We start from the raw sequence: 57022 nt of genomic DNA on the forward strand, positions 1-57022 counted from the left end.
TTTTCACAAATCTGTCATATCGGTCAAAAAAGCCAGAAAAAGCGAAGGCCGGCCCCTTGGGGCCGGCCTTCGGCCTTTCTATTTACAAGCTAGGAAAGGCGAACTGTGACGCCTCATGACTAGCCCGCTGCGGCCAACGCTGAGTAATCGCCTTGCGGCGGGTGTAGAAACGCACCCCATCCGGCCCATACGCATGCAAGTCGCCAAACAGCGAACGCTTCCAGCCACCAAAGCTGTGATAAGCCACCGGCACCGGCAACGGCACGTTAACGCCAACCATGCCCACTTCAATCTCATCACAGAACAGGCGCGCCGCTTCACCGTCACGGGTAAAGATGCAAGTACCGTTGCCATACTCGTGATCATTGATCAGCTGCATCGCCGCTTCCAGGCTATTCACCCGAACCACGCACAGCACCGGCCCAAAGATCTCTTCTTTATAGATGCGCATCTCAGGCGTCACACGATCAAACAGGCAGCCGCCCAGGAAGAAGCCATCTTCATGACCCGCAACACTCAAGCCACGACCATCAACCACCAGCTCTGCACCGGAAGATACGCCGTCTTCTATATAGCCACTGACCTTGTCCCGCGCCTGACCGGAAACCAGCGGCCCCATATCCAAACCACAAGTCGTACCCGCACCGATCTTCAACGCCTTGATCTGCGGTACCAGCTTGGCAATCAGTGCATCAGCCACCTGATCACCCACACACACGGCCACCGAGATCGCCATGCAACGCTCACCGCACGAGCCGTACGCCGCGCCCATCAAGGCACTGACCGCGTTATCCAGGTCTGCATCCGGCATCAGCACCGCATGGTTCTTCGCCCCGCCCAGCGCTTGCACACGTTTGCCGCGCTTGGTGGCTTCGGAATAGATGTACTCGGCAATCGGCGTCGAACCGACAAAGCTCAACGCTTTGACTTCCGGCGCTTCGATCAGCGCATCTACCGCCCCTTTGTCACCGTGCACCACGCTCAGCACACCTTTAGGCAAGCCGGCTTCCTGCAACAGTTGAGCGATCAGCAGCGTCGAACTTGGATCACGCTCCGAGGGTTTAAGGATGAAGCAGTTACCGCAGACGATCGCCAGCGGATACATCCACAGCGGCACCATCGCCGGGAAGTTGAACGGCGTGATACCGGCCACCACACCCAGCGGCTGGAAGTCGGACCAGGCGTCAATGTTCGGGCCGACGTTGCGGCTGTACTCACCCTTGAGGATTTCCGGTGCCGAACACGCGTACTCGACGTTCTCGATACCGCGCTTCAACTCACCAGCAGCGTCTTCCAGCGTCTTGCCATGTTCTTCACTGATCAGTTGAGCAATGCGCGCTTCGTTTTGCTCCAGCAATTGTTTGAAACGGAACATCACCTGGGCACGCTTGGCCGGCGGCGTATTGCGCCATACCGGGAACGCCGCCTTCGCCGAGTCAATGGCGCTTTGAATGGTTTCGCGACTGGCCAACGGCACTTGGTGAATCACCTGGCCAGTCGATGGGTTGTACACATCAGCGCTGCGACCGTTGTCGGTCACCAGTTCGCCATTAATCAAATGCGGGATGAGGCTCATGCAGGGCTCCTGAAAAGTTGTTCTATATAGAAGGAGAAATCAGTCGATCTTGTTCAGCACTTCGCCGACCGCATCGAACAAACGATCCAGGTCCTGTGGCTTGCTGTTGAAGGTTGGCCCGAATTGCAGGGTGTCGCCGCCGAAGCGCACATAGAAGCCGGCTTTCCACAACGCCATGCCCGCCTCGAACGGGCGCACGATCGCATCACCATCACGCGGGGCGATCTGGATCGCACCGGCCAGGCCATAGTTACGAATGTCGATCACGTTCTTGCTGCCCTTCAGGCCGTGCAGCGCATTCTCAAAGTGCGGTGCGACTTCGGCCACGCTCTGCACCAGGTTTTCCTTCTGCAGCAAATCCAGTGCGGCCAGGCCAGCCGCGCAGGCCACCGGGTGTGCCGAATAGGTATAACCGTGTGGGAATTCCACCGCGTATTCAGGCGTCGCCTGATTCATGAACGTCTGATAGATCTCGGTGCTGGCAATCACTGCACCCATCGGGATCGCACCGTTGGTGACTTGCTTGGCAATGCACATCAGGTCCGGAGTCACACCGAAGCTGTCGGCGCCGAACATCGAACCGGTACGGCCGAAGCCTGTGATCACTTCGTCGAACACCAACAGGATATTGTGCTGATCACAGATCTCGCGCAGACGCTTGAGGTAACCCTGTGGCGGCACCAGTACACCAGCGGAGCCAGCCATCGGCTCGACAAATACCGCTGCAATGTTGGACGCATCGTGCAGCTCGATCAGCTTGAGCAGCTCATCGGCCAAGGCGATACCACCCTGCTCCGGCATGCCACGGGAGAAGGCATTGCTCGCCAATAAAGTGTGAGGCAGATGGTCAACGTCCATCATCGCCTGACCAAATATCTTACGGTTGCCGTTGACGCCGCCCAAGCTGGTACCGGCGATGTTCACACCGTGATAACCACGGGCACGGCCGATCATCTTGGTCTTGGTCGCCTGGCCTTTCAGGCGCCAGTACGCACGCACCATCTTCACCGCGGTGTCGGCGCATTCGGAGCCGGAGTCGGTGAAGAACACGTGGTTCAGGTTGCCCGGAGTCAGGTCGGTGATTTTTTCTGCCAACTGGAATGACAAAGGATGACCGTATTGGAAGCCTGGCGAGTAATCCAACGTTCCCAGCTGCTTGGCGACCGCCTCCTGGATTTCCTTACGCGTGTGCCCGGCGCCACAGGTCCACAGACCCGACAGCGAGTCATACACCTTGCGTCCTTTGTCATCGGTCAACCAGCTACCTTCGGCCGCTACGATCAGGCGCGGGTCGCGATGAAAGTTGCGGTTGGCGGTGTACGGCATCCAGTGAGCATCCAGCTTCAGTTGGCTGGCCAGAGAGGACGGAGCGTTTTCGGGCATGTTCATGAGCAAAACCTCGCAAGGCAAAAGGCAGCGTAGGGATTCGAAAAGCGTTGTTGCAGCTAAATTGCCACGGGGATAAAGTCGGTGAAATCCAACTCTTCTAACCTTCAGTCAGGCCTTTACTAAACTATGAGCAGCCGTCGCCCCGATCCTCTGGCCCAAGTCAGCGACTTCGATATCCGCTTGCTTCGCATCTTTCGCAGCGTGGTGGAATGCGGTGGCTTCTCGGCAGCGGAAACCGTGCTGGGCATTGGTCGTTCAGCCATCAGCCAACAGATGAGCGACCTCGAACAGCGCCTGGGCCTGCGTCTGTGTCAGCGCGGGCGAGCCGGGTTCTCCCTGACCGAGGAAGGGCGCGAGGTTTATCAATCGGTGTTGCAACTATTAAGCGCCCTTGAGAGCTTTCGCACCGAGGTCAACGGCCTGCACCAACACCTGCGGGGCGAACTGATCATCGGCCTGACCGACAACCTGGTCACCCTGCCCCACATGCGCATCACTCATGCCTTGGCGCAGTTGAAGGAACGCGGCCCGGACGTGCAGATTCAGATCCGCATGATCGCCCCCAACGAAGTGGAACAAGGCGTGCTCGACGGTCGCCTGCACGTTGGTGTAGTGCCCCAGGCCAGTGCCCTCTCGGGTCTTGAATACCAACCGCTGTACAGCGAACGTTCGCTGCTCTACTGCGCCGTCGGTCACCCCTTGTTTTATGCCGACGACAAGCAGTTGGACGATGAGCGCATCAACAGCCAGGACGCCATTGCACCAACCTTCCGCCTGCCCGCCGAGATTCAGGCTCACTATCAGGCTCTCAATTGCACCGCCAGCGCCTCCGACCGTGAAGGCATGGCCTTCCTGATCCTGACCGGCCGCTACATCGGCTATCTGCCGGATCACTACGCCAGTCTCTGGGTACAACAAGGCCGCCTGCGCGCCCTGAAACCCGCCGCCCGTTTTTATGACCTGAGCCTCGCTTCGGTCACGCGCAAGGGCCGTCGCCCTCATTTGGTGCTGGAAAGTTTTCTCGAAAGCCTGGCTGCAACCCGCTGATACGGGCCTTACATAAAAACCTGAGCAACTGGACAGTTTTTTGCAAGGCATGAGGACCTTGAACCATCAGCCTCGAGTTTGCCTGCCATGCCGCCAGAATCCGCCAGCACCAGTGATCTGATCTACGGCCTCAACGATCGCCCCAAACCGTTGCCCGCATTCCTTGCCGCCCTGCAACACGTACTGGCCAGCTTCGTCGGGATCATCACCCCGCCGCTGATCATCGGCTCCACCCTGGGCTTGACCGCTCACCTGCCCTACTTGATCAGCATGGCGTTGATGGTTTCGGGGGTCGGCACTTTCATACAAGCCCGTAGGCCGTTTGGTATCGGGGCGGGAATGATCTGCCTGCAAGGCACCAGTTTCGCTTTTCTCGGCGCGGTACTGTCGGCCGGCTTTCTGGTCAAGCAGCGCGGCGGTAGCCCGGAAGACATCCTGGCGATGATCTTCGGCGTGTGTTTTTTCGGCGCAGCGGTGCAGATAGTGTTGAGCCGTTTTATCGGCCAACTGCGACGGGTGATCACGCCCTTGGTCACCGGGATCGTCATCACACTGATCGGTATCAGCCTGATCAAGGTCGGCATCACGGATTTGGGCGGTGGATTCAACGCATCGGACTTCGGCGCCCCCACCAATCTGGCCCTCGGCCTGTTCGTCGTACTGACGATCATCCTGCTCAACCGTTCGAACACGCCATGGGTGCGCCTCTCGGCCATCATCATCGGCCTCGCGCTGGGCAGCCTCGCCGCCTGGTTCAGCGGCAAACTCGTGCCACAAGCCCTGCCCGATTTGCCATTGATCAGCCTGCCGACGCCCTTTCGCTTCGGCTTCAATTTCGACTGGAGCGCTTTCCTGCCGGTGGCGCTGATTTATCTGATCAGCACCATCGAAACCGTCGGCGACCTTACCGCCAATTGCATGATCGCCCGTCAGCCCATCAGCGGCCCTTCTTATATAAGCAGGCTCAAGGGTGGAGTGCTGGGGGATGGCGTCAGTTGCATGATCGCAGCCACTTTCAGCGCCTTCCCCAACACCACCTTCGCCCAGAACAATGGCGTCATCCAACTGACCGGCGTCGCCAGTCGTTATGTCGGCCTGTACATTGGCGTGGTGCTGTTTTGTCTTGGGCTGTTTCCACTGATTGGTGCGGTGTTGCAACAGATCCCTAAACCCGTGCTGGGCGGTGCCACTCTGGTGATGTTTGGCAGCGTCGCTGCCGCCGGCGTACGTATCCTCGCCCAGGCCCCGCTGGATCGACGCAGCATGTTGATTATCGCGACCTCCTTCGGCGTCGGCCTGGGCATTGCCGCCCAACCTAATTTGCTGCATCTGATGCCAACCCTGGTGCAGAACCTGTTCGACTCAGCCATCACCAGCGGCGGACTGACCGCAATCGTCCTGTGTCTGTTATTGCCTGAAGCAAAGGCCGTCGAACCTGCCGCAAACCAGACACTGGAAAGCGACACCCTAGAGCCGCTTTAACGGTTTTCTCGTATCAGGACTTGTCTGAGGCTTGAGGGTGGGTTATCTGTGCATAAGTCGCATTCATCGATCTGCACGGAAACCTCCATGAGCCTCGAAGTTCCTGCCCACAGCAACCACACTGGAAAACCTGCAAGCCGCATTCGGCAAAAGAACGAACAAGCGATTATCCAGGCCGCCGAAGACGAGTTCGCTCGCCATGGCTACAAAGGCACCAGCATGAACACCATCGCTGCGAGTGCCGGGCTGCCCAAAGCCAACTTGCACTATTACTTCACCAACAAGCTGGGGCTGTACATTGCCGTACTCAGCAACATCCTCGAACTGTGGGACAGCACCTTCAACGCGCTGACCGCCGAGGACGATCCGGCCGAGGCGCTGACTCGCTACATCCGTACCAAAATGGAGTTTTCCCGACGCCAGCCACAAGCCTCGCGAATCTTCGCCATGGAGATCATCAGCGGCGGAGAATGCCTGACCGAATATTTCAGCCAGGACTATCGCGCCTGGTTCAGCGGTCGGGCGGCAGTCTTCCAGGCCTGGATCGACACCGGCAAGATGGACCCGGTAGATCCGGTGCACCTGATCTTCCTCCTCTGGGGCAGCACTCAGCATTACGCCGACTTCGCCACCCAGATCTGCCGCGTGACGGGTCGCACCAAGCTGACCAAACAAGACATGGAAGACGCCGGCACCAACCTTATCCATATCATTCTCAAAGGCTGCGGCATCAAGCCAGCCCTCTAAACGAAGACACTCATGCCTTTCACACTGACCGGCCTTTGCGAATTTCGCGAAGAAATACGCAAAAGCCGCTTCATCACCCTTGCAGCCCCCATTGCCAGTGCACAGGACGCCCAGGCGTTCATCGATCAACACAGTGACTTGAATGCCTCGCACAACTGCTGGGCCTGGAAACTGGCTGACCAGTACCGCAGTAACGACGATGGCGAACCCGGCGGCACCGCCGGGCGACCGATCCTGGCCGCTATCGAGGCCCAGGCCTTTGACCAGGTGGTGGTGCTGGTCATCCGCTGGTACGGCGGCATCCAACTGGGCACCGGCGGGTTGGCCCGTGCTTATGGCGGCGGCGCCAATAAATGCCTGCAGAGCGCCGAGCGAGTCGAGTTGATCAGCCGCGTCCCCTTAAGCTGCGCCTGTAGTTTTTCCGAGCTGGCACTGGTGAAACTGCGCGTAGCCGAACTCGGCGGCTTGGTAGTGGAAGAAACCTTCACTTCCAATGGTGTGGAGTTGCAATTAGCGCTGGGCGATACGCAGATCGATACGTTGCAGACACAACTGGCAGACCTGAGCCGCGGACGCATCCTGCTGCACCGCTAAAACTGCCCACACCTACTGTGCACCTGCCTGTGGATAACCTGAGCACACCCGTCTGTAACCCTTCTGTCACAAGGGCTAGAGGGTGTTGTTCAGTTTTTGTTCAAGTGAGCACACGAAAGTATTAATCCAGCTCTAAAACAGTCAGTTAGGCTGTTTATCACCTTTAGAACAAAGCACCGCAGTGCTTATACCCAGCCCGCAAGCTTGCACACAATTCCTGTGGAGGAACCTGTGGATAACCCGTGCAAGGGTGCGCAGGTGGCAGGGGTGGCAACGCTTGCAGGCAGCTGTGCATTTTTTGATCAGCTATTCAGGCTTTACTGCCGTAAAGACTGAGGTACTGTTGTCCACTGAATCCCTGAATCTTCACTCAAAAGGAAGCCATTCATGCCTACGCCAAAAACAGCACTGATCATCGGCGCCTCCCGGGGCCTGGGCCTTGGTCTGGTCAAGCAACTGCTGGGCGACGGCTGGCAAGTCACCGCCACCGTACGCGACCCACACAAGGCTGACGCCTTGAAGGCCTTGGGCAATGTCCAGGTCGAACAACTGGACATGGACGATCAGCAAGCTGTGATCGCCCTGAACCAACGCCTCAAGGCACAGACCTTCGACCTGCTGTTCGTCAATGCCGGCGTTAAAGGCCCGGCCAACCAGACACCCGGCCACGCAACCCTGGCGGAAGTCGGCCAGCTGTTTTTCACCAATGCCGTGGCACCGATCAACCTGGCCCAACGCTTTATCGGGCAGATTCGTCCGGACAGTGGCGTGCTGGCGTTCATGAGTTCGGTGCTGGGCAGCGTTGCTATCCCTGATGGTGCGGACCTGGCGCTGTACAAAGCCAGCAAGGCCGCGCTGAACTCCATGACCAACAGTTTCGTCACCCAGTTAGGTGATCAAAAGTTGACCGTGCTGTCCCTGCATCCAGGCTGGGTGAAAACCGACATGGGCGGCGAAGACGCGCACATCGACGTCGAGACCAGCGTCCGTGGCCTGGTCAAACAAGTGAATGCCTACACCGGCAAGGGCGGCCATCACTTCATCGACTACCTGGGCCAGAGCATTCCCTGGTAAACATCGCCCGGATCGTTATCGCCCGATTGCTGCGATAACGATCCGCACGTAAACTCCCCACCTCGCCCTCACCGGCGACCCTGGATCAGCAGACAGGGCAACACTGAGCTGGCAAACCTGAACCCATCATTCAGAGGAGCCGGCCAATGCCTGCGACCCGTATCTGGTTAAAAAACCCTCTCGCGATTTTCACCGCCAACACCCTCGACGCCCGTGGCGGCCTGGTGGTGCAGGATGGCGTGATCGTTGAAGTCCTTGGCCTGGGGCAAGAACCCGCCAGCGCCTGTGGACAAGTCTTCGATGCCCGCGAGCATGTGATCCTGCCCGGGCTGATCAACACCCATCATCACTTCTATCAAACCCTCACCCGCGCCTGGGCCCCGGTGGTCAATCAGCCGTTGTTCCCATGGCTGAAAACCCTGTACCCGGTATGGGCGCGACTCACGCCCGAGAAACTGGCGCTGGCCACCAAAGTTGCCCTGGCTGAACTGCTGCTCTCGGGTTGCACCACGGCGGCCGATCATCACTACCTGTTTCCCGACGGCCTGGAAAATGCCATCGACGTGCAAGTCGACAGCGTACGTGAGTTAGGCATGCGCGCCATGCTGACCCGCGGCTCCATGAGCCTGGGCGAAGCCGACGGCGGCCTGCCACCGCAACAAACCGTGCAACAGGGCGAAGTGATCCTGGCCGACAGCCAGCGCCTGATTTCTCAGTACCACGAACGAGGCGACGGCGCGCAAATCCAGATCGCCCTGGCGCCCTGCTCACCGTTCTCCGTCACCCAGGAAATCATGGCCGCCAGCGCCGAACTGGCCAACAGCCTCGACGTGCGCCTGCACACCCACCTGGCAGAAACCCTCGACGAGGAAGATTTTTGCTTGCAGCGCTTCGGCCTGCGCACCGTGGATTATCTGGACAGCGTCGGCTGGCTCGGCCCGCGCACCTGGCTGGCCCATGGTATTCACTTCAACCCGGACGAGATTGCACGGCTCGGCGCCGCCGGTACCGGGATTTGCCATTGCCCAAGCTCCAACATGCGCCTGGCCTCGGGTATTTGCCCGACCCTGGACCTGCTCGCAGCCGGTGCGCCGATTGGCCTGGGCGTGGACGGTTCGGCATCCAACGATGCCTCGAACATGATTCTGGAAACCCGCCAGGCGCTGTATATCCAACGCCTGCGCTACGGTGCAGAAAAAATCACCCCGGAATTGGTGTTGGGCTGGGCCACCAAAGGCTCGGCGCAATTGCTCGGCCGTAGCGATATCGGTGAGTTGGCCGTAGGCAAACAGGCTGACCTGGCCTTGTTCAAGCTCGATGAGCTGCGCTTCTCCGGCAGCCATGATCCGATTTCGGCGCTGCTGCTGTGCGGTGCCGATCGAGCGGATCGGGTGATGGTGGGTGGCAAGTGGCGAGTGATTGATGGGCAAGTCGAAGGGCTGGACCTGAAAGGTTTGATTGCTGATCACAGCCAGGCGGCGCGCGCCTTGATCAGCGGAACCTGATCCCGGCGCCGATCAAATGTGGGAGCTGGCTTGCCTGCGATGGCGGTATAGCAGTCGACATTTATATCAACTGACATACCGCCATCGCGGCGGTGCGACGATTCGACAAGCCCGGCTCCCACATTGGTTCTGCGGTGCCTTAAAGATTGGTTACAGCCCCAACAGCGACAGCATGATAAAGGTCGCAAACAACACAAAATGGGTCATCCCTTCGATGGCGTTGGTTTCGCCATCGTTGAGGTTGATCGCACTGACGATCAGCGTGATCAACACCATCACCGTCTGCACCGGCGTCATCGCCATCTGAAACGGCTGGCCGGTGTACAACGCCATGGCTTCCATCACCGGCACCGTCAAGATCACCGTCGACAACGAAGCGCCCAAGGCAATGTTCACCACCGACTGCATGCGATTGGCCAGCGCGGCCCGCAATGCGGTCAAAATCTCCGGTGCTGCGGAAATCGCGGCCACCAGGATTGCGGTAATCACCGGCGGTGCTCCCGTTCCTTCAAGGCCAAGGTCCAGGGTCTTGGACATCACCTCGGCCAGCGCGCCAATCACGATCACGCCAAACACCAAGGTCCCGATAGAGAACGCCAGACTGATCGGCAGACTTTCTTCTTCCGGCTGCTTTTTACGGCGCTTGTCCGGGTAGCTGTAGCTGAAAAAGTAACTGTGGGGCCCGACCTGCATTCGCAGGAACAAGGTGTACAACACTACCATCGCGCCGATGGTGAAGGCTGAGTAAACCTTCCAGTCGGCTTCGGGGATAAATTCCGGCACCACCATCGATACGCCCATGGCGGTGAGGATCATCACGCTGTAGGTCCGTGCCGAGTCATCGTTGTAGGACTGCTCACCATGCTTGATGCCGCCCATCAACGCCGCCAGGCCGAGGATGCCGTTGATGTCGAGCATCACCGCTGAATAGATAGTGTCACGCACCAGGGTCGGTGACGGCTCATTGCTCATCATGATCGCCAGGATCACCACTTCCACCAGTACGGCAGCAAGGGTCAGGATCATGGTGCCATAGGGGTCGCCGACCTTTTCCGCCAACTGCTCGGCGTGATGGGCCACGCGCATCGAGGCCACGACGATGAAGCCAATCAACACCAGGCCGCTCAGCAGCGCGACTTTCTGCCCGCTATGGAGCATCCAGTGTTCCAGTGGGTAAGCGGCAATGGCGGCGATCAGCGCCAGCAGCATGAATTTTTCTTGCTTGAGGGATGCGAGCATTACGAGCCTTTTCGAACGGCAAATCAGTCATGGATGGGGTACAGACTGCACCACGCCGCTAACGTTTCGTTACACCTTAGTTCACTCACCGCTTGCGCGAAGAAAGCAAATGCTCACCGTTTGATCAGGTTTTGCCGATTATTTCGGCCTTGGCCTGTAGAATGCCGGCATTGCACCTGATGAGAACTTATAAATGTACGACTGGCTCAACGCCCTGCCCAAGGCTGAATTGCACCTGCACCTCGAAGGCTCGCTGGAGCCTGAGCTGCTGTTCGCCCTGGCCGAACGCAACAAGATCGCGCTGCCGTGGAGCGACGTCGAAACCCTGCGCAAGGCCTATGCCTTCAACAACCTGCAAGAGTTTCTCGACCTGTATTACAAAGGCGCCGATGTGCTGCGCACTTCCCAGGACTTCTACGACCTGACCTGGGCCTACCTGCTGCGCTGCAAAGCGCAGAACGTAATCCACACCGAACCCTTCTTCGACCCGCAGACCCACACCGACCGTGGCGTGCCGTTCGAAGTGGTGCTCAATGGTATTGCTGCGGCCTTGAAAGATGGCGAGCAGCAACTGGGCATCACCAGCGGTTTGATCCTCAGCTTCCTGCGCCACTTGAGCGAAGAAGAAGCCGAGAAAACCCTCGACCAGGCGCTGCCGTTCCGTGACGCGTTTGTCGCCGTTGGTTTGGACAGTTCGGAAATGGGCCACCCGCCGAGCAAGTTCCAGCGGGTGTTCGATCGTGCCCGTCACGAAGGTTTCCTGACCGTTGCCCACGCCGGCGAAGAAGGCCCGCCGGAGTACATCTGGGAAGCCCTCGACCTGCTGAAGATCCAGCGCATCGACCATGGCGTGCGCGCCATCGAAGACGAGCGCCTGATGCAGCGGATCATCGACGAGCAGATCCCGTTGACCGTGTGCCCGTTGTCCAACACCAAGCTCTGCGTGTTCGACGACATGGCCCAGCACAACATCCTCGACATGCTTGAGCGTGGCGTGAAAGTCACCGTGAACTCGGACGATCCGGCGTACTTTGGTGGTTATGTCACCGAGAACTTCCATGCGCTGTACACCTCCCTGGGCATGACCCAGGACCAGGCCAAACGCCTGGCACAAAACAGCCTGGATGCGCGATTAGTGAAGCCTTAATCTCTGGGTGACGTAGGGGCAGCTGCCAGCCGGGCAATTTCCAGCTGCCCCACTTCAGTAATCTGCAACGCCCGGGACTCATTGATCAGACTGACCCAGCCCGACTGCATGAACAGCTGCAATAAGCCGGCGCCCAGTGCGCCCCCTATATGTGGCTGCTGCTCACTCCAATCGAAACAGTCACAGGCAATGGGCGAATTGCAGCCCTGAGCCAGCGCCTGGGTAAAAACCCCTATGCCTGCCAGGCTGCGCGCACCTTTGGGGGTCACCTGAATCCGTTGCTCCTGACGCTCCAGCCATCCGGTGGCCATCATGCGTTGATAAAGCGCCGCCGCCACTTGGCCCCCTAAATGCCCCTGGCAAAGTCTGGCATGGCGCAACGACGCCGGCGCAACCAAAGCCTTGACCTCCTGCGGCTTACTGCGCGCCGCGCTAGCCACCGTAGCACTGGCCAAGGCGTCGACGGCGGCACCTACATCAGGGGCGGCCATACGGAAAAAACGCTTCTTTCCCCTGGCCTCAACACGCAACAAACCGCCGGCCGCCAACAGCGTCAGGTGCGCATTAGCCGACGCTGACGATACCCCCGCCACGTGCGCCAACTCATCAATGGGTTTAGCCGAGCCGTCCATCAACGCCCATATCATCGCGGTGCGTTTGGGGTCGGCCAACAGTGTGGCGATCTGACTGATGCAAGGTGCCTGTTCCATGTATTCACTCCCTGTTGAATCATTTGTCTGCTGCTCTGCGCGCAAAAGTATAGGTGCGAAAACACCTGGTTCCGCGGCGTCTGACAGTCCAATCACAGACAGGCGTCGAGTGAAAATCCCTGTAATTGCCGGGGTTATTACGTAGAGATCGATCGGTCTGGCAACTGTGCGGTCAACTTCGCACAACGGGACACGAGCATTTCCCGCAGCAAGTTGATCGGCTTGCTCAACTGCGCACGATGGGCGCACAACAGATTGAGCGGCGTACGCTCACCTTGCAGCTCCGGCAGGAGCAGGCGCAGACGCCCGGCCAACACATCAGAACTGACGTCCAGCCAGGATTTATAGGCAATGCCGACACCCGCCACGGCCCATCGCCGAACCACGTCGGCATCGTCACTGAAACGGTCGCCCGTCACCGTCAGGCTGACCTCGCGTTTGCCGTCGTGAAAACGCCAATGGTCATGCACCCGGCTGCCGAGCATGTACAGCAGGCAATTGTGCTGGGCCAGTTGCTCCAGGTGACGAGGTTCGCCATGCCGGGCCAGGTAGCTGGGCGCAGCGCACAGTACCCGAACGTTCTGCGGGGCAATGGGCAAGGCGATCAAGCTGGAATCTTCAGGTTCGCCGTAGCGCAAGGCGATGTCCACCGGCTGGCGGAACAGGTCGGCGATGCGGTCGCCCAGCAGCAAGCGTACGCTCAGCTTGGGGTATTCGGCCTGGAACTCATCCAGCCAGGGCACCAACTGATTGCGGCCGAAGTCCGACGGCGCCGACAGCTGCAAGACACCACTGACCTGGTCCTGGCCACTGGCTAACAACCTGCGCCCCTCGTCCAGGGAACTCAAGGCCGCGCGGGCGTACTCCAGAAACCCCTCGCCCTCCGCCGTCAGGCGCAGGCTGCGGGTGGAGCGCGCCAACAACCGTGCCCCCAGTTGCTGTTCGATCCGCTTCAACGCCGCACTGGCCACCGCCGCCGACATATCCATGACCCGCGCCGCTGCCGAGAGGCTGCCCAGGTCCGCCGCACGGACAAATAACTGCAAATCATCAAAACGCAGCATGCTGATTGTCCCGAACCATTATCAAAAAAAAATTGAAAGAGACTGCTCTTTTAGCGGGTTTTATCTTCAAGAGAAATAGCCAATCATCTGTCCATCCTGTTCATCACGTGTCTGGAGTCGAATATGTCTACCGCCTTTAACGTCATCGCCACGCTGATTGCCAAACCCGGTCAACAAGACACCCTTGAGCCATTGCTTCGCGGACTGCTGGAACCTACCCGCGCCGAAGCCGGTTGCCAGCAATACGACTTGCACCAGGACCTGCAACACCCCGAAACCTTCTACATGCTCGAGCGCTGGAACGACGACGCCGCGCTGGACGCTCACGACCGGAGCGCCCACATCCAAAGCTTTCGCACCAAGGCCGCTGACGTGATTGAGCATTTCGAGCTCAAGCGCCTGAAGTTCCTCGGCTGATCACTGACTCATTTTCTGGAAACCCACATGAAAGCCATCGCTTACTACGCCGCACTGCCCATCAACGATCCAAAGTCCCTGCAAGACATCGAACTGCCGGAACCCGTCGCCGGTCCCCGCGACCTGCTGGTGGAAGTCAAGGCTATCTCGGTCAACCCGGTGGACACCAAAGTCCGCCAGAACGTCGCCCCGGAAAACGGCGCGGCCAAAGTACTGGGCTGGGACGTGGCCGGTGTGGTCAAGGCCGTGGGCAGTGCAGTGACCCTGTTCAAAGCCGGCGACAAGGTGTTCTACGCCGGCTCGCTCGTACGCCCAGGCGGCAACAGCGAGCTGCATACCGTCGACGAACGCATCGTCGGCCACATGCCGAAAAGCCTGGGGTTTGCCGAAGCCGCCGCACTGCCGCTGACCGCCATTACCGCCTGGGAGCTGCTGTTCGAACGCCTGCAAGTGCGCGAAGGCAAGACGGATGAGGGCCAGAGCTTGCTGATCGTTGGTGCATCCGGTGGCGTGGGCTCGATCCTTACACAACTGGCCAAACAGCTCACCGCATTGAAGGTCATCGGCACCGCTTCCCGTCCGGAAACCCAGGCCTGGGCCAAGGATCTGGGGGCTGACCTGGTGATTGACCACAGCCAACCACTCAGTGAAGAACTGAAACGTGCAGGCGTTGCGCACGTGACCCACGTCGCCAGCCTGACCCAGACCGACCAACACCTGGATCAACTGGTGGAAGCACTGATGCCCCAAGGCAAACTCGCGCTGATCGATGATCCCAAGGCGCTGGACATCAGCAAGCTCAAGCGCAAGAGCCTGTCGCTGCATTGGGAATTCATGTACACCCGCTCGATGTTCGAGACGCCCGACATGATCGAACAGCACAATCTGCTCAATCGCGTGGCCGAACTGATCGACGCGGGCACATTGAAAACGACAGTGGGCGAACACTTTGGGGTGATCAACGCCGCCAACCTGCGCCGCGCCCACGAGCTGCTGGAAAGCGGCAAAGCCAAGGGCAAGATCGTATTGGAAGGGTTCTAAGAAGCGCGTCTGTCAGTGCCGTCCGTTATTCATGTGAGTGATGGACGACACCGCTAGTCTGAGACTTGATCCTTGTCATATTTGTAAGCGTATTCGGGTTTATATTGGCCGCCTTTGCCACGCAATCTTTTACGTGAGGAAGTCAGCAATGAAGATCCTGATAAAAGCGTTAGCAAAATCTCAAGGCAACAAATGGCAGGTCCGTCTGGACCAAAACGCCTTTACCTTCCGCAGTGAGGCCGAAGCCCGCGCGTTTGCCGACACCCTGCAAAGCCGAATCCAGGCGCCTCACCGTTTTCCCGAACAACATCGCTCAGCCGGCTGACCCTGTAGCCGCTGTCGAGCTTGCGAGGCTGCGTTCGGCTGCGAAGCCGTCGTAAAGCGGCTATGCGGTCTGCCTGATAAAACGCCTGCGCGACCTTACGAGGGCTTCGCCCTCGATCGCAGCCTCATTCTTCGGCAGCGGCTACAGCCAGAGCCTTTTCCCGCTGCAAGCGGCGGGTCAATGTGGCCACTGTCACCGCCAACACCCCGCACAAGCTGATGACCATCGCCATCGGCATGGCCGTACCGTCGTGCAAAACCCCCACCAACGACGCCGCACCTGCCGCCACACCAAATTGAATGCAGCCCAGCAACGCCGACGCACTGCCGGCCCGCGCGCCCTGCCCGCTCATGGCGCAGGCTGAAGTATTAGGCAAAATACAGCCCAGGCTGGCGATGCAAATAAACAGCGGCACCAACAACGGCCACAAGGCTTGCGTGTGCAACGCGCTGACCGCCAGTAACACCAGGGCCGCCGCCAGGTAAATCCACACCGTACGCCCCAGCAAAAACGCCGGACCGCGCTTGGACAGCAGCCGCGCATTGACTTGCGCCACCAGGATAAAACCGGCGGCGTTGGTACCAAACAGCCAGCCGTAATGCTCGGCAGGCACGCCGTAGAGTTTGATAAATACGAAAGGCGAACCGGCGATGTAGGCAAACATCCCGGCAATTGCGATGCCTCCGGTCAGGGCATACCCGAGAAATACCCGATCCGCCAGCAGGCGACCGTACTGGCGCAATGCACCAGACAGCGGCTGGCGCGGCTGATTGGCCGGCAAGCTTTCCGGCAGGCCAACGGCCACCGCGACGGCGGCGAACACGCTGAACACCGTCAGCGCCAGGAAAATCGACTGCCAGCCATAGAGGCCAACCATTACCCCACCCAGCATCGGCGCGAGGATTGGTGCCAGCCCGACCACCAGCATCAACTGGGAAAACACCTTGGCCGAACCCACCGCGTCGCATTTGTCGCTGACCACGGCCCGGGAAATCACCATGCCCGCGCAGCCGCCCAATGCCTGGACGAAACGCGCACCGATCAGCCACTCCAGGGTCGGCGCGTAGGCGCAGGCCAGGGAAGCCAGGGTGAACAAGGTGACACCACTCAACAGCGGAACCCGTCGACCAAAACGGTCCGCCAACGGCCCATAGATCAACTGACCGATGGCCAAGCCGGTGAAGTACACCGCCAAGGTCAGTTGAATATGTTTTTCGTCGGTGCCGAAGGCCAAGGCCATGGCCGGGAAGCCGGGCAGGTAAAAGTCGATCGCCAGTGGCGCAAACGCGCTCAAGGCACCCAAAATCAGGATTATGCGAAGGTTCATCAGGCACCCAGCTCAGTCAGGACCGACAGTCTATCCGGGCGTGGGTGCCTTGAACATTACGTTAGCTCGCTAACTATTAAAAAATCACGCGAGCCTGGCGCTGTAGCCTTCTTCCGTGATCAGACCGATGACTTCTTCAGGCGACAAACGGCTTTCGACACCCACCTCCTTCGCGGCCAGATCGACCCGCACACTGGCCGCCGGGTCCTTGCCTTGCACCGCCTGGGTCACTGCCCGGACACAATGGCCGCAGGTCATTCCTTCAACATTGAATACTTGCATGACATGACTCCTTTAATGAGGGTACAGGCAGTTTTGACCTTGCCACGAGGGCAAGGTCAAGTTCTGAAAATACCGGCCGGGCTGGTATTCAGCCGCGTCGTCGGCCAAGCTTCATCCATCCACGATTTGATACTTCGGAGAATTCGCCATGCGCTGGTCGCTTTTTGGCCTTGTCAGCCTGCTGAGCTTGTTTGTTGCTGCACCGATGGCCAGCGCCGCCGAAGACTATGCTGTGCTGATTATTTCCCGGGAGCGCCTGGAAGTACCGACCAATTGCGAGATTGGCCTGTACATCAATGATCAGTTGGCGGGAAGGTTGTTCCAGGAACAGGCCACCTCATTCAATCTACCGGAAGGCAAGGTGTCACTGCGTCTCAAGCTGCTGCCGGGGCAAGCCGTCGGTTGCCTGCCGGGGATGCTGGCACCCAGGGCACAAGAGATGAATCTGAAAGCCGGTGATGTACGCAAAGTGCGTATTGCCCTGGGCCAGGACGGGATGTACCTGAAATCGGCCACGCTGGATTACTGAAACATTGATCTGAAACCTTGACCTTCCCCCAAGGTCAAGGTTGATCCTAGGTGCTGCCGGGGCGGCAATGGCCTTGTCGAACGTCGGCACGACCGGCATGCGCCGCTGTTGAAACCTGGAAACCCAACGATCAGGAGGATCACCCATGAATATCGGCCAAGCGGCGAGTCAAAGCGGCCTGAGCGCCAAGATGATTCGCTATTACGAATCCATTGCACTGCTGAAACCTGCCCACCGTACCGACAGCGGCTATCGCCTGTACGGCGCCGACGACCTGCATACCCTGGCGTTTATCAAGCGCTCGCGGGACCTGGGGTTTTCGTTGGAGGAAGTCGGCAAACTGTTGACCTTGTGGCAGGACCGCCAGCGGGCCAGCGCCGACGTCAAGGCGCTGGCGCGCCAGCACATCGAAGAGCTGAACCAGAAGATTCGGGAGTTAGGGCAGTTGCGCGACACGTTGCAGGACCTGGCCGAGCATTGCCAAGGCGATCACCGGCCGGACTGTCCGATTCTCAAGGAATTGGCGGCGGGCAGTTGCTGCAGTTCCAACTGACTAAACGCGAAACAAATGTGGGAGCGGCGGTGCGACTTGCTCGCGAAAGCCGCTGTAGCCGCTGCCGAGGTACGAGGCGGCGATGCGTGTCCGCAGGACCGCCCTTGGGGCCGCTACGTCGGAATGCCGCACCAAACCCATCGCAGCCTCATTCTTCGGCAGCGGCTACAGCCGCTTTCGCGGGCGGGCCGGCTCCCACATTTAGCTCTCCATTTACCGTCAGATCACTGCATCCAGGGCGGCGGTGGAGGCTCCTCCGAGGCTTTGCTCGGTGGCGCATCGTCTGCCGCACGGATCGCCTGACGCCGCTCTTCATCCAGCCGCGCCGCTTCGATCTCACGGATAACGCCGCCCACGTCCGCCAACTCTTCCGGCTCGTCGAACTCGCCGGTCAAGGCACTGGCCGGGTGCAGAGTGCCGGCTTCGTACAGCGCCCACATCTCCTTGGCGTACTTGGTCTTCTTCAATTCCGGCGCAAAACGCCCGAAGTAGGAAGCCATGTTGCCCACGTCCCGTTCCAGCATGCTGAACGCGTGGTTGTTACCCGCCGCATCGACCGCCTGAGGCAAGTCGATGATCACCGGGCCCGTCGGCGTCAACAGCACGTTGAATTCGGACAAGTCACCATGTACCAACCCTGTACACAACATCAGCACGATCTGGGAAATCAGGAAGGTGTGATATTCACGGGCCTGGTCCGGGTCAAGCGTCACGTCGTTAAGCCGTGGCGCCGCGTCGCCGTATTCATCGGCCACCAGCTCCATCAACAGCACGCCTTCAAGGAAGTCGTACGGCTTAGGCACGCGAACGCCCGCACCGGCCAGACGAAACAACGCAGCCACTTCGGCGTTCTGCCAGGCGTCTTCGGTTTCTTTCTTGCCAAACTTGGAGCCCTTGGCCATGGCCCGGGCCTGCCGGCTGTTGCGGACCTTGCGGCCTTCCTGGTATTCGGACGCCTGACGAAAACTTCGTTTATTCGCCTCCTTGTAAACCTTGGCGCAACGTAACTCGTTGCCGCAGCGCACCACATAAACAGCTGCTTCTTTACCACTCATGAGTGGGCGCAGCACCTCGTCGACCAGACCGTCCTCGATCAGGGGTTCAATGCGTTTAGGAGTCTTCATCAGCTTTTATTGTGGGTCCTTTATTACCAAACACGCGTATGGCACTCGTTATACGGCAATCCTCTCACGCCGGGGAGAGGGTACCGACCTTTGACTGCTTAAGAATGCATCCAATGTGCCAGATTAATTCGGCAACGCACCTTTTTGTCTGCGCACCTACAGGAGCCGGCGGATGATAGCGGAGTTCAACGCTCGATAATTGCCGTCACCCCCTGACCGCCTGCAGCGCAGATCGAAATAAGCCCCCGGCCCTTCCCGGCCGCATCCAACAACTTGGCCAGGTTGGCAACAATACGACCGCCCGTGGCAGCAAATGGATGCCCGGCCGCCAATGAGCTGCCTTTGACGTTCAAACGGCTGCGGTCGATGGAACCCAGCGGCGCATCCAGCCCCAGGCGCGTCTTGCAGTACTCCGGGTCTTCCCAGGCCTTCAGCGTGCACAACACTTGGGCAGCGAAGGCTTCGTGAATCTCGTAGTAATCGAAGTCTTGCAGCGTCAGACCGTTCCTGGTTAACAAGCGCGGGACAGCATACACCGGCGCCATCAGCAGCCCTTCGGCGCCGTTGACGAAATCCACCGCAGCCGCTTCTCCGTCTCGCAGGTACGCCAGGATTGGCAGGCCACGTTCCTTGGCCCAAGCCTCGCTGCCCAGCAGTACCAGGGAGGCGCCATCGGTCAGCGGTGTCGAGTTGCCCGCAGTCAAAGTGCCCTTTTCGCTGCGTTCAAAGGCGGGCTTGAGGCTGGCGAGTTTTTCCAGGGTCAGGTCAGGGCGCAGGTTGTTGTCGCGGGTCAGGCCAAGAAACGGCGTGAGCAAATCGTTTTGCCAGCCTTCGGCGTAGGACGCGGCCATTTTCTGATGGCTTTCCAGGGCCAGTTGGTCCTGCTCGGCGCGGGGGATCTGCCAGGTCTGCGCCATCAACTCACAGTGCTCACCCATGGATAACCCCGTGCGCGGCTCGCCATTGCGTGGCAACTCCGGCTTGAGGTGATGGGGACGAAGTTGTAACAAGACCTTTAGCTTTTCCGCCATGGTTTTGCTGCGGTTCGCCTGCAGCAAAATCTTGCGCAACCCTTCATTGACGCCGATGGGCGCGTCGGACGTGGTGTCGACACCACCGGCAATCCCACATTCAATCTGCCCCAAGGCAATCTTGTTGGCCACCAGCAACGCAGCCTCAAGCCCCGTGCCGCAGGCCTGTTGAATGTCGTAGGCCGGAGTTTGCGGCGACAGCCGCGAGCCCAGCACACACTCGCGGGTCAGGTTGAAATCCCGGGAATGCTTGAGCACCGCACCGGCGACCACCTCGCCCATGCGCAGGCCGTGCAGGTTGTAGCGTTCGATCAGGCCTTCCAGGGCAGCGGTCAGCATCGCCTGGTTACTCGCCGTGGCGTAAGGGCCATTGGACCGGGCGAAGGGGATGCGATTACCGCCAATGATCGCGACACGGCGCAATTGAGTCATGGAAAGCTCCCTGAAGGTTGTGGGTCGAGTCTTTGAGACTAGCCTAGGCTCAATCGAACGACTTTCACCTATTGATGGTCCACCGTTTGAACCCCAGCACCCGGAGAGCGTTCCATGTCTGACCGTTATATCGACTTCGCCAACTCAAGCCTCGGCCATCGCCTGGTCGCCGCCATTGGCCTGCCGTCGCCGGTACGCCTGGAACGCTGGCAGGCTGGACGCCTGCGTCCGGTGGAGGGCGCACTGTTAATCGGCGGCGGCCTGCTGGCTGCCAAGGTGTTGGCGTTTGCCAATAAACTCACCGATGCCATTTACAGCTATGGCCCTGAACCGTTGGTGGCGCCTGCCTGGATTCCCGGCCATGGTCCCAAGCTCAAGGCTGTGGTGTTTGATGCCAGCCAATTGCAGCACACCGATCAGCTCAAACAACTGCGAGAGTTCTTTCAGCCGCTGCTGAAAAACCTCGATCACAGTGCCCACCTGGTGATCCTGGGTCGGGCCCCGGAAAGCCTCGCCGACCCATTCGCCGCCAGCGCCCAGCGGGCCCTGGAAGGTTTCGGTCGATCGCTGGCCAAGGAGCTGCGTAACGGCGGCACCCTGCAGTTGCTCTATGTCGGCGACGGTGCCGAAGATCAGTTGGAAGGTGCGCTGCGGTTCTTCCTCTCGCCGAAAAGTGCCTATGTGTCAGGCCAGGTGATCCGCCTGGGCGCCTGCGCCACACACGTCCAGGACTGGACCCGCCCCTTGGCCGGACGCAAAGCCCTGGTGACCGGCGCCGCGCGCGGTATCGGCGCGTCCATTGCCGAAACCCTGGCCCGCGACGGTGCCGAAATCCTGCTGTTGGACGTACCCCAAGCCAAGGCTGATCTCGATGCCCTGGCCGCGCGCTTGGGCGGGCGTAGCATTGCTCTGGATATCTGTGCCGAAGACGCCGCCACACAGCTTGTCGAGCAGTTGCCGGACGGCATCGACATCGTGGTGCATAACGCCGGCATCACCCGCGACAAAACCCTCGCCAACATGACCCCCGAATATTGGGACGCCGTACTGGCGGTCAACCTCAACGCGCCACAGGTCCTGACCAAAACCCTGCTCGACAGCGGCACCTTGCACGACAACGGCCGCGTGGTGCTGCTGGCGTCCATCAGCGGCATCGCCGGCAACCGCGGGCAAACCAACTATGCCGCGAGCAAGGCCGGGCTGATCGGGCTGGCCCAGGCCTGGGCGCCGCTGCTGGGGGAACGCGGGATCAGCATCAACGCGGTGGCACCCGGCTTTATCGAAACCCAGATGACCGCCCATATTCCGTTCGCCCTGCGTGAAGCCGGACGCCGCATGAGTTCCCTGGGCCAGGGCGGCTTGCCTCAAGACGTTGCCGAAGCGGTGGCCTGGCTCAGCCAACCGGGTTCGGGGGCCGTGAGCGGGCAGGCGCTGCGGGTGTGTGGGCAAAGTCTATTGGGGGCATGAATATGGATTGGCACACACTGGACAGCACACCCTTTCTGCCGCCCCTTTATTTGCGGGCAGCACTCAAACGGAAAGTCAGTGGCACTGCGCTGCCCGAAGAGGGACTGCGGTGCTGGATGACCGTGGACCCCAAACACCTGGCGGCCTATCGCAAGGTGTGCGGTTTTGAAGACAGCGCGATCCTGCCGGCCACTTATCCACACATCCTCGCGTTTGCCCTGCAGATGCAGTTGCTCACCGCCAGGGATTTCCCCTTTCCTCTGCTGGGCCTGATCCACCTGAGTAATCGCATTCGTATCCTGCGCACACTGGGCTGCGTGGGTTACCTGCGGATCGGCGTGCGCACGCAAAACTTGCAGCCGCACGCCAAGGGCGCGACGTTTGACCTGATAACCACAATGGAAGACTCATTGGGCCCGCTATGGGAAGCGCAAAGCCGAATGCTCTGCCGTGGCGTGAAACTGCCGGGTGAGGTGGCCGATGATGCTGTGATGTCGCCCACCGGCCTCACCGAGCTGACCCGCTGGAAGGCCCCCGCCGATATTGGGCGCCGCTATGCCCGCGTTTCTGGCGACTACAACCCGATTCACCTGAGTGCGCTGAGCGCCAAGTTGTTCGGGTTTCCCCAGGCAATTGCCCATGGACTATGGAACAAGGCGCGCACATTGGCCGCGCTGGGCCAGCACTTACCGGCCTCCAACATCGAGATAGAGGTCGCGTTCAAAAAGCCGGTGCGCCTGCCCAGTGAAGTGACGTTACGGAGCAGTGCAGCAGCGTCCAGCGGTGAATTGCAACTGACTGGCGCCAACGATATAGAACACATGATCGGAAGATGGCATCCATTTTCCTGAAAACAGCCCAGGCTCCTGGGCTGCCCACCCATTAAATTGTATATATACACCCTAAGTTATATCGGTTATCCGATAGCCTGCTAATCGACCTATCATCTTGTTTTTAAAAGAATCATCCTCTTTTAAATTTTACTGACTACACCCTTGGCATTAGTCATTAAGAAGAAACTGACTAAGTGTATATAAATCGTTAATACCAAGTTGAGCATTGCGAGAAACTGTACCTGAGCCTGTTATAGCCATACGGACGAAAGTATCGATGCCCTCTAGAAGCAGCGAACTTTTGAAAACAACAAAGGCTGTACCAGGTGCAAGGAACTCAATCATGAAAACTCAAGCAGTTTTATTCAAAGCAAGTACCGCGCTGGCCCTGATTCTGGCAATGAGTCTCGCCGGCTGCAGCAGCGGTGGTGGCGGTCATCACAGCAGTACCAGTGCATCCTCTCCAGACGCAGGCGCAGGTAGCGGATCGGGTGGTTCAGGTGGAGGAACAGGCGGTGGTACTGGTGGCGGTGACGGCAGCGGCACTGGCGGTGGTACCGGTGGCGGTGACGGCAGCGGTGACGGCAGCGGAACCGGTGGCGGAACGGGCGGTGGTACCGGTGGCGGCACTGGCGGCGGAACGGGCGGTGGTACCGGTGGCGGAACAGGTGGTGGCACCGGTGGCGGCACTGGCGGCGGAACAGGTGGTGGCACCGGTGGCGGCACTGGCGGCGGAACAGGTGGTGGCACCGGTGGCGGCACTGGCGGCGGAACGGGTGGTGGTACCGGTGGCGGCACTGGCGGCGGAACGGGCGGTGGCACCGGTGGCGGTACCGGTGGTGGCACAGGCTCAACCACCAGCCCACTGGTCACTGGCCAGATTGCAGCCAATCTGGGCGGCACCCTCAGTAATGTCGGCACGGCCATTGGTGGCATCGGCACAACCGTAGGCGGTGTTCCGGTAGTCGGCACAACGGCAGGTGGGCTGGTAACGTCCGTCGGCACCGCCGTCGGCAATATCGGCACAGGCGTCAGCACTGGCCTTGGCACGCTGGGTACTAACAGCAACGCCCTGGGCACCACCCTCGCAGGCGTGGGTAACGGCGTCGCCACCCTGGGGACTGGTGTTTCCACTACCGGCCAGTCAGTGAGCACATTACTCGGCGGCGTCCCCGTGGTCGGTACGACAGTGGCGCCCCTCACAGGTAGCCTGGTGGGCACCGTCGGCCAAGCTGTCAACATGTTGGGCAACACCCTGAGCGTGAACAGTACCAGTGGGCCTCTTGGCTCCGCGACCAATGCAATAGGCGGCAAGGTGCTGGTACCGGTGATTTCCCTGGTGGAAAACACCACCGGCAACCTGGGCAAGGCGACTGGCCTGGGCGCCCCACTCAATGGCGTGCTGGATAAAGTCGGCTCGACCGTTACCGGCCTTGGCACTCAAGTGACTGGCGCCGGTGGGACTGGCAACCCTGTCACCACGCTGGTGGGCAGTGTGCTCGGCGGCGCAGGTGCGGTCCTCAACACTTCTGGTGGTTATGTGGCGCCTTCAGCCGGTACGGGTGCCGGTGGTGCTCCTGCCTCCGGTCTGCCGGAACTGGTTGGTGGCGTAGTCGCCAACCTCGGCAACGGCCTGAACGCCGGCAACACCAACGGCACAGTCAGTGCAGCTGGTGTAACGGGTGGCGCATTGGGTGGCGCAGTAGCGTCTGTGGGTACTCTGATCGGCGGCACAGGTGTAGCCAACACCGCAGCGAGTACGCCAGTCGCAGCACTGGCTACTAATGTCGGCGCAGCATTGAACCCTGTCACCTCGGGCGTTACCAGCCTGACGCAGAACGTCGGCACCACAACCGGTATCGGCGCTCCCGTCAACGGATTGGTGACAGCAGTCGGTGGGGCCGTGAGCGGTCTTGGCACTAACATCACCACGGCCAATGCCAACCCGGTCACTAATGCCGTCGGTAACGTTGTCACAACAGTAGGCGGCACCGTCGCCTCGGTGGGTGGCTTGGTCACAGGTGGCACCACCGGCGGTGGCGGCCTGCTCGGCGGTTTGAACGTAGGTGGCAGTACGTCCGGCACAGGGACCGCAAGTGGAGGTTTGGGCGGTCTGCTGGGTGGCCTGACCGGCAAAAAATAGAATTGCACCTGGCCGATTAGACGGCCTCCCTTACAGCGCCTACGCTTGGTTGAGACGAGAGATTCCGTTGAGTCTCTCGTCTTTTTATTTGGGCAGTGATCGCCCATGAAAACCTTCCCCACCGCGCCCCAAGAACGCGACGGGAATATGCGAATGCTGCTGCAGTTTGACCATGGAGTGTCCTATGCGCGCTTTAACGCCTTTGCTATTACTCACCCTCAGTGCTTTTGTCCAAGCCGAGACCCTACCCAGCTTTCTCAATAGCAACGACACCATCCGCAACCTGCCAGTACCCAACCTTCCTGCCGACGCCTACCGCCCGGCCACGCCCCAAACCCAATTGCCGGACCCCGCCGCCGCGCAAGCGCAACCGCTGCAAATGGACACCAAGGTAACCATTCGCAAACTGCAAATCGAAGGCGGGACGATTTACCCACTCAAGGACGTCGCCCAGGTTTTCGCACCGCTGATTGGCCACGAAACCAACCTCGCACAACTGATCGAAGCCACCCGCAGCATCACCCAACGTTATCAGCAAGACGGCTACCTGTTGTCTTATGCCTTCTTGCCGGATCAACGCTTCGAACAGGGCCTGGTACGTGTGGTACTGGTGGAGGGCTACATCAAGGATTATCAACTGCAAGGCGATATCGGCTCCGTCTCGGCCTACGTCGACAAACTGGCAGAAAAACTCAAGGCCGAACGCCCCCTGACCCGCAAGACCTTCGAGCGCTACACCACGCTGATGAGCCGCATCCCGGGTGTCACTTTGCAAGCGCAAGTGCCCCCACCGGGCACCACCGACGGTGGCGCGCATATGCAGATCCAGGCCAGTCGCAAGCCTTTCACCACCAGCATGAGCTTGAACGACGACAACCGCGCGGGCCTACAGGCGCTGGTAACCGGCAACAGCAATTCGCAGACCTCGATGGGTGAGCAACTGAGTGTCAGTGGCTTGTTCCCGCCAGGCCACGATAAGGAGCATTACTATCGCGTCGGCTACAGCCAGTTCATTAATGCCGAAGGCACCCAGTTGGTCCTCAACGCCGAACGCTATCGCGCCGACCCACGCAGCAATGTGCTATTGGACGGCGGCTTCCAGCTCAAGCCTCACCAGGAAGTGGATCGTTACTCCATCGGCCTCAGCCATCCGCTGATCGCATCCCCCACCGAGTCATTGACCCTCGGTACACGCCTGTACGCCGTTGACCAAACGACCCGCTATCAATTAGTCGGCTACCCGCAACGTTTCGACCTGGAAACCGATTCCCGTGCGCTGGCCTTTGAAGGCGATTGGCGCAAGGCCAACGATCGCCAGTTGCGCATCCTCAGCGCGGGCTTGTACCAAGGCATCAATGGTCTGGGCGCCAGGACCCACAGTGATTTCGGCGGAATAGAACCGGATCTGGATTTCTTCCGCCTGCGCCTGGCGGGCGTCCAGAGCAACAAGTTCTTCGATAACTGGCAAGGCGTCATGTCCGGGGCGCTCTACTGGAGCAACAACACCCTGCCCGACAGCGAACGCGCGGTATTCGGCGGGCAGAATTTCGGTCGCGGCTACCCTGATGACCAAGGCTCGGGTGACAAGGGTTGGGGCGTGGCCTATGAGGTGAACTACAGCTTCAACCGTGCGGGTGAGTGGGTAAAGATTCTCCAGCCCTACGTGGTCCTGGACCGCGCCAAAACCTGGTTCAACGAATTACCAGTCAAGGGTAACGACATGTCCTCCGCCGCTGCCGGCCTGCGCTTTGGCGACAACAAGTACTACAACATCTCCCTGGAAGTGGCCAAGCCGATGTCGGACATCGCGCTGGATACCTTTAATCGGCGGCCGCGGTATACGTTGAGTTTCAGTTATCAGTTGTAACTGAGAGCCGCAAGAAGGAGCCTCCGGCGTCCGACTTGCGGCCTGAAATTCGTGAGAGTTGGGGATTCGAAAGACGACTCAAGAAGAGGTAATGGCTGTCGATACTTTGCCAAAGAACGTTGTAATTTGAGGTCCAAGTTGCTGCCCGGCTGCCAGGACAACGAGGGCTATCACCGCGACAAGAATGACGTACTCAATTGCGGTTGCTCCGTCTTCACGGTGAGAAAACAACTGAAGCTGAGCGTAGAGTTTCAGCACGCAGGTAAGGAACATGGAAGCTCTCCTTTGCGCCATTGGGCGCCAGTATCGCAGCACACCTGAAGCGATGTGCAACTGAAGCATTGTCAACAAACACCACCCTCACAACTGTAAGAACCGACTAATCACAAAGTAGTAGCAAGCGAACGTCCTACTGCCTGACCAACTGCACTTTCGGCAGCGGAAACAGGTTGTTCAGAGTATCCAGCAAACGCACCAGATAGATGGGCTTGCGAAACAGATCCAAGACCTGCAAACGCAGCATGTCGCTGACATCATCCATCTCGGCATGACCTGACATGACGATCACCGGAAGGTGCTGTCGGGAGGTGTGTTCACGCAGGCGTTTGATCAGCGAGATGCCGCTTTCCTCGGGCATACGCAGGTCGGTGATGACCAAGGCAATATCCGGATGCAAGGTCAGCTCTTGCAAGGCGAACGTCACAGACGTCGCGGTGAAACAAACGAAACCCTCGTTCTCCAGCGACTCGGCCAGTTCAACGAGGGCGTCTTCTTCGTCATCCACCAGCAGGATCTGTTGGCGAGGGCATGTGGCGGCATTCATGAGCAATACCTTACGTGGACAATTACTGATGGCGCTGCTCACAGGTTACGGCTGGAACAAATCAACTACTAGTGATAGCGGTACCAATTTTGCCAAACAGGGTGCTGATGTTCGTTCCCAGTGTTTTCCCTGCCGACAGGATAACCAAGGCAATAACAGCGACCAGAATCACGTATTCAATTGCCGTCGCGCCCTCTTTGCGATCAAAAAACAAATAGAGCTGAACGTACAACTTCATCAGGAAGTTAAGGAACATATGACCTCTCCTTTGCGTCGCTGAGCGCCGCTATCGATACACTGCGATGATTGCGGTGTGCCACTAGAGCATTGTCAACAAAACCCATACCCACAACTGTAAGAAAGGACTAATCACAAAGCATTAGGCGCAAGGTTGGCACCATAAATCCGTGTTTTCCAAGGCTTCTTCTATAGCGCGGATAAAATTTCTCCGGGGTAATGGCATTTTGTCCTAGTTGGACTACCTTCAAATAGCGAAATCGTTAGATGTTCATAGCTACCTGGTTGCGAAAATGACACGTTTGGATAGGCGGACGCATGGTGCAACAGGAAAGGGAGATCCGTCATGAACAGTCGCTTCAGCATGATACTGGCCGGGTTGCTACTAGTCGGGGCCCTGTTTGCCGGTTATTGGGGGCTGGTCCTGAGTCGTACGCCAGCACCCGTTGCCGTAGCACCGCCGCAGACAGCCACAGTAGAAAAAACCGTCGCTGTCGTCGAAGACCAGACCCGCCAACCGGTGGTGGTCCTGGCTCGTGATGTACCGCCTTTTGTCGCACTGACAGCCGCCGACTTGGCGGTGGAAAAACTGCGCACGGTACCCGCTGGCAGCTTGACCCGTGTTGATCAAGCCATCGGTCGCACACCGTGGAGAACCCTGGGCGCCGGCACTTGGTTGACCGAAGAAAGCTTCACCCCTGGCGGCCCTTTAGCGCGGATGATTCGCTCTGATGAGCGCGCCCTGGCGGTCTCTGTCGACGAGGTGATCGGTGCAGGGGGCCAGCTCAGTCCCGGCGATTATGTGGATGTGCTATTGGCACTGCGCCAGGAGGCCGGCAACGCCGAACAGTCGGCGCAAATCATCATTCCCGCCCTGCGCCTGCTCAGCGTCGGCGACCAGCTGGGCTTGGCCAACGATGGCAAGCCGGCCTCCCCTCCCCCTGCGACCCCTGAAGAAAGAACACAACAGGCCCAACGCCGTACTGCCGCGCGTACCGTGGTACTGGCTGTTCCAGAACAACTGCTGAGTCGACTGATGCTTGCCACTCAAGCCGGCACCCTCCGCTTGGCCGTGCGCAGTGCCGACGAACAACTGCTCAGCCATTACTGGGCCGGCGAAAGCGATTCACCCAGCAAACTGCAAAGTGCCAACCGCGACCTTTACCAGTTCACTCAACTGGCCTTGGTGGGCCCACCGAAAAAGCTCGCCCAAGGCGGCTCGCAACGCGCCGGCATCGAGATCATCCGCGGTAGCCAAGTGACCCAACAGACGGCCACACAACAAACCCCCTGATTGATCAAGGATGCCTGAATGAGCCATCGTTACGCACCAGTGTTCACGCAAATGACCTGGGCTCTGATGCTGTCGAGCCTGCCCGTGGGCGTGGCCCTGGCAGCACCGGGCAACTGCAGCAACCTGGGACAATTGCCCGCAGTGGTTGAAGTGGGCGAAGGCTTGCAACAAGAACTGCAATCCCCGGTGGCGATCACGCGCCTGGCCATTGGCGACCCGAAAATAGCCGACGTCCATCTCAATGGCGACCGTGGCTTTCTACTGACCGGCGTCGCCTCCGGCACCACCAGCCTAATGGTCTGGACCAATTGCGCCACGGCGCCTCGCCAGAGCATGGTGTTCGTCAAGGGCAAGGCCACTTCAGCCCTGACCAGCCAAACACTGTCGCCTTCCGATGACCCGACGCTGCCCAGCCAAGTGCAGACCGATATACGTTTTGTCGAGGTCAGCCGCACCAAGCTCAAGCAGGCCAGCACTTCGCTCTTTGGCCAGGGCGGCAATTTCCTGATTGGCAGTCCTGGTAATGGCACAGCACCCAGCTCCCCCACCAACAGCTTTCGTGGGCAAGCAGTCAATAACGGCTCGTTCAATATCGGATTCGGCGGTGGCCGTGTCTCGGCCATGATCAATGCCCTGGAACAAAGCGGGTTTGCCTACACCCTGGCACGTCCCAGCCTGGTGGCGCTGAGCGGGCAAAGCGCAACGTTCCTGGCGGGCGGCGAAGTACCAATCCCGGTTCCCAGCAGTGGCAGCAATTCCATCTCCATCGAGTACAAGGAGTTCGGCATTCGCCTGACCCTGACGCCTACCGTCATTGACCATAACCGGATATCCCTCAAAGTGGCGCCCGAAGTCAGTGAACTGGATTACTCCAACTCCGTGAAGATCGAAGGCATCGAGGTACCGGCCCTGACCATCCGACGCACCGATACCAGCGTTTCCCTGGCCGATGGCGAAAGCTTCGTGATCAGTGGCTTGATCAGCTCCACCAATAATTCCACCGTCAGCAAGTTCCCAGGCCTGGGAGACATTCCTGTCCTCGGCGCATTTTTTCGCTCATCCAACATCAACCGCGAAGAAAAAGAACTGCTGATGATCGTCACCCCGCACCTGGTCCAGCCCCTCGCCGCCAATGCCCAGTTACCTTCCCTGCCCGGAGAGAAACTGCGCACCTACGACCCGAACTGGTACCGCCTGTACTTCCTGGAGAACGGCAACTTCGACCGTCGCAGTGGACTGTCCCAATGACTGACAGCCTGAGCCAGACTTTCCTGGCAATCACCCGCAACACCACCGATCTGGAGTGGCTCCAGGGTGCACTGGCGCCGCTGGGCCAAGTGGTCAGTGCCGGCGGTGGCAGCCTGGATGAGTTACTCGCGCTGGTGGACGTGACCTTCGCCAACCTGGTGTTTGTTGGCCTGGACCGCGAACACGTGACCGCCCAGAGCGCGCTGATCGAAGGTGCGTTGGAGGCCAAGCCGATGCTGGCCATCGTCGCCCTCGGTGACGGCATGGATAACCAGTTGGTGCTCAATGCAATGCGCGCCGGCGCCCGGGACTTCGTCGCCTACGGCTCACGCTCCAGCGAAGTAGCCGGGCTGGTACGACGCCTGAGCAAACGCCTGCCCGCTGTGACGCCCAATACCCAACTCGGTGGCCTCACCGTGCTCTATGGAACCCAGGCCAACGCCGATGGCGCACTGTTGGCCAACCATCTGGCGCTGGTGGTGCAAAAAAGCGGACAGCAGACGTTGCTGCTGGACCTGGGCCTGCCCCGTGGCGATAGCCTGTCGTTGCTGGGCCTGGAAAGCTCGTTCAACTTTGGCGATGCCCTGCGTCACCTGCGGCGACTGGACACCACCCTGATCAACAGCGCCTTTACCTGCGCCGAAGATGGCTTGCGTATCCTGGCCTACGCCCTCAATGACGAGCCCCTGGAGCGAACCAGCGCCGCCGAGCTATACATGCTGCTCAGCGCCTTGCGTCAGCACTTCCAACACATCGTGGTGAACCTCACCGGGCAACCGGACAGCGAAGCCCTGCGCACCTTTGTCAGCCATTGCGACAAACTGTTGTGGTGCACTGACCAGAGCGTACTGGACTGCCGGCGCAACCTCGCCGTACTGAACCAATGGAGAGAAAAAGGCATGAAGCTGGACCATGGACGCTTGCTGATCGATCGCTACCTCAAAGGCGCTGCACCAGACAGCGAAGCGCTGGAAAAAAGCTATGGCCTGGAAATCATCGCGGTATTGCCCCTGAGCCCAGAGGTGCGCTTGAACGCCAAAAACCAGGGACAAACCTTGTTCACCCTGGCGCCCAGGGAGAGCCTGACCCAAGGCCTGAAAGCCCTCGGCGAACGCCTGGCAAAACGTTCAGAAAGCCTGGAAAAACCTTCGAGCCGCTGGTTTGAACGACTGTTGAGGGCGGGCAAATGAGCGGCGAAAAACTCTTCGGCGCTCCTGCGCGCGCCGCCGGCGGCAACATCGACCACGATGGTCTGAAACTGGTATTGCATCGCTACATCATCGACGCCATCGAAGAGTCGGGGAAAAATCTGCTGGAAGGCTCGCGCCAGTCTCTGGCGCAATTTGTCATCGACAAGGTCGCCGAGTACATCACCCGCATGCACCTGGCGATTTCCCGTTATGAAATGGAACGCCTGGCGGAAGAGATCGTCGACGAACTGACCGGTTTCGGTCCCCTGGAAGTGCTGCTGCGCGACCCCTCGGTGACCGAGATTCTGGTCAACGGCCCGCACCGGGTGTTTATCGAGCGGGATGGTTTGTTGCACCAGAGCGACCTGCGCTTTATCGACGCCCACCATGTGGAGCGAGTCATGCAACGCATCCTCGCGCCGTTGGGGCGGCGCCTGGATGAGTCGTCGCCGATGGTCGATGCCCGCCTGCCCGATGGCAGCCGGGTCAACGCCATCATCCCGCCGATTGCGCTGGACGGTCCGTGCCTGTCGATTCGAAAGTTTCGCAAAGACATGCTCAAGAGCAGCGACCTGGTGGCCATGCAAACCATCGATCAGAACATTTTCGATTTTTTCCAGGAAGCCGTGGGCAAACGCTGCAACATCTTGATCAGCGGCGGTACCGGCACCGGCAAAACCACCTTGCTGAACATCCTCAGCCAACTGATCAATCCTCACGAACGTCTGGTGACCATCGAAGACGTGGCCGAACTGCAACTGGGCCATCCCCATGTGGTGCGCCTGGAAACACGGCCGCCCAACGCCGAGGGCCATGGCGAAGTCAAGGCCAGCGACCTGATCCGCAACGCCCTGCGGATGCGCCCGGACCGCATCATTCTCGGTGAAATTCGTGGTGTGGAAGTGCTTGATGTACTCACCGCGATGAACACCGGCCACGACGGTTCCATGAGTACCGTACACGCCAACAATGCCCAAGACGCGCTGCTGCGCCTGGAAACCCTGGTGGGCCTGACCGGTCGGGTAGTGGCGGAAAAAACCCTGCGGCAAATGATCTGCGCAGCACTGGACGTAGTGATTCAACTGACGCGCCTGCCTGACGGCCGGCGCTGTGTCAGCGAGGTGGTTGAAGTGGTGGGCGTACGGGACGACGTCTATGTCACCAACACACTGTTCCGCCATGACAAGCGGACCGGCTTCGGTTTCCTGCGTGAGGCGATCAATCCCGCTGGCGACAAACTGCGCCGCGAATCGGCGATGCCGCTGCCTTGATCGATGCCAGTAAGGAGGCGATATGACGGGCCCCATCCTGATACTCATCTGCGTGATCCTGATCGGTCTGTCGATACGGATGTTTCAAAACGGCATACGCAAGGCCGAGACCGATCGGGTACTGGAGCGCCTTGCCGAGGGGCAGCCGCTGTTGAATCAAGAGCGCGGAGCCTTGACCGGCATTGAGCGGATGTTCCAGCGCGCCGGTCTGGGCAAACCAACCGACAGCCTGGGGCTGTGGCTGACCTGCTGGGGCTTGGGGCTGTTCCTGGGGTACATGGTGGCCGACTGGATCGGTTTGCTGGCGATGATGATCCTGCCGCTGCTGGCCCTGCGGCTGTATATCGCCTGGCGTTATCAGCGGCGGCTGCAACGGATGATCGAACAATTGCCACAGATGCTGGACCACACCGTGCGCAGTCTAAAGTCCGGCCGCACCTTGGCGGATGCGGTTCTGGGCGCCATCGAGGCTGCCGACGATCCTCTTAAACACGCCATGAGCCGCATCCAGCGCAATGTGCAACTGAGCGTCAGCCTGCCGGAGGCCGCCAGTGACTTTGCCGAGTTTTATGAGCAAGACGAATTTCGCCTGTTTGCCCTGGGCTTGAAGGTCAACCATCGCTACGGTGGCAATGCCAGCGAGCTGCTGGAGAACCTGATCAAGATGATTCGCGAACGAGAACAAGGGACACGGCAACTTAAGGCCATGACCGGTGAAACGCGGATAACCGCGTTTGTGCTGGCAGGTATGCCGATCGCCTTGGTGGGGTATTTCATGGCCGTGAATCCGGACTATTTAATGACCATGTGGAACGACGGCACAGGTCGAACCCTGTTGCTCATTGCAGTCACTATGCAGGTGCTGGGATGCCTGACGATGTGGCGCATGTTGCGGAGTATTTGAGATGGCCTTGCTGATCAGTGCCCTGCTGTTTCTTGCCGCGCTCGTGCTGATTGTCGGCCATCTGATGGAGCAGCGCCGGCGACAGCGCCTGGTCACCCAACGCCTTCAAGGAGAGTTGACCCGTGAGGACCGGCTGGGCAGTTTGCTGCGCCAGTTGGGCAGTAGCCCCATCGCCCAGCGCTCAGTCAGCCTGGACAATGAAACCCAGATATTGCTCAACCGGATCGGCTGGCGAAAATCCAGCCAGCGCTCGATGTTCGCCGCTTTCCAGGTCGGCGTGCCGGTGGTGCTGTTGGGGGTTGTTGTACTGGCTCAAGAGTTGTTCTTCCCCAAGATCGAGTCGCCATGGGTCGCGCCCTTGGTGGCCTTGGGAATCGGTTACCTGTTACCCAAGCGTATTCTGGCCAGCGCCGCCAAATCCCAACAACAACGTATTGCTCGTGAGGTATCGACCTTCATCCCGCTGCTGCGCATCCTGTTCGAATCCGGCATGGCGGTTGAACAATCACTACGCGTGCTGAGCACTGAGGCGCAACGCTTGTTGCCGGCGTTGACCTACGAGCTGCGGCTGGTCCTGACACGGGTCGATTCCGGCCTGGAGTTGAGCGAGGAGTTGGGCAAGACCGCCAAGATGCTGGCGGTGGACGAACTTACTGACACCTGCGTGATTCTCCAGCAACTGATTCAACAAGGCGGTGGTGCGATGAAGTCGCTGCTGTCGCTCAAGCAACTGCTGGATGACCGTCGCCTGACCCGCCTGCAAGAGTACATCTCCAAGATGTCGGCGAAGATGTCAGTGGTGATGATGCTGTTCTTGTTTCCGGCTTTGCTGATTATCCTCGGGGGGCCGGCGTTTATCGCTATCGCCCGAGCCCTGAGTAACTTGTGAGGAGCGCTCGATGAAAGCACTGATTGCCGGCCTGGGCTTGCTGATGCTCGGCGGTTGCGCTACCAACGGCCAGGCCCCCTGGGCGACCCTGATGTCCCCGACCACCTGCCCAAAACCTGGCGCCGACCAGGAACTGTCACTGAACCTTGCCGATGAAATGGCCAACGACGGCAAGCTGCACGCCAGCCTGGCCAACCTGCAAAACCTGCCCAATTCGCTGCCTCAGGTTCGCCAGCGCCAGGCCAAGGCCTACCGGTTGTTGGGCCGCAGCGAAGCCGAACCGCTGTACCGTAGCCTGCTGGGCACCTGCATGGCCGCCGAAGGTGAGCACGGCCTGGGGCAACTGTCCGCCGCCAAGGGCGATAACGGCCAGGCCCTGGCCCACTTGCAGCGCGCCGCCAAGCTGGCGCCCACCGATGAAAAAATCCGTAATGACCTGGGCGTGGTCTATCTCAATCAACTGCGCATCGAGGACGCACGCTTTGAATTCATGACCGCCATGGAGCTCAAGCAGAGCGATCAACTGGCCGCCGTCAATCTGGTGACCCTGCTGATCTACCAGGACAACTGGGGGCAAGCAGCGCAACTGGTCAGTCAGTTGGGCCTGAGCCCCGACCAAGTCACCGAGGCCCAAGCCAGAGCCGAGAAGCTCAAGAGTCCAACCACGCCGGTGGCAAAGGCCAAGGGTCAAGTGGCTGCGGCAAGCGATACCCTGCCACCGACCATCAAGTAAGGGTTCAAGGAGTTCACGATGAAAGTTCACTACCTGGCCAGTCTCGCATTGCTGGCATTGCCCCTGACCGTGCTGGCCATCGAGCCAGGCCCCTCTTCCCGCCAGCAGCAGGAAACCGAAAACTGGTTGACGCTGCAGGTCAGTGGGCAAGTCGCATCACCGGTCCCGCAGAAAACCACCCCCGCCGAACGCGAACAGGCCATGCAACGTTGGCTTGACAGCAACAAGCATCCGATCCCGGAATACTTTGATCAAAAAGCCGGGGGGAGCGCGTCAGGGGGGAGCAATTGAGCATTGATGATCGGTTCCCACGCAGGGCACGGGAACGATCACAAGGCGACAGGTATCAGTGCGCGGTCACCCGCTGACGCATGGCCGAGTTGTTAGGCGATAGCGCCAGCGCCAACTGGGTGCGGTTATGCATGTGGGTCAGGCGCAACACCTGGGACACATAGAGCTTGACCGTGTTTTCAGTGATCCCCAATTCACAGGCAATCTGATAGTTGGTCTGACCCTTGCCAACCAGCCGGGCAACGTCCAATTGCCGAGGCGATAACTGATTGAAGATCGCTGGCATTTCCACCCCTTCGGCAGCCGCCTCACCCTCGACTTCCGAGGACGCCGGTGCCGGGCTGCGACGGACCTTGTCCAAGTCCTGGTAAAGATCGTTGATGGAGTCAGAAAGGTATTGCAGCTTCTGGTTCAAATTCCCCAGATGCACGCTTTTTTGCCGATCCGCCAACGCTGCTTCCTGGCGCTGCAAGCCTTCGAGCAACTCTTCGAGGTTAATGGGTTTCTGATAGTAGTCAGCGATGCCGGCACGCAGGGCCTTGATTACATCCTGCTTGTCGGCACGGCCGGTCAGCATGATGGCCTCAAACGCTCGAGCCTTGCCTGCCACCCGTTGCAGCGCCTGGACCAGCTCGATGCCATCCATCTCCGGCATATGCAGGTCACACAGCACCAGACCGATCTCGGCGTCTTCGCTGAAACGCTTCAAGGCCTGCTGGCTGGACTCACAAGGGACGCAACGATAACCGCTGCTTTCGAGAAATTCGCAAAGCTCTTCCACGATCAATGGTTGATCGTCGACCACGAGCACTTTTACCGAAGATGTAAGCTTGTTCACGCGTTACTCCATGCCTGGCAAGCCAAAGATTGACCTATCCTTTCCGACGACGTTTCCCACACAGCTACATGAATAAACGTAGCCTACTTTCCGACTATGTACATAGCGATAGGTGGGTATGCCGATTAATGGATCCAAAACCAGGCAAAGCCAAAACCCATCAAGAGAAAGGGTGCAAAAGGCAATTTAGTTGACGCGCCAGGGGCCAGGTACTGCAGTCGCTCTCTAAGCCCTTGAGCCATAAGTGGCCATAGCCTGGGCGCGACTATCAACCACGCAACACTGGCCACCGCCGACCCGATCAGCGACCACAGCACGTACGGTAAATCCGTTGCCAGGCCCAGGGCCGCCAAAAGTTTCACATCGCCCGCCCCCAGGCGCCCCAGTGCGTACCCCGGCAAGGTCAACAGCAACGCCAAGGCAAACGCCACCAGGCCTTGAGCCGCAGAGGCGCCCAGCCAGGTGGTTCCGCTCCAGAACAGATAGATCAGCGCCAACAACGCCACACCCAGTGTCAGCCGATTGGCGATCTGACGCTGGCGTGCGTCCTGCACTGCACAGAGCAATAACCAAAGGAAAATAACGATGCCTTGGATCACGTAAAAAACATCCCTTTTGGCTGATTGATTCTATGCTGATATCAAGTGGTAGCAGTCAGGGTAGACGTGGTGATGAAAACAAGCCTCCCTAGCAAGCAAAAAGGCGTCGCGGCGATTGAATTCGCCGTGGTCTTCGTGATTTTTTTCGCCGTGTTTTACGGGATGGTCAGCTATAGCTTGCCGTTGCTGTTGTTGCAGTCATTTAACCAGGCTGCGGCACAAGGCGTGCGCATCGGTGTGGGAGTAGATCCCTCTGCACAAAACTACGCGACCTTGGTACAGAACACGGCTGTGGCCGCCGCGCAGGCCAATCTGGGCTGGATTCCTCCGGCCTTCAAGTTCGACCCCAACTATGTCACCTCGACCTACAACGGCAGCGTGCTGACGGTGCAGGTCAGTTATCCGTCGGTCAATCTCAAAGGCGTACTGCCGTTCATGGTCTTGCCGGGCATCGGCACCGTGCCGCAACTTCCGGTCAATCTCTCAGCCAAATCGAGCCTGCAATTTTGACCTCAGGTGACAAGCTCTTCGGGCGCCTGCTCGGGCGCAGCAGCGTCGCACCCCCGGACATCATCTATCCCGCCCAACCCGCCACCGGGTTGCAACTGCAGTTGGACAATCAAGGCCGTGTCCTGCACATCGGCGGCACATTGCGCCAACAGTTGGCCCAACACCTCACCCGTGACCCCACGCCATTGCTGCGCGATCTGTTGTGCACCCACAGTGCGCTGGTGGTTGAAGGTATCCCCACGGACTGGCAGCGTCACAGCCTGGACCTGGACTTCCATGGCGCCGCCGGACAAATCCTGCATACCCGAGGCGCAATCGAGCCCCACAACGACGGCTGGCTGCTGTGGGCATTGGACATCGGCGACTTGCTCAGCGGCCGCCAAACATCGCAAGACCGTGAACAAAACCATCAACTCATCAGCCAGATGAGCGAGCAACTGCGAGTTTGCAGCCTCACCCGCCTGCCGGAGGTATTCAACGAACACCTGCGCAGCCTCGCCCAGCGTTGGCATATTCCCTGTGTCGCCCTCGCCCTGCTGGATCAACAAGATCAAGGCTGGCTGATTTACAGCCAGTACACCGCCCATGACGCCCCCACGCTGTGGCAAACCGGGCAACGCTTGGGCACCAGCCTGGACAGCGTTAATGGCAATACCTCGTTGAGCCTGAACGTGGGCCAGGGGCGCAGCGAGCACCCACGCTTGCACAGTGTGTTTGGCAATGCCGACGGATTCCTGGTGCCATATCGGGACGGCCAAGGCGTCGCCGCGTGGCTGCTGTGCGGGTTCTACACCGGTCAGCAACAGACCAGCGAACGCGACTGGCTGAACCTGACTGCGGCCTTGGCCGCACCCTTGCTCGGGCGCCTGCGCGAGCAGCGTCACCACCAGCAACTGGAGCGGCTGGAAGCCCTGCAAGGCCTGCTGGGAACGGGCTGGTGGGAGTTGCGGCCCACCCGCGCAGACATCCAGCTAGCCCCCCAACTCATGCGCAGCCTGAGCCTGGAAGACGGCCCGACCCGCCTGTCCCTGGCCACCTGGCTGAACCTGATCCACCCCGCCGACCGCCAGGAACTCAACAGCCGCCTGCAGGACCTGCAAGCCTTGGGCAAACCGTTACTGACCAGCGTGCGCTTGCAACGTACCGATGCCGCCGGGCTGCCGATCTGGTACCGCGTCCAGGGCCAGGTCCTGGGTGTTGGTGAAAACCGGCGCTGGATCGGCTTCATGCTCGATATCAGCGACATCAAGAACCAACAACTGCAAGCCGCCGCCGCCCATGCCCGACTGGACAACCTGATTGCCAGCTCACCCGCGGTGATCTACGTGCAGCGCTATGTGAACGGTGCCCTGCTCCCCGCTTTTTACAGCGACAGCCTGCTGCCCCTGCTCGGCTGGACCCTGGCCGAGGCAACCCATGACAGCCTGGTGGACTGGGTTCACCCCGAAGACCGCGACCTGTACTTCGAGCGCACCCGCCAACTGCTGCGCGAAGGCAGCGTGCGCAGTCGCTATCGGGTGCGGGATAAACAGGGCGATTACCACTGGCTGCTGGACGAATCCAAGCTGCTGCGCGACGACCTCGGCCTGCCGGTGGAAGCGGTAGGCCTCTGGCTGGATGTCACCGAATCGACCCAGGCGGCGCAACAGGTCAAAGACAGCGAGGAACGCTACCGAATCCTGGTGGAAGACTCTCCGGCGATGATCTGTCGCTACCGTCCGGACCTGACCCTGACCTTCGGCAACACACCGCTGGCCAACTACATGGAGTGCCAGCCCGAACAATTACCGGGGATGAACCTCAGCCACTGGCTGTCGGAGGACCAGCGCCAACTGTTTGTACAACGCATCCACCAACTGACCCCGGAATTCCCGGTCAGCACCGCCGAGATCAGCCTGCAATTGCCTGGGCGCGAACATGCCTGGTGGGTCTGGTCCGACCGTGGCGTATTCGATGAGCACGGCCAGTTGCAGGAAATCCAGGCCGTGGGCCGCGATAACACCGAAGTGCGTCGCTCCCAGCAACAACTCACCCAAAGCGCAAAAATGGCCACCCTTGGCGAAATGGCCACCGGCCTTGCCCACGAGATCAACCAGCCACTGAACGTGATGCGCATGGCGGTCGTCAATGTGCTCAAGCGCCTGGGCAACGGCGATGTACAGGTCGACTACCTCACGGAAAAACTCCAGCGCATCGATGCCCAGGTCCAGCGGGCGGCGCGGATCGTGGACCATATGCGGGTGTTCGGGCGACGCTCGGAAGTCGAGCAGCAACCCTTCGACCCGGCCCAGGCCGTGGAAGGCACCCTGGCGCTACTCACCGAAGGCATGCGGGGCAAAGGTGTCGAGCTGCGCATTACCGCGCAAGACCATGCGGTGCAGGTGAACGGCTATGTCGACCAATTGGAGCAGGTACTGATCAACCTGATCGTCAACGCCCGCGACGCCCTGCTGAGCAAGCGCGAAAACGACCGGGCCTTCCAGCCCTGGATCTCGGTGCACACCGAACATGACAACCACCATGTACGGATCTGGGTGGAAGACAACGGCGGCGGGATTGATCCGCGCTTGCTGGAGCGGATTTTCGAACCGTTTTTCACCACCAAGCCGATTGGCGTAGGGACAGGGTTGGGGTTGTCGGTGAGCTACGGGATTGTGGAAAACATGGGTGGACGGTTGAGCGTTGCCAATGGGGAGCATGGGGCGAAATTTTGTATCGAGTTGCCGGCGGTAGAGGGTTAGATCACCAGGTAGGCACGGCCTGCGTGGCAGCTCAGGTTGGCACCCACATCGACCTCATTGATGCTGATCCCCAGCCCCCGCAATATGGTATCGAGCACCGTATCGAGCAACGGTCCCAGTACGCTTTTTATCGTGGTGACCAGCAACGAACTGACACTGTTCAGAATCGTCCCGAGGCCACCGATAAGGTTACCCAACAAGTTCGAATTCCCCGGTATGGGCCCATACATCTGAATATTGACTCCCGTCACCGTATCCGAAAGGTTGGTGATCGGATTTTGCGCGGTATACGGAAAATAAAATGGCGGCTGCCCCACTTCCGGCAAATTCGGTGTGGCGTACGTATGCGTTACCGACGCGCTGGCATTCGCCCCGACCTTGGTATCAATCGATAAGGCAATGCCGCCGCCCACCGAGGGCACACGAGGATTGCAGTCATTGAGGATCAGCAATCTGCGACAGGTTATGGTCCCGATATCCACCAATTTAATGGGCTTAAGCACAATCTGCGGCGGTGTCTGGCTGTTGCCGAATACGCTGGAAGGATCGATATTGCCGATTTTCAAAGTGGCCAGCGCCGTTGTGGTATTGGTCGTCAGGGTTTTAGCGGCCGGGTTGACACAGCTGTAACCGGTAACCCAACTGCTGCCACTGGCGGCATCTAATGCCACGTCGATCTTGAGGGGCGGCGGCAGTATCAGCAGGTCAGGCATGGTGCAGGAGGCGCCCAGCAAGCAGGTCAAGCCGTCAATCACCCCTACCAGGTTCAATTGCAGCAGTGAGCTCAGTGTGCTGGTTAATGGCCCGGCCAGCCCTAGCACGGCGTTTTGCAACGGTGCCAGTGAATCCAACACCGGCAGGCCGATCGATAACAGGACGCGCATCTGAGCAGTCCGTACGTAAATCCGGTTTGGCCCGCTCATCGGGTCTTGCCCTGCCGCCACTGCGACCATGGGATTGCCGATCGCTGACATTTGCGGCGGTTGCAGCACCTGCACACTGGCTGTGATCTGCGCGAGGCCCGGCAAGTTGATCGGGAAGCTCGCCACAAGGCCGTTGGTCTTGTTGGCCAGTTGTACGAAACCTTCGATCAGGTCGAAAACTCTCATATTGACTACCAACGCCGAGGCATCCGTGCCGGTGGCAACCTGTAGCACATTGCCCAGGATCACCTTGGTGGCGCCTGCCGCCACACTCAGTGCCTGCAAGCTGGCAATGGTTACCGTTGCGCCCAACGTGTGAGTGGGGTCCAGGACATTGATGGCTGACTGAATCAACTGGCTGACGCTGATGGTGTTGCCCAGCACCTGCGAGTAGCCGACCGCCGTCAGCCCCAAGTCTATTTTCAACTGGTCCAGGTAACTCAACAGCGAAATATTGGAGTTGACCATGCCATTCCAGCCCGCCGCCGAAATGTTCAGGCTGCCCCCCAGCAAACCGCTGAACAGGCTATTGAGAATGATCGATTTGTTGGAGTCCACGATAAACGCTGTACTGCGAATGGTCAGCGAGGCCGCCGGTGGTGGTAATGCGGCAACTGCCGTTGCCTGCAACGTCATCTGCGCAGCCAGAGGAACACCACTGAACAGGTTGCGCACCCCATTGGCGATGCTGGTGGTCACGGCCTTGGTGGCAACGACACGGATCGCATCGTTCTTGTTGGCATCCGGACTGAAGACTCGCAAGCTGCTGGCGTTGGTCACCAGCGTGCCGCAGGTGACTGTCATAGCGCGACTGCTGTCGTTGACCACAACGGGAAAGCCGTTACGCGTGGCGTTTTGCAGGGCATAGTCAGACGCCGTGGTATTCGCTGCGCATTGTCCACCGCGACCAGCGGCCTCCAGCGCAGAGGTGTCGGCAATGGACTGCAACTTGCGCTTTTCCAGGTACAAGCGCCCGCTGTCCACCACCAGCAACATACACACCAACGCCAACGCCAAAGTGCCCACGGCCATCAAGCCAATGACACCGCGTTGCCTGGGATATCCAAGTCTGGGAGACATCGAGCACTCCTTAGTCGGCACTCGGCCGAGCGCTTACTCTCCTGTATTGAAAGTCAGTGTAGACAAGGGCTGGAGGGTACGACTGGCCAGTCGCCACGAAGGCGACTGGCGGAGGGACTTTCTGTAGCCGCTGCCGAGGCACGAGGCTGCGATGGGCAGCGAAGCGGCCCCCGAGGGCGGTCCTGCGGACACGCATCGCAGCCTCGTACCTCGGCAGCGGCTACAGAGGTTCAGCGTTGGGTTCAGGAGTCAATGCGGCGGGTAGTTGGAAAGCACCTTGGTCACCGTCGCCCGAATGGCAGCGCTGCGATCCTGAGGGTTGGGGCTGCTGCTGAGCATCTGCTCATCACTGCCGCGCCACACCAGCTTGCCGTCCTTGCCGTCCAGCAAATCGATCTGGAGGGTGGCGACCTTGTAAGTGACGAGACGGGTTTCGTTGTACATCGGTGCGCCCCAGTAGCCGTTCCACGGGCCGCCCCAGGCGCCGCCGTAGTTGGTGGTGACTTGTTGCTGGCGGTCTTCGACGATCAGGTAGGTCTGCACATTCAGGTCAGCCTTGGTGCCAGGTGCGGCAGGTCGCAAGCCGCGCTGGTCCAGTTGCTCGCTGACCGCCTGGCGGATGCGCTGCTCGGTGAGGTCGCTCCTGATGCGTGGATCATCGGGACGGTACTGCAAGGCCGGCTCTTTCCAGCTCCAACTGCGGTAGGCGGCAAAATCCCGGCTGGCGTCAAAATCGTGATTGACCTGGCCGGTCTGGCACCCCCCCAGCAGCACGACAAAAGCAAGCAACGCGATGCGACGAAACATGGTTCTTCTCCAAGAGACGACCTGAGCTTGAAATGAGAATAGCTGCTAACTGGGAGGATAGGCAGTCATTGCTTTCTGCACCGCCTGGCGCAAGGCATCACCACGCTCACTGAGGCTGCCCTGGCTACCGGTTTCAGCGCTTGCGCTCCACACCGGCTGGCCGCTACGGGCGTCGAACAGGTTGACCCGCACCACCACAACCTGCACTTCATAGGTACGCACCACCGGCACCGTGTTGTACATGCCGTAACCGTTGCCATAGCGGTTATAGCCACCATAGCCATAGCCGTAGTCGTCCTGAACCTGGCGCAAGCGCTTCTCGAGGCGCACATCGGCACTGACCAGCAGGTCCGGCGCGCGGTTGTCATGCAGTGGGCGCAAGCCGCGTTGGTCCAGGGCACCGCTGACCGCCTCCGCCACTTGCGCCGAATCGGCCCAGGCCGTGCCCGCAGGCAGTTGGCCGTTGCGCCAGGCCCAGTTGCGGTAAGCGCCGTAGTCACGCACTGGCGCTGGGTAGGCGCTGCTATCAAAGGTGTTGGCCGCCTGCGCCGGGGCTGGCGGTAGCGGGTTGGAAGCCGCCACATAAGGGTTGTTGCTGGAGCAGGCACCCAACCCCAGGGACAGCAGGATCAATCCAAGACAACGCTTCATTTCGATCTCCGCAAACTGGACCGCTTAAACCGGACGGCAAATCCAGTGCAAATAGCGCCCAAGTCCGGCAAAGCTTGGGTGACGACGGTGAGCGAGCTCCATCTCCAACAAGTCCAACAGCTCGGCGCGGGCCTGGAACTCCACGGGCATATAGTCGTGGAACACCCGCACGCCACTCTGGGTTTCGACCTGCCACAGGCCTTCGAGTTGCGCCGCCAGCTCCCGGGGATCAAGGGGCTGCTGCGGGGTCAGGCTTTGCTTTTCGCCCGCCATGTCATTCTTGCGCATCTTGCGGAAGTGGCCTTTGAGCAGGTTGCGGTAAATCAGCGCATCGCGGTTGTAAAAAGCCAGGGACAACCAGCCACCGGGCACCGTCAACTGATGCAGCACCGGCAAGATCGCATGAGGCTCGGCCAGCCATTCAAGCACCGCATGGCACAGCACGAGGTCGTAGGGCTCGGTAAGCTGGCCCAGCAGGTCCTGCCAGGGTGCCTGGATAAAGGTCGCCGTCTGTCCTGCTTCAGCGAAGCGTTGGCGGGCACCCTCAAGCATCGGTTCAGCGGGCTCGGCCAAGGTCACTTGGTGACCACGTTCGGCCAGCCACAGCGACATATGACCCAGGCCGGCGCCGATATCCAATACCCGTAGCGGGCGATCAGGCAGCGCCTCGGCAAGATCCGCCTGTAGCACCGCCAGACGAATCGCGCCCTTGGCCCCGCCGTAGATTTTCTCGGCGAACCGGGTAGCCAACTGGTCGAAATGACGGTCACTCATGGGCAAACCGCCGTTCGCTGTCAGCCAGCTTGGCGCGTACGACTTGATCCATATCCAGCCCCAGTTCGCTGCACAGCAGCAGGAGATACAGCACGATGTCACCCACTTCCTGACCGGCATGGGCAAGCTTGTCCGCCGGCAACTGGCGCGACTGGTCTTCACTCAGCCACTGGAAAATCTCTACCAGTTCGGCCATTTCCACACTGGCGGCCATGACCAGGTTTTTCGGGCTGTGGAATTGCTTCCAGTCGTTGTTATCGCGGATGCGATGCAGGCGTTCGGTGAGGTGTTCGAGGTTCATGGGGGGCTCCTGAAGGTGTATAGCTTCAGGCGGATGAACCACGAAGGCAAGCGGTTGGTGAGCGCTCCGGTGGCAAGCGGGCTTGCCATAATGCCGTTCAGTCAAGGAATGGATATCCAGCAACCGAAGCAGATTCAGTGTGGGAGCTGGCTTGCCTGCGATGCAAACACCTCGATACTTCAGGTATACCGAGTTGATCCAATCGCAGGCAAGCCAGCTCCCACATTTGTTCTTCTCTGCCTTGAGCATTGCGTTCGCTTAACTGACCCACAACTGCCCACACCTCTGTTAGTCGACAACGCTGAACTCCACCCGCGCCGTCTGCCCCGCTTCGTCCAGCACACTCAGTTGATAGCGGCCCAACTGTTCGAAGCTGGCATTGATGCTGTCTTGATTGGCGCTATCCCCCAGCGGCGCACCATTGAGGAACCACCAGCGCCGCCCGCTGCCGCCCAAAGCAGAAATTTTCAGCCGCAACTGCTGCTGGCTACCGGCCGGAAGCCGCAATTGGTCGGCCTCACGCACGCCCACGATGGACAGTGGTGAAGACGCCGCCAGTGCCGGTGGCGGGCAATCGGGATCGGCCGCCGGAATTCGCGCTTCCCGACGTTCGACCCTGGGCAACCAAGGCTCAAGTGGTGCCGGCCACAGCGCAATATCCCGCGACACGGCACCCGGACAGTTGGCATCCACTCGCAGGCCCTTGGCATTGACCCAGACTTTCTCCACCAACCCGACACTCAAGGGTTGGTCCAACGCCTGCAAGGTCGGCGGCGTGGTGTGATCCAGGGTCCAGGCGAAGCGCTGACGCCGGCAGTTGGGATCGCTGCGGCTCATGGGCTGGCCCAGGGGCCAGCAGATGGCCGCGACGCCGACGTTCATCGGCACCGGTTTAACCGGTGCGCTGATACCGCGCTGGCTGTCACGGTTGGTCAGCACGTCGTGCACCTGGAGCATCAATGGCGCGGCCGAAGCCAGGCCGAATTGACCGGGCACCGGCGTGCCATCGGGGCGGCCGATCCACACACCAATCAAGTACCGCGGCCCGACACCAATGGCCCAGGCGTCACGAAAGCCGTAGCTGGTGCCGGTTTTCCAGGCCAGCACCGGGCGCTGCACCAACTCGGCCCGAGGATCACGGTCCGGCCGCGCCTGGCCACTGAGGATCCGCCGCACAATCCACGCCGAACCTGGGGACAACATGGGTCGCTCGCGCAGCACATCATCCGGTTGCAAACGAATCGTGGCGCTTTTGCCATCCCGGGCAAAGGCGCTGTAGCCACTGACCAGATCTTCCAGGCGGCTGCCGGCACCACCGAGGATCAGCGCCAGGTTCGGCTCGGCCAACGCAGGCAACGTCAGGGGCACACCACCGATGCGCATTTCGGCGGCAAAGCGTTTCGGGCCGTAAGCCTCCAGCAATTGCACCGCCGGCAGGTTCAAGGAACTGGACAATGCAGTACTGGCCGGCACCGCACCGCTGAAGCCCATGGAAAAGTTGCCCGGTCGGTAATCGCCATAGCGCCGTGGCACGTCTTGGAGCAGTGATTCGGAGTGAATCAGCCCCGCATCCAGGGCCATGCCATACAGGAAGGGTTTCAAGGTGGAGCCCGGCGAACGCATTGCACTGATCATGTCGACATGACCAAAGCGCCGGGCGTCGTTGATGTCCACCGAGCCCAGGTACGCACGCACCGCCATGCTTTCCTCTTCCACCACCAGAATCGCCGCCGAGGTGTGTTCCGGAAGACGCGCGCGCCAGCCCAGCAACAGGTCTTCGAGACGGCGTTGCAGGGTAGCGTCTACGGTAGTGCGAATCAGCGGTGGGCTGTCGGGGCGATTCAGGCGTCGGGCCAGCAAGGGTGCAAGGCTCGGCTCCAGGCGTGGCGCCAACAGCAAAGGCTCTTCCAGGGCTTCATCGACGGCGGCCTGGGGCCAGACGTGGAACTCGGCAAGCCGGCGCAACACCTTGTCCCGTGCTTCCTGGGCGCGCAACGGATGGCGATCCGGGCGCAAGCGGCTGGGTGCCTGAGGCAACACCGCGAGCATGGCGGCTTCGGCATGGGTCAAGTGCTGTGGTGACTTGCCCAGATAAGCCCAACTGGCTGCGGCCACACCCTGCAAGGTCCCGCCAAAGGGCGCACGGTTCAGGTACAGGTTGAGGATCTGATCCTTGGACAAATGCCATTCCAACTGGGCGGTACGCCACAGTTGCCGCAACTTGCCGTGGAACGTCCGTGAATGGGGATCAAGCAAGCGCGCCACTTGCATCGACAAGGTACTGCCACCCGATACAACACGCGCCCCGGTGAGGTTTTGCCAGGTAGCGCGCATCAGGGCCAGCGGGTTGACGCCGGGATGCTGGTAGAACCAACGGTCTTCATACGTCAGCAGTGCATCGAGGTAATACGGCGACACCTCGCGGGTTTCTACCGGGTAGCGCCACACGCCGTTGGCATCGGCGAAGCGCCACAGCGGCGTGCCGTCTTCGGCCAGCACCACTCGAGCCAGATCGTCCTTGGGCAAGGGCAATGGCCAGATGCGGTCGGCGAGCCACAGCAAAGCGACCACCAAAAGCACACTGGCGACGGTCCAGCGCGCAACTAATCGCAAATTCACGCCGGCAAACCTCTATGCTTCACGGAACTAGACCACGCAATTGACGACCAAGGACTCAGGTCCGGCAGACACGCCCACCTTTTCATCAGGACACACACATGCAAGCAGATTTTTTCGGATGGCTGGGTAACAAAATTGGCTTGATCATCCACTTTATCGTTGAATCGCTCAGCGGGCTGTTCAACATGCTGTCCAATGCCAGTAGCAACTTTATCGAAGGCCTCTCCAAATCCCTCGGCATGGACACCTCGATCATCAGCATCATCACCCTGATCGTCGGCCTGATGTTGCTGTACTCGGCCGTCCGCGCCTTCATGCGGGCTTCGATCATCATGGGGGTGATCTGGTTGATGCTCGGGTTGTGGCTGTTGAGTTGGGTGGTTCATTAAGACAACACATCCCCCTGTGGCGAGGGGGCTTGTCCCCTCGCCACAATAACGCGCCTCCACAGAGTCAGCCTCAGCGCCCCTTGATCACCATGTCCGCCGGGGTTTCCCCAACCGCCTGCCAGTTCGGCCGGTACATCGACTCCACTTGCGGTGGCGGCACACGGTAAGTCCCCGGCGTCACCGCTCGCGCCAGGTACAGCAGGTGCGTGGTGCCATAACCGTCCAGGTTCAGCGCCGCCACATAACGGTCATCGCGAAACTCCTGATGCTTGAGGGACGCGTTCTGCATCGACTCGCGCCACTCCTTGACCTGGCTGCTGGCGTTTTCCAGGCTGGCAGCACTTTGCGCCAGATTCTGGTTTTCCAGTTCCAATCCTGCTGGCAGCAAGTCCACCACCAACGCATCCGGCACCCGCTGTTTGTTGGCGCTGACGGTCAAGTGCACCAGCACCAGGTCGCCACTGTTGAGGTTGCGCAGGTTCAGCGGTTGGCCATTCATGCCCAGGTATTCGCGGCGAATACTCAGGTTCTCACCGCTCGCAGCCGGCGACTGCTGTGGATAACCGGAAATGCTCAGTTGCTGGTAGATCGGCTCGCTGCCCTGGTTACGCAAGGTCAATGGCGAAGTCAGTAACGCACCCTCCAGCTTCAAGCCCGACTGGGCATTGTTCAGCTCACGGGTTTCGCCGCCGCTGGTGAGTTGCGCGGTCCAGTTGGTTTCCGGTTTGGCCAACAGGGTGCGACCGGCGAGGAACAGTGAATTACGCTCCTGGGTCGACAACCACTGGCTGGCCGCCATCTGGTCCGACAGCTCGAACAATCGTTCCTCGCGCTTGCCCTTGGCCAGGTCGTTCTCCTCCAGCAATGCCAGAATCATCGCCTGATCACGCAATGGGCTGCCGTAGTCCGCCAGCCATTCATTGGCTTTGCGCGTTGCCGCCAAGCCCGCCACCAAGGCCTGATCGGCCCGAGGCTGATCGCCCATCTTCTGCAAGGCAATGGACAACTGCACCAGCGGCAAGCCGGAACGGGCATCGGTGCGCCGCTCGAACAAGCTGCGCAACGCACCCAACGGCGCCTGCTGACTGCGGGCCAGGACCATGCCGGCGTAGGCCTGCACAGCGAAGCGGGTGTGGTCGGCATTGTCGCTGTAGTCGACTTCGATCAGATTGCGCTCCTGCACATATCGCAGCAGGCGCTCGCTGGCTTTCTTCAGTGCTTCAGGCGGCACAGCGAAGCCCTGGTCACGAGCCCGCAGCAGGAAGTCGGTGACATAAGCCGTCAGCCAATACTCTTCCTCACCGTCGGCGCCCCACAAACCAAAGCTGCCGTTGTAACGCTGCATGCCCAGCAAACGCTCAATGCCCAACTCGATCTTGCGCTTGCGCTCGGCATCCGGCTCGCCCTTGAGACCCAGGCGTGTCAGCACTTGCGCGTCGGCGTACAGCGACGGGTACAGACCGCTGGCGGTTTGCTCCAGGCACCCGTAGGGGTAAGCCTTGAGCGCACGGATCTGTTCACCCAGGTTCAACGGCGGACGGCTCGACAGGCTCAACAACGCCTCACGCCCGGCCGGCTCGAACAGCGCCAATTCGGCGTCCGGCAAGCTCCAGGTTTCATCCTTGAGCACCGCGCGATATTGCTTGAGCAACGCCGGGTAGGCCGGGCGCACACCCAACGTCCATTCACGGGTGAACGGCGGCAGGCTCTCACCCGGCAAGTCCAGGCCGTTGACGGTGACCTTGATCTTGCCCTGGCCAAATCCGCCCAAGGCACGCACCGGAATCTGCAAGGTGGTGCGCTGGCCCTGGGTCAGTTGCACGCTTTGCGACGGTTCACCGAGCAACGTCAGTTGACCTTCGGCAGTCAGCTGCACATCCAGCTTCTGCGCCTTGCCCGACAGGTTGGACAGGTCCAGCGCCAAGCGAGTCTGGTCACCGCCGGCGAGGAAGCGCGGCGCCGACAACTCCGCAATCAGCGGCGCGGCAATCACCGTCTTGCCTTCGGCCATGCCATAGCGGTCGTCGGTCCAGGCTTGAGCCATCAGCCGCAGTTCGCCGTTGAAGTCAGGGATATTGACGCTGACTTCGCCCTCGCCTTTCTCGTTCAAAGTCACCGGCGCACTCTGCAAGGCGACGATGGTGACGCTGGTGTCCGGACGCTTGCCGCCCTTGGCCAACGCCGCATCACCCCCGAACGCCAGGCTGGCCAGGCGGCCCTGCCCGGCTTCGATCAACTGGCCGTAGATATCGAACTGGTCCACGCCGTAAGCCTTGCGCCCAAACAAACTGGAGTACGGGTCCGGCGTTGGGTATTCGGTGATATTGAGAATGCCCACGTCCACCGCCGCCAGCAGCACATGCACCTGTTTGGGCACACTGCCGTCCGCGTTTTTCGCGGCGATCTTCACCGTCAACGGCTGCTTGGGGCGCATTTTTTCCGGAGCGGTCAAGGTCAGGCCAAGCTTGCGCTGGGTGCGATCCAGCGGCAGATGCAACAAGCCCACCGCACGTTTTGGCGTGATATTGGCCTTGCGCTCACCCGGACGAATCACCAGGGCACTGACGTACAAATCATGGCGCGACCATTTCGGGTCGAGTTTCACAGCGAAGCTTTTGCCTTCAGCCGGTACCTCGATTTCCTGCCACCACAACGGCCCTTCACTGGACTCCACCAGCAAATAACCCTTGCCGGCAGCCGGCGGAGTGACCGTGACGTTGGCGGTATCGCCATCGGCATAGGCCGGTTTATCCAGCGCCAGCTTGACCTGATCCGGCCGCACCGCGCCGCCTTCGGTGTTGTCCTGGGCCTGGTAGCCGGCCCAGAAACGCACACTGCTGATCAAACCGGTCTGCGGGTCTTCGACCTCAACACGGTACGGGCCCCACTCCACCTGGAAGCTGACCTTGGCAGTGTCACCGGCCTTGATGTTGACGGTCTGCTCATCGAGGTTGAGGAATTTTTCGTTGTAGTGATAGCTCCAGCCATCGTTGTCGGAGTAGTTCCAGTAGTAGTCGCGGCGCTCGCGTACCAGGCGCACCTTAAGGTTCTCGGCGGCCAGTTTCTTGCCGTCCTGATTGGCCACCAGCACTTCAAACTCTGCCGGGCCGTCACCATTGGTTTCCTTGCCGTCGAACAATCCACGCAAACCCGGCAGTTGCTTGGCCGGCCACACCGGTTGCACCAGGCGCAGGGTAATCGGCCGACCGCCCGACTCTTGCAAGCTGGCCTGGACGATCAGTTGCAACGGCGACTTGGCATCAGCCCATTTGCTTTCCAGGGTCAGCAGCTCTTCACCCTTGGCATCGAGCACGCTTTCGTCCAGTTCGAAGTCCTGGCTCAGTTCCTCTTCGGTCACCGAACCGAACTGATAACCCGGCAGCGACTTCACCGCTTCGCGCAGTGGCCGCACATAGACTTGCCCACTGACCCGGTTGCCCGAGGCCGGCGCGCCATACAGGTAGCGACCATTGACGTGAATGGTCGCGTTATCGGCCGGCTTGAGCGGCGTCTCACTGCCCTTGAGTTCGAGGGCCAAACGTTCCGGCAAGAAGTCTTCGACGAGGAACTCATAGAGCTGCGGCTTGCCGTCACCCAGGTCGAACACCAATTGCCAGCGCCCGGTCGGCGCTTCACCCGCCAGTTGCAGTTGATATTGATAGAGGCCCGAGGCATCGGCATCCCAGACAAACTTGCGGCTGACCTGCTCATCCGGGCGACGCACTTCCACGCTTACCGGCTGTGGCTTGACGGCCTGGCCGTCCTTGTCCCGCAGCAGGGCGTTGAGCAGCACGGTTTCGCCGGGGCGATACAGATCACGAGGGCCGAACACGAAGAATTGCAGCGGGTGAGCCGGTTGGCCACCGATATCGAATTCCGCCAGGTCCAGCGCTGCACTGTCCAAGCGCAGCATGCTGGTCTGCTCACCTTGCTTGGCCAGCAGTACCTGGGCCTTTTTCGGCAGCGGCAACTCAGCGTGGCCACCCTTCTCGGTCTTGCCCTGGCCCAGCACGCGACCTTCGGCATCGAGGACTTCCAGGTCCACTCCGTCCAGGGCCTTGCCGCCTTCCAGCGCTTGAGTGAACACGTCCAGGCGGTTCGCATAGCGGTGCACCGACAGGCCGATATCACTCAGGGTGAACAGCGTGGCGGGTTGCGAATAGTTGTAGGTACCCGAGGCACGCATCACCGCCAGATACACACCCGGCTGCTGCAATTGCTTGAGGCCCGCGATCGGCAGCAGAAGCGTCTCGCGGGTATTGCGTGCCGGGTTCAAGTCGAAGCGGCCGCCGTAGACCAGATCAGCCATGGGCAGCAGCTCGCGGGATTCGTAGCTTTGCAGGCTGGTGTTGCGCCCCCACTGGGCGAGGAACGCCGGCAGGGATTCAGGCTTGATGCGGAAGAATTCGACGTCGATCTTGTCGACATTCAACGCAATCACCGGCAGCCCTTCGGCCAAGCGCGTCGGCAACAGGGTGCCACGGCTGGCGAAACCGACGGTGGCTTGCAGGTCACGGGTTTCCAGGCGGCTGATGTACTCGGCGGTCAGCAGGTTGTTATTCACCGCACGCAGCCCGGCGTCGACCGTCAGCACCAGCTTGCGCTGAGGCTCCAGGTGGCGCAGGCGCAGTTCCATCAGATTGTCCGAGAGCTCCCAGGCGCCGTCGACCTTGCCGGACTTGCTGTCCACCAAGTGCAGCTTGTCGGCGAACTTCTGCTCAGGATCCAGAGGGATGGAGAAACTCACCGACAAGGTGCTGGCTCCGTCCAGCTGGACTTCGGAGACATCCACCACACTTAACTCGCGGCCGGCGTAACGCTGCTTGAGCGCCGCCACGTCCACCGCTGGCTTGACCTGTTTCGGCACGGTTGCCGCCGCGGGAGGTGCGGGCGGGGCAGCCGGTTTATCGGATGAATCGCAGGCACTCAGCAGGGCCAGCGCGCAAGCCAGGAACAGTCCTTTGTTAAGCATGGGACACTCGTTGTCAGTGGGATCCGGGGGAGAACTATATATCAGCGCCGGTGAAGTGGTTGTGGCGCTGGTCACATTGACCGACGGAGGGTGGTTTGGTTCTGGTACTTCCCTGAACCAAGACAAATCCCACTGATACTGGAGAGCCCATGTGTGGTTTGTCTAAGGTAGCGAACGTTCAGTCACCCACGCCACAGCGAGCAAGGCTGCCCATACTCATCTCCTTCAACCACATATTTGCGGATACTTAACCCCAACCTCTTGCAAGAACTCTCTCGCGCTAACCTTGAGCCAATCAATTAGCCGAGCGATATTGGGCTCCGACTGTCGTCCATTTCGGCAAATAATGTAGTAAGCAGCCGGTGACATCATCACGGGGCAGCTCAAAGCGACCAATGCACCGTCTTCCAATTGGTCGTACACCAGCGCGGTCCTACCCAACGAGATCCCACCCCCCTTCGCCGCCAAGCTGATGGCCAGGCTCGAATCCGGAAAGCGCGGCCCATGGTGATACGGCGGCGCAGCAACCCCCTGGAACGCAAACCAGCTCTCCCACCCCGGACACACCAGATCATCAACCCGATGAATCAACGGGTACCGGGCAATATCTGCCGGCGCAATATCGCCATTCTCACGGTAAAACGCCGACGAGCACACAGGGAACACCGCATCCCGCATCAGCAACTCAACATGATGATCCGGGTAGTCACCGTACCCCATGACAACCGCGACATCGTATTGATGGGCTCCCAGGTTGGCGCTGTTCATATCCGTACTGGTCAAAACCAAGTCAAGATTGAACGATGACTCAGCATGAGAACCATGCATTCTGGGGATCAGCCACGTCGAACAAAGAGAAGAAGTGCACGAGAGGTATAACGGCTGGGATTTTCCTGGGTTGAGCGAATGCAGCACCGCATCAAGATCCTTGAAAAACCCATCAGTAACCGGCAACAAAGCCTGCCCCGCTGCCGTCAGATTTACGCCACGTGAGTGGCGCTCGAACAACTGCACTCCCCACCACTCCTCCAGGCCCGCGATCTGATGGCTGATCGCACTGGCGGTGAGGTTGAGTTCGGACGCAGCGCGCGCAAAACTGCCTGTTTGCGCGGCGCTGACAAAGGCTTGAAGCATGGGAGTGGGGGGTGGACGCTGAGCCATCAGGTGCTCACTTTGATGAGGATGATCCCGCAAACAATGACGAATGCCGAAAGCATCCGACGCCAGCCGAACCGTTCATGAAAGAACAATGCGGCAATAATGGCGCCGATAATAACACTGGTTTCCCGCAGCGCTGACACCTTGGCCACCGCCTCCAGCGACAGCGCGAACAACACCAAACCGTAGGATGCGAGGTAAAAAACACCGCCTAACATGCCTACCCGCCAATGCCCGCGTACTGCCTGAGAAAGAGCCGAGCGCTCCTTGAAAAACGCCAACACCGGGATCGGAATGCTCTGAAACACGGTCAGGTAGATGATGTATTGCAACACCGTCTCACTGGCTCTCACACCTTTGGCATCCACCACCGTGTAAGACGCAATGAACGCCCCCGCGCACACCGCCATCAGAATCGGCTTGAACATATGAGCGGTCATCTTGCGCACAAACGTCAAACTGATAATCCCCACGCAAATCAGCAACACCCCAGCTATCGCCTGGAACGACAGCTGTTCATGCAGCAGAAAGTAGGAAAACAGCGCCACCAGTACCGGCGGCACACCGCGCATCACCGGGTAGACTTGGCCGAAGTCTCCCGTCTCATACGCTTTGATGAGAAACAGCCGATAGGCCGTATTGAGCACCACCGAGACCAACACATAGCCCCAGACCTGTAGGCTAGGCATATTGACCAGCGGCAACGCCGCCAGACAGATCACCAGCGCCGTGCCATCGACCATGGCCAGCGTCATGAAACGGCTGCTTCCGGCCCGGACAACGGCATTCCAGGTAGCGTGCATAAAGGCAGAGATCAAGACCAGCGTGATCGCTATGTCGGAGTTGTCCATGGGTTTGGCTTTCCGGAAATTCAGATTGTGCGCCTCGTAACTCGTCCGCGAAGTCTGCGGGATTCCTGACTTCAAATACTTCTTAGCGAAAGTTACTGACGTTTATGTTCATCGCGATCTTTTGCGGCGGTTAGTTGGAACAACTATTTAACTAAGCCCAGCACATGCAAAAAAGCGAAACGTCATCAGCGCTGCCATCAAAATCCGTCATGACTTGTAAAGGGCCAGCAAGGCACATCCCTTTAAATTGCAGGACATTTCCGAGACAATCCACGCTGCCTTGTGCCTGTTAGAACCGCTGGCTAGTCTTCGCCCCGTCACTGCTCATCAGTGATCGGGTTTAGTCGCTCGGGTTCAGACAGGCGCATGTCCCCATGAGGTTTTATGGTGGCTGTGCGCAGGGCACCCTCGGGTGCGCCGGAGTATTCCTGTCTGACCGGTCGACTAACCTGCGTACAGCCGCCACCCATTCGTTTAGTCGCGACAGGGCCGGCTCCGCCAATAGACAGGAGCTACACCATGAATAAGCTCGTCCCAGATCCACCGACCGATCTTCTCTACGACCGCACCGCATTCAATCGCGCCCTCGAACACTACCTGCCCTCACAGAGCTTCCACACCATTAACGAAGACCTGAGCTTCGAAGACTCCCTGCTCTACACCGCCAGCCTGCTGAACAGCGCTTCGGCGACTGCGCTGGACTGTGGCGAACTGCTGGAGAGTCCGCAGCGGGCGAAGATTCTGGCGGTGTGGCATCTGTTGGAAATTGCCAAGACCACCGTCGACCGCTCCATCGAATGCCTGCATCCACGTAAAACCTGACCCTGCGCGGTCAAACATGTGGGAGCGGGCTTGCCCGCGATAGCCATGGGTATCTACACATCTTTTGAATCCTGCGAAAACCCTGTAGCCGCTGCCGAGGTACGAGGCTGCGATGCGGGCCGCAGGACCGCCCTCGGGGGTCGCTTCGTCGGGATGCCGCACCAAACCCATCGCAGCCTCGTGCCTCGGCAGCGGCTACAAAATCGGGCCTCTGTGCGGTTGTGTCGTTACTTATGGCTATCGCAGGCAAGCCAGCTCCCACATTGGTTCTACGTCGCTGCAAATGGACAGTTACAATGCCGCTCCCCAAAGGAGCCTGCATGACTTCCCTGCTCACCGACTGGCGCCATCGCCCCACCCACCGACGTGTCTGGGCCCTGGCCGCGCCGATGATCCTGTCCAATATCTCCGTGCCCCTGGTGGCGCTGGTGGACAGCATGGTTATCGGTCATCTGCCCCACGCCCATCAACTCGGCGCCGTGGCCGTCGGTGCCAGCCTGTATACCTTCCTGGCCTGGGCCATGGGTTTCCTGCGCATGGGGTCCACCGGGTTTGCCGCCCAGGCAGCCGGGCGTGGCGATGGTGCAGCCTTGCGGCAAATCCTGTTGCAGGGGTTGCTGCTGGCGCTGGGGCTAGCGATGTTACTGGGAACGATAGGCGTGCCCCTGAGCGGCCTGGTGCTGGACTGGATGCAGCCCTCGCCGGAACTGAATGAGCTGACCCGAGAGTTTTTCCACACCCGCCTGTTCGGTTTGCCCGCAGCGCTTGCAAGCTATGCCTTGGTGGGCTGGTTCCTCGGCACCCAGAACGCTCGCGCGCCGTTGGCCATTTTGCTGACCACCAATCTGGTGAACATCGCGCTCAATCTATGGTTCGTCCTCGGACTGGATTGGGGTGTGGTCGGTTCGGCACGGGCCTCGGTGGTCGCGGAATGGACCGGCGCCCTGCTCGGCCTTGCGCTGACGCAAAAAGCCCTGCGCGCCTACCCCGGCCATATCGCCTGGGCTGCCTTGAAGCTATGGCAAAGCTGGCGCCCACTGCTGGCAGTCAACCGCGACATTTTTATCCGCAGCCTGGCCCTGCAATCGGTGTTTTTCATGATCACCGTACAAGGCGCACGCCTTGGGGATGCCACCGTCGCCGCCAATGCCTTGCTGCTTAA

52 protein-coding genes (1 of these 52 cut by a window edge) are annotated in these 57022 nt (G+C 59.9%); 29 read left to right on the forward strand and 23 right to left on the reverse strand.

Annotated features, from left to right (window positions below):
* Positions 1-82 precede the first annotated feature (82 nt).
* Positions 83-1576 carry a CoA-acylating methylmalonate-semialdehyde dehydrogenase gene (locus tag GNF76_RS19855; RefSeq protein WP_155584823.1) on the reverse strand — a complete coding sequence of 498 codons (1494 nt, stop codon included), beginning with the start codon at positions 1574-1576 and terminating at the stop codon, positions 83-85.
* Positions 1577-1615: 39 nt separating this feature from the next.
* The gene (gene aptA / locus GNF76_RS19860) at positions 1616-2965 is read right to left on the reverse strand and encodes an omega-aminotransferase AptA (RefSeq protein ID WP_155584824.1); all 1350 of its coding nucleotides are present in this window, start codon (positions 2963-2965) and stop codon (positions 1616-1618) included.
* Between the two features lie 126 nt (positions 2966-3091).
* On the opposite strand from aptA, the gene GNF76_RS19865 reads away from it, so the two are divergent.
* The 6 genes from GNF76_RS19865 to GNF76_RS19890 all read left to right on the forward strand — a co-directional run bounded on the left by GNF76_RS19865 (position 3092) and on the right by GNF76_RS19890 (position 9414).
* Positions 3092-4012, forward strand: a complete 921-nt coding sequence (locus tag GNF76_RS19865; RefSeq protein WP_155584825.1) for a LysR family transcriptional regulator — start codon at positions 3092-3094, stop codon at positions 4010-4012.
* A gap of 87 nt (positions 4013-4099) precedes the next feature.
* Positions 4100-5494, forward strand: a complete 1395-nt coding sequence (locus GNF76_RS19870) for a uracil-xanthine permease family protein (RefSeq protein ID WP_155584826.1) — start codon at positions 4100-4102, stop codon at positions 5492-5494.
* Between the two features lie 87 nt (positions 5495-5581).
* Complete coding sequence (locus GNF76_RS19875) at positions 5582-6241, forward strand: TetR/AcrR family transcriptional regulator (RefSeq protein WP_155584827.1); 660 nt, start codon at positions 5582-5584, stop codon at positions 6239-6241.
* 12 nt (positions 6242-6253) lie between these two features.
* A complete protein-coding gene (locus tag GNF76_RS19880; RefSeq protein WP_155584828.1) occupies positions 6254-6835 on the forward strand; it encodes an IMPACT family protein in 582 nt (193 codons plus the stop codon).
* A 387-nt stretch (positions 6836-7222) separates the two neighbouring features.
* Positions 7223-7909 (forward strand): SDR family oxidoreductase, encoded by a 687-nt coding sequence (locus GNF76_RS19885; protein ID WP_155584829.1) that lies wholly within the window; start codon positions 7223-7225, stop codon positions 7907-7909.
* A 146-nt stretch (positions 7910-8055) separates the two neighbouring features.
* On the forward strand, positions 8056-9414 hold the full coding sequence (locus tag GNF76_RS19890; RefSeq protein WP_155584830.1) for an 8-oxoguanine deaminase: 1359 nt from the start codon (positions 8056-8058) through the stop codon (positions 9412-9414).
* Positions 9415-9564: 150 nt separating this feature from the next.
* On the opposite strand, the gene GNF76_RS19895 is transcribed toward GNF76_RS19890, so the two are convergent.
* Entirely contained in the window at positions 9565-10653 is a 1089-nt protein-coding gene (locus GNF76_RS19895; protein WP_155584831.1) for a calcium:cation antiporter, read from the reverse strand.
* Positions 10654-10846: 193 nt separating this feature from the next.
* Between GNF76_RS19895 and GNF76_RS19900 the strand changes: the two genes are divergently transcribed.
* Entirely contained in the window at positions 10847-11800 is a 954-nt protein-coding gene (locus GNF76_RS19900; RefSeq protein ID WP_155584832.1) for an adenosine deaminase, read from the forward strand.
* Here GNF76_RS19900 and GNF76_RS19905 read toward each other — a convergent pair.
* Together GNF76_RS19905 and GNF76_RS19910 are read right to left on the reverse strand one after the other, a co-directional pair.
* Positions 11797-12510 carry an ArsR/SmtB family transcription factor gene (locus GNF76_RS19905; RefSeq protein WP_155584833.1) on the reverse strand — a complete coding sequence of 238 codons (714 nt, stop codon included), beginning with the start codon at positions 12508-12510 and terminating at the stop codon, positions 11797-11799. The two genes, GNF76_RS19900 and GNF76_RS19905, sit on opposite strands and share 4 nt — an antisense overlap.
* Positions 12511-12647: 137 nt before the next feature.
* Complete coding sequence (locus tag GNF76_RS19910; protein WP_155584834.1) at positions 12648-13574, reverse strand: LysR family transcriptional regulator; 927 nt, start codon at positions 13572-13574, stop codon at positions 12648-12650.
* Positions 13575-13697: 123 nt separating this feature from the next.
* On the opposite strand from GNF76_RS19910, the gene GNF76_RS19915 reads away from it, so the two are divergent.
* The 3 genes from GNF76_RS19915 (at position 13698) to GNF76_RS29360 (ending at position 15357) form a co-directional block, all read left to right on the forward strand.
* Complete coding sequence (locus GNF76_RS19915; protein ID WP_155584835.1) at positions 13698-13991, forward strand: putative quinol monooxygenase; 294 nt, start codon at positions 13698-13700, stop codon at positions 13989-13991.
* Positions 13992-14018: 27 nt separating this feature from the next.
* On the forward strand, positions 14019-15032 hold the full coding sequence (locus tag GNF76_RS19920) for a zinc-binding alcohol dehydrogenase family protein (protein WP_155584836.1): 1014 nt from the start codon (positions 14019-14021) through the stop codon (positions 15030-15032).
* Between the two features lie 148 nt (positions 15033-15180).
* Positions 15181-15357 carry a hypothetical protein gene (locus tag GNF76_RS29360; RefSeq protein WP_169357733.1) on the forward strand — a complete coding sequence of 59 codons (177 nt, stop codon included), beginning with the start codon at positions 15181-15183 and terminating at the stop codon, positions 15355-15357.
* Between the two features lie 124 nt (positions 15358-15481).
* On the opposite strand, the gene GNF76_RS19925 is transcribed toward GNF76_RS29360, so the two are convergent.
* Positions 15482-16684 carry a multidrug effflux MFS transporter gene (locus GNF76_RS19925; protein WP_155584837.1) on the reverse strand — a complete coding sequence of 401 codons (1203 nt, stop codon included), beginning with the start codon at positions 16682-16684 and terminating at the stop codon, positions 15482-15484.
* 84 nt (positions 16685-16768) lie between these two features.
* A complete protein-coding gene (locus tag GNF76_RS19930) occupies positions 16769-16966 on the reverse strand; it encodes a heavy-metal-associated domain-containing protein (RefSeq protein ID WP_155584838.1) in 198 nt (65 codons plus the stop codon).
* A 148-nt stretch (positions 16967-17114) separates the two neighbouring features.
* On the opposite strand from GNF76_RS19930, the gene GNF76_RS19935 reads away from it, so the two are divergent.
* Entirely contained in the window at positions 17115-17495 is a 381-nt protein-coding gene (locus GNF76_RS19935; RefSeq protein ID WP_155584839.1) for a hypothetical protein, read from the forward strand.
* Between the two features lie 145 nt (positions 17496-17640).
* The gene (gene cueR / locus GNF76_RS19940) at positions 17641-18048 is read left to right on the forward strand and encodes a Cu(I)-responsive transcriptional regulator (RefSeq protein WP_155584840.1); all 408 of its coding nucleotides are present in this window, start codon (positions 17641-17643) and stop codon (positions 18046-18048) included.
* A 224-nt stretch (positions 18049-18272) separates the two neighbouring features.
* Here the strand turns inward: cueR and GNF76_RS19945 are convergent, their stop codons facing one another.
* A complete protein-coding gene (locus GNF76_RS19945; protein WP_155584841.1) occupies positions 18273-19172 on the reverse strand; it encodes a PA4780 family RIO1-like protein kinase in 900 nt (299 codons plus the stop codon).
* 185 nt (positions 19173-19357) lie between these two features.
* Entirely contained in the window at positions 19358-20635 is a 1278-nt protein-coding gene (locus GNF76_RS19950; protein ID WP_155584842.1) for an acetyl-CoA C-acetyltransferase, read from the reverse strand.
* A gap of 114 nt (positions 20636-20749) precedes the next feature.
* Between GNF76_RS19950 and GNF76_RS19955 the strand changes: the two genes are divergently transcribed.
* The 4 genes from GNF76_RS19955 to GNF76_RS19970 all read left to right on the forward strand — a co-directional run bounded on the left by GNF76_RS19955 (position 20750) and on the right by GNF76_RS19970 (position 26945).
* Positions 20750-22102: a 3-oxoacyl-ACP reductase gene (locus GNF76_RS19955; protein WP_155584843.1), complete on the forward strand. Its 1353-nt coding sequence runs from the start codon at positions 20750-20752 to the stop codon at positions 22100-22102.
* Positions 22103-22104: 2 nt separating this feature from the next.
* Entirely contained in the window at positions 22105-22953 is an 849-nt protein-coding gene (locus GNF76_RS19960; RefSeq protein ID WP_155584844.1) for a MaoC family dehydratase, read from the forward strand.
* A gap of 325 nt (positions 22954-23278) precedes the next feature.
* Complete coding sequence (locus tag GNF76_RS19965; RefSeq protein ID WP_155584845.1) at positions 23279-25078, forward strand: collagen-like triple helix repeat-containing protein; 1800 nt, start codon at positions 23279-23281, stop codon at positions 25076-25078.
* A gap of 184 nt (positions 25079-25262) precedes the next feature.
* Positions 25263-26945 carry a ShlB/FhaC/HecB family hemolysin secretion/activation protein gene (locus GNF76_RS19970; RefSeq protein WP_155584846.1) on the forward strand — a complete coding sequence of 561 codons (1683 nt, stop codon included), beginning with the start codon at positions 25263-25265 and terminating at the stop codon, positions 26943-26945.
* Positions 26946-27023: 78 nt separating this feature from the next.
* Here the strand turns inward: GNF76_RS19970 and GNF76_RS19975 are convergent, their stop codons facing one another.
* The 3 genes from GNF76_RS19975 to GNF76_RS19985 form a co-directional block, all read right to left on the reverse strand.
* Positions 27024-27218: a Flp family type IVb pilin gene (locus GNF76_RS19975; protein ID WP_155584847.1), complete on the reverse strand. Its 195-nt coding sequence runs from the start codon at positions 27216-27218 to the stop codon at positions 27024-27026.
* 136 nt (positions 27219-27354) lie between these two features.
* A complete protein-coding gene (locus GNF76_RS19980) occupies positions 27355-27768 on the reverse strand; it encodes a response regulator (protein ID WP_155584848.1) in 414 nt (137 codons plus the stop codon).
* Positions 27769-27829: 61 nt separating this feature from the next.
* Complete coding sequence (locus GNF76_RS19985; protein ID WP_155584849.1) at positions 27830-28024, reverse strand: Flp family type IVb pilin; 195 nt, start codon at positions 28022-28024, stop codon at positions 27830-27832.
* Positions 28025-28351: 327 nt separating this feature from the next.
* Between GNF76_RS19985 and cpaB the strand changes: the two genes are divergently transcribed.
* Genes cpaB through GNF76_RS20025 form a run of 8 tightly spaced genes read left to right on the forward strand, consistent with a single transcriptional unit; the run spans position 28352 to position 35825 of the window.
* Positions 28352-29299 carry a Flp pilus assembly protein CpaB gene (cpaB, locus tag GNF76_RS19990; protein WP_155584850.1) on the forward strand — a complete coding sequence of 316 codons (948 nt, stop codon included), beginning with the start codon at positions 28352-28354 and terminating at the stop codon, positions 29297-29299.
* An 18-nt stretch (positions 29300-29317) separates the two neighbouring features.
* Positions 29318-30547 (forward strand): type II and III secretion system protein family protein, encoded by a 1230-nt coding sequence (locus GNF76_RS19995; RefSeq protein WP_155584851.1) that lies wholly within the window; start codon positions 29318-29320, stop codon positions 30545-30547.
* Positions 30544-31737 carry a CpaE/TadZ family protein gene (locus GNF76_RS20000; RefSeq protein WP_155584852.1) on the forward strand — a complete coding sequence of 398 codons (1194 nt, stop codon included), beginning with the start codon at positions 30544-30546 and terminating at the stop codon, positions 31735-31737. Before GNF76_RS19995 ends, GNF76_RS20000 begins: the two co-directional genes overlap by 4 nt.
* Positions 31734-33008: a TadA family conjugal transfer-associated ATPase gene (locus GNF76_RS20005; protein ID WP_155584853.1), complete on the forward strand. Its 1275-nt coding sequence runs from the start codon at positions 31734-31736 to the stop codon at positions 33006-33008. Before GNF76_RS20000 ends, GNF76_RS20005 begins: the two co-directional genes overlap by 4 nt.
* 22 nt (positions 33009-33030) lie before the next feature.
* Positions 33031-33912 carry a type II secretion system F family protein gene (locus GNF76_RS20010; protein ID WP_155584854.1) on the forward strand — a complete coding sequence of 294 codons (882 nt, stop codon included), beginning with the start codon at positions 33031-33033 and terminating at the stop codon, positions 33910-33912.
* 1 nt (position 33913) lies between these two features.
* Complete coding sequence (locus tag GNF76_RS20015) at positions 33914-34801, forward strand: type II secretion system F family protein (RefSeq protein WP_155584855.1); 888 nt, start codon at positions 33914-33916, stop codon at positions 34799-34801.
* Positions 34802-34811: 10 nt separating this feature from the next.
* On the forward strand, positions 34812-35534 hold the full coding sequence (locus GNF76_RS20020) for a tetratricopeptide repeat protein (RefSeq protein ID WP_155584856.1): 723 nt from the start codon (positions 34812-34814) through the stop codon (positions 35532-35534).
* Positions 35535-35552: 18 nt separating this feature from the next.
* Complete coding sequence (locus tag GNF76_RS20025) at positions 35553-35825, forward strand: DUF3613 domain-containing protein (protein ID WP_155584857.1); 273 nt, start codon at positions 35553-35555, stop codon at positions 35823-35825.
* Positions 35826-35880: 55 nt separating this feature from the next.
* Here the strand turns inward: GNF76_RS20025 and GNF76_RS20030 are convergent, their stop codons facing one another.
* The gene (locus GNF76_RS20030; RefSeq protein WP_169357714.1) at positions 35881-36663 is read right to left on the reverse strand and encodes a response regulator transcription factor; all 783 of its coding nucleotides are present in this window, start codon (positions 36661-36663) and stop codon (positions 35881-35883) included.
* A 125-nt stretch (positions 36664-36788) separates the two neighbouring features.
* Entirely contained in the window at positions 36789-37262 is a 474-nt protein-coding gene (locus tag GNF76_RS20035; protein ID WP_178123437.1) for a prepilin peptidase, read from the reverse strand.
* 72 nt (positions 37263-37334) lie between these two features.
* Here GNF76_RS20035 and GNF76_RS20040 point away from each other — a divergent pair, with 72 nt between their 5' ends.
* Both GNF76_RS20040 and GNF76_RS20045 read left to right on the forward strand, forming a co-directional pair.
* A complete protein-coding gene (locus GNF76_RS20040) occupies positions 37335-37772 on the forward strand; it encodes a TadE/TadG family type IV pilus assembly protein (protein WP_155584858.1) in 438 nt (145 codons plus the stop codon).
* On the forward strand, positions 37769-40513 hold the full coding sequence (locus GNF76_RS20045) for a PAS domain-containing sensor histidine kinase (RefSeq protein ID WP_155584859.1): 2745 nt from the start codon (positions 37769-37771) through the stop codon (positions 40511-40513). The genes GNF76_RS20040 and GNF76_RS20045 overlap by 4 nt, the downstream gene beginning before the upstream one ends.
* Here the strand turns inward: GNF76_RS20045 and GNF76_RS20050 are convergent.
* From GNF76_RS20050 to pbpC, 6 genes are all read right to left on the reverse strand, one after another.
* Entirely contained in the window at positions 40510-42516 is a 2007-nt protein-coding gene (locus GNF76_RS20050; RefSeq protein ID WP_155584860.1) for a pilus assembly protein TadG-related protein, read from the reverse strand. The genes GNF76_RS20045 and GNF76_RS20050 overlap by 4 nt on opposite strands.
* Before the next feature lie 249 nt (positions 42517-42765).
* Positions 42766-43323 (reverse strand): DUF4136 domain-containing protein, encoded by a 558-nt coding sequence (locus GNF76_RS20055; protein ID WP_155584861.1) that lies wholly within the window; start codon positions 43321-43323, stop codon positions 42766-42768.
* 45 nt (positions 43324-43368) lie between these two features.
* Positions 43369-43974 (reverse strand): DUF4136 domain-containing protein, encoded by a 606-nt coding sequence (locus tag GNF76_RS20060; protein WP_155584862.1) that lies wholly within the window; start codon positions 43972-43974, stop codon positions 43369-43371.
* Positions 43975-43998: 24 nt separating this feature from the next.
* Positions 43999-44748 carry a methyltransferase gene (locus GNF76_RS20065; RefSeq protein ID WP_155584863.1) on the reverse strand — a complete coding sequence of 250 codons (750 nt, stop codon included), beginning with the start codon at positions 44746-44748 and terminating at the stop codon, positions 43999-44001.
* Entirely contained in the window at positions 44741-45049 is a 309-nt protein-coding gene (locus tag GNF76_RS20070; RefSeq protein ID WP_155584864.1) for a MazG-like family protein, read from the reverse strand. Before GNF76_RS20070 ends, GNF76_RS20065 begins: the two co-directional genes overlap by 8 nt.
* A gap of 288 nt (positions 45050-45337) precedes the next feature.
* The gene (pbpC, locus tag GNF76_RS20075; protein ID WP_178123439.1) at positions 45338-47668 is read right to left on the reverse strand and encodes a peptidoglycan glycosyltransferase PbpC; all 2331 of its coding nucleotides are present in this window, start codon (positions 47666-47668) and stop codon (positions 45338-45340) included.
* A 98-nt stretch (positions 47669-47766) separates the two neighbouring features.
* On the opposite strand from pbpC, the gene GNF76_RS20080 reads away from it, so the two are divergent.
* Positions 47767-48057, forward strand: coding sequence for a hypothetical protein (locus GNF76_RS20080; RefSeq protein WP_155584865.1), 291 nt, complete (start codon positions 47767-47769; stop codon positions 48055-48057).
* 70 nt (positions 48058-48127) lie between these two features.
* Here GNF76_RS20080 and GNF76_RS20085 read toward each other — a convergent pair whose 3' ends face one another.
* The 3 genes from GNF76_RS20085 to GNF76_RS20095 all read right to left on the reverse strand — a co-directional run bounded on the left by GNF76_RS20085 (position 48128) and on the right by GNF76_RS20095 (position 55038).
* Positions 48128-53029, reverse strand: coding sequence for an alpha-2-macroglobulin family protein (locus GNF76_RS20085; RefSeq protein ID WP_155584866.1), 4902 nt, complete (start codon positions 53027-53029; stop codon positions 48128-48130).
* A gap of 225 nt (positions 53030-53254) precedes the next feature.
* Entirely contained in the window at positions 53255-54190 is a 936-nt protein-coding gene (locus GNF76_RS20090) for a LysR substrate-binding domain-containing protein (protein ID WP_155584867.1), read from the reverse strand.
* A complete protein-coding gene (locus GNF76_RS20095) occupies positions 54190-55038 on the reverse strand; it encodes an EamA family transporter (protein ID WP_155584868.1) in 849 nt (282 codons plus the stop codon). Before GNF76_RS20095 ends, GNF76_RS20090 begins: the two co-directional genes overlap by 1 nt.
* A gap of 519 nt (positions 55039-55557) precedes the next feature.
* Between GNF76_RS20095 and GNF76_RS20100 the strand changes: the two genes are divergently transcribed.
* Together GNF76_RS20100 and GNF76_RS20105 are read left to right on the forward strand one after the other, a co-directional pair.
* Positions 55558-55860, forward strand: a complete 303-nt coding sequence (locus tag GNF76_RS20100; protein WP_155584869.1) for a DUF6124 family protein — start codon at positions 55558-55560, stop codon at positions 55858-55860.
* Between the two features lie 320 nt (positions 55861-56180).
* Positions 56181-57022, forward strand: partial view of an MATE family efflux transporter gene (locus GNF76_RS20105; protein WP_155584870.1) — the 5' portion only. The gene runs 502 nt beyond the window's last position; 842 of the gene's 1344 nt are visible here — the first part of the coding sequence; its start codon is at positions 56181-56183; the stop codon falls past the right edge of the window.

The organism is Pseudomonas spelaei, assembly GCF_009724245.1.
Taxonomy (GTDB): Bacteria; Pseudomonadota; Gammaproteobacteria; order Pseudomonadales; family Pseudomonadaceae; genus Aquipseudomonas; species Aquipseudomonas spelaei.

What these genes read in the sequence shown, in the direction of transcription:
- GNF76_RS19855 (WP_155584823.1), bottom strand. Translation starts at nt 1,576, where the DNA reads ATGAGCCTCATCCCGCATTTGATTAATGGCGAACTGGTGACCGACAAC.
- aptA (WP_155584824.1), bottom strand. Translation starts at nt 2,965, where the DNA reads ATGAACATGCCCGAAAACGCTCCGTCCTCTCTGGCCAGCCAACTGAAG.
- GNF76_RS19865 (WP_155584825.1), top strand. Translation starts at nt 3,092, where the DNA reads ATGAGCAGCCGTCGCCCCGATCCTCTGGCCCAAGTCAGCGACTTCGAT.
- GNF76_RS19870 (WP_155584826.1), top strand. Translation starts at nt 4,100, where the DNA reads ATGCCGCCAGAATCCGCCAGCACCAGTGATCTGATCTACGGCCTCAAC.
- GNF76_RS19875 (WP_155584827.1), top strand. Translation starts at nt 5,582, where the DNA reads ATGAGCCTCGAAGTTCCTGCCCACAGCAACCACACTGGAAAACCTGCA.
- GNF76_RS19880 (WP_155584828.1), top strand. Translation starts at nt 6,254, where the DNA reads ATGCCTTTCACACTGACCGGCCTTTGCGAATTTCGCGAAGAAATACGC.
- GNF76_RS19885 (WP_155584829.1), top strand. Translation starts at nt 7,223, where the DNA reads ATGCCTACGCCAAAAACAGCACTGATCATCGGCGCCTCCCGGGGCCTG.
- GNF76_RS19890 (WP_155584830.1), top strand. Translation starts at nt 8,056, where the DNA reads ATGCCTGCGACCCGTATCTGGTTAAAAAACCCTCTCGCGATTTTCACC.
- GNF76_RS19895 (WP_155584831.1), bottom strand. Translation starts at nt 10,653, where the DNA reads ATGCTCGCATCCCTCAAGCAAGAAAAATTCATGCTGCTGGCGCTGATC.
- GNF76_RS19900 (WP_155584832.1), top strand. Translation starts at nt 10,847, where the DNA reads ATGTACGACTGGCTCAACGCCCTGCCCAAGGCTGAATTGCACCTGCAC.
- GNF76_RS19905 (WP_155584833.1), bottom strand. Translation starts at nt 12,510, where the DNA reads ATGGAACAGGCACCTTGCATCAGTCAGATCGCCACACTGTTGGCCGAC.
- GNF76_RS19910 (WP_155584834.1), bottom strand. Translation starts at nt 13,574, where the DNA reads ATGCTGCGTTTTGATGATTTGCAGTTATTTGTCCGTGCGGCGGACCTG.
- GNF76_RS19915 (WP_155584835.1), top strand. Translation starts at nt 13,698, where the DNA reads ATGTCTACCGCCTTTAACGTCATCGCCACGCTGATTGCCAAACCCGGT.
- GNF76_RS19920 (WP_155584836.1), top strand. Translation starts at nt 14,019, where the DNA reads ATGAAAGCCATCGCTTACTACGCCGCACTGCCCATCAACGATCCAAAG.
- GNF76_RS29360 (WP_169357733.1), top strand. Translation starts at nt 15,181, where the DNA reads ATGAAGATCCTGATAAAAGCGTTAGCAAAATCTCAAGGCAACAAATGG.
- GNF76_RS19925 (WP_155584837.1), bottom strand. Translation starts at nt 16,684, where the DNA reads ATGAACCTTCGCATAATCCTGATTTTGGGTGCCTTGAGCGCGTTTGCG.
- GNF76_RS19930 (WP_155584838.1), bottom strand. Translation starts at nt 16,966, where the DNA reads ATGCAAGTATTCAATGTTGAAGGAATGACCTGCGGCCATTGTGTCCGG.
- GNF76_RS19935 (WP_155584839.1), top strand. Translation starts at nt 17,115, where the DNA reads ATGCGCTGGTCGCTTTTTGGCCTTGTCAGCCTGCTGAGCTTGTTTGTT.
- cueR (WP_155584840.1), top strand. Translation starts at nt 17,641, where the DNA reads ATGAATATCGGCCAAGCGGCGAGTCAAAGCGGCCTGAGCGCCAAGATG.
- GNF76_RS19945 (WP_155584841.1), bottom strand. Translation starts at nt 19,172, where the DNA reads ATGAAGACTCCTAAACGCATTGAACCCCTGATCGAGGACGGTCTGGTC.
- GNF76_RS19950 (WP_155584842.1), bottom strand. Translation starts at nt 20,635, where the DNA reads ATGACTCAATTGCGCCGTGTCGCGATCATTGGCGGTAATCGCATCCCC.
- GNF76_RS19955 (WP_155584843.1), top strand. Translation starts at nt 20,750, where the DNA reads ATGTCTGACCGTTATATCGACTTCGCCAACTCAAGCCTCGGCCATCGC.
- GNF76_RS19960 (WP_155584844.1), top strand. Translation starts at nt 22,105, where the DNA reads ATGGATTGGCACACACTGGACAGCACACCCTTTCTGCCGCCCCTTTAT.
- GNF76_RS19965 (WP_155584845.1), top strand. Translation starts at nt 23,279, where the DNA reads ATGAAAACTCAAGCAGTTTTATTCAAAGCAAGTACCGCGCTGGCCCTG.
- GNF76_RS19970 (WP_155584846.1), top strand. Translation starts at nt 25,263, where the DNA reads ATGCGCGCTTTAACGCCTTTGCTATTACTCACCCTCAGTGCTTTTGTC.
- GNF76_RS19975 (WP_155584847.1), bottom strand. Translation starts at nt 27,218, where the DNA reads ATGTTCCTTACCTGCGTGCTGAAACTCTACGCTCAGCTTCAGTTGTTT.
- GNF76_RS19980 (WP_155584848.1), bottom strand. Translation starts at nt 27,768, where the DNA reads ATGAATGCCGCCACATGCCCTCGCCAACAGATCCTGCTGGTGGATGAC.
- GNF76_RS19985 (WP_155584849.1), bottom strand. Translation starts at nt 28,024, where the DNA reads ATGTTCCTTAACTTCCTGATGAAGTTGTACGTTCAGCTCTATTTGTTT.
- cpaB (WP_155584850.1), top strand. Translation starts at nt 28,352, where the DNA reads ATGAACAGTCGCTTCAGCATGATACTGGCCGGGTTGCTACTAGTCGGG.
- GNF76_RS19995 (WP_155584851.1), top strand. Translation starts at nt 29,318, where the DNA reads ATGAGCCATCGTTACGCACCAGTGTTCACGCAAATGACCTGGGCTCTG.
- GNF76_RS20000 (WP_155584852.1), top strand. Translation starts at nt 30,544, where the DNA reads ATGACTGACAGCCTGAGCCAGACTTTCCTGGCAATCACCCGCAACACC.
- GNF76_RS20005 (WP_155584853.1), top strand. Translation starts at nt 31,734, where the DNA reads ATGAGCGGCGAAAAACTCTTCGGCGCTCCTGCGCGCGCCGCCGGCGGC.
- GNF76_RS20010 (WP_155584854.1), top strand. Translation starts at nt 33,031, where the DNA reads ATGACGGGCCCCATCCTGATACTCATCTGCGTGATCCTGATCGGTCTG.
- GNF76_RS20015 (WP_155584855.1), top strand. Translation starts at nt 33,914, where the DNA reads ATGGCCTTGCTGATCAGTGCCCTGCTGTTTCTTGCCGCGCTCGTGCTG.
- GNF76_RS20020 (WP_155584856.1), top strand. Translation starts at nt 34,812, where the DNA reads ATGAAAGCACTGATTGCCGGCCTGGGCTTGCTGATGCTCGGCGGTTGC.
- GNF76_RS20025 (WP_155584857.1), top strand. Translation starts at nt 35,553, where the DNA reads ATGAAAGTTCACTACCTGGCCAGTCTCGCATTGCTGGCATTGCCCCTG.
- GNF76_RS20040 (WP_155584858.1), top strand. Translation starts at nt 37,335, where the DNA reads ATGAAAACAAGCCTCCCTAGCAAGCAAAAAGGCGTCGCGGCGATTGAA.
- GNF76_RS20050 (WP_155584860.1), bottom strand. Translation starts at nt 42,516, where the DNA reads ATGTCTCCCAGACTTGGATATCCCAGGCAACGCGGTGTCATTGGCTTG.
- GNF76_RS20055 (WP_155584861.1), bottom strand. Translation starts at nt 43,323, where the DNA reads ATGTTTCGTCGCATCGCGTTGCTTGCTTTTGTCGTGCTGCTGGGGGGG.
- GNF76_RS20060 (WP_155584862.1), bottom strand. Translation starts at nt 43,974, where the DNA reads ATGAAGCGTTGTCTTGGATTGATCCTGCTGTCCCTGGGGTTGGGTGCC.
- GNF76_RS20065 (WP_155584863.1), bottom strand. Translation starts at nt 44,748, where the DNA reads ATGAGTGACCGTCATTTCGACCAGTTGGCTACCCGGTTCGCCGAGAAA.
- GNF76_RS20070 (WP_155584864.1), bottom strand. Translation starts at nt 45,049, where the DNA reads ATGAACCTCGAACACCTCACCGAACGCCTGCATCGCATCCGCGATAAC.
- GNF76_RS20080 (WP_155584865.1), top strand. Translation starts at nt 47,767, where the DNA reads ATGCAAGCAGATTTTTTCGGATGGCTGGGTAACAAAATTGGCTTGATC.
- GNF76_RS20085 (WP_155584866.1), bottom strand. Translation starts at nt 53,029, where the DNA reads ATGCTTAACAAAGGACTGTTCCTGGCTTGCGCGCTGGCCCTGCTGAGT.
- GNF76_RS20090 (WP_155584867.1), bottom strand. Translation starts at nt 54,190, where the DNA reads ATGGCTCAGCGTCCACCCCCCACTCCCATGCTTCAAGCCTTTGTCAGC.
- GNF76_RS20095 (WP_155584868.1), bottom strand. Translation starts at nt 55,038, where the DNA reads ATGGACAACTCCGACATAGCGATCACGCTGGTCTTGATCTCTGCCTTT.
- GNF76_RS20100 (WP_155584869.1), top strand. Translation starts at nt 55,558, where the DNA reads ATGAATAAGCTCGTCCCAGATCCACCGACCGATCTTCTCTACGACCGC.